General features: G+C 51.7%; 51 protein-coding genes, 1 tRNA gene, 1 rRNA gene and 1 pseudogene. 31 read left to right on the top strand and 23 right to left on the bottom strand.

Annotation, left to right across the window (positions count from 1 at the left end; genetic code table 11):
* Positions 1-447: 447 nt before the first annotated feature.
* The 13 genes and pseudogenes from ACM615_RS19110 to xerD form a co-directional block, all read right to left on the bottom strand.
* Entirely contained in the window at positions 448-2,979 is a 2,532-nt protein-coding gene (locus ACM615_RS19110; RefSeq protein ID WP_431012350.1) for a DEAD/DEAH box helicase family protein, read from the bottom strand.
* A 249-nt stretch (positions 2,980-3,228) separates the two neighbouring features.
* A complete protein-coding gene (locus ACM615_RS19105; RefSeq protein WP_431012349.1) occupies positions 3,229-3,429 on the bottom strand; it encodes a helix-turn-helix domain-containing protein in 201 nt (66 codons plus the stop codon).
* A 335-nt stretch (positions 3,430-3,764) separates the two neighbouring features.
* The gene (locus ACM615_RS19100; RefSeq protein ID WP_431012348.1) at positions 3,765-6,389 is read right to left on the bottom strand and encodes a DUF927 domain-containing protein; all 2,625 of its coding nucleotides are present in this window, start codon (positions 6,387-6,389) and stop codon (positions 3,765-3,767) included.
* The gene (locus tag ACM615_RS19095) at positions 6,386-6,781 is read right to left on the bottom strand and encodes a hypothetical protein (protein WP_431012353.1); all 396 of its coding nucleotides are present in this window, start codon (positions 6,779-6,781) and stop codon (positions 6,386-6,388) included. Before ACM615_RS19095 ends, ACM615_RS19100 begins: the two co-directional genes overlap by 4 nt.
* A 66-nt stretch (positions 6,782-6,847) precedes the next feature.
* A pseudogene (locus ACM615_RS19090) lies at positions 6,848-7,144 on the bottom strand (ash family protein); the annotation flags it as partial.
* 116 nt (positions 7,145-7,260) lie between these two features.
* Positions 7,261-7,464, bottom strand: coding sequence for a helix-turn-helix transcriptional regulator (locus ACM615_RS19085; protein ID WP_119822895.1), 204 nt, complete (start codon positions 7,462-7,464; stop codon positions 7,261-7,263).
* Between the two features lie 111 nt (positions 7,465-7,575).
* Positions 7,576-8,760: a tyrosine-type recombinase/integrase gene (locus tag ACM615_RS19080; protein ID WP_431012347.1), complete on the bottom strand. Its 1,185-nt coding sequence runs from the start codon at positions 8,758-8,760 to the stop codon at positions 7,576-7,578.
* A gap of 198 nt (positions 8,761-8,958) precedes the next feature.
* Positions 8,959-9,032 (bottom strand) — tRNA-Gly (locus tag ACM615_RS19075).
* Positions 9,033-9,182: 150 nt separating this feature from the next.
* Positions 9,183-10,712: a lysine--tRNA ligase gene (lysS, locus tag ACM615_RS19070; RefSeq protein WP_112291242.1), complete on the bottom strand. Its 1,530-nt coding sequence runs from the start codon at positions 10,710-10,712 to the stop codon at positions 9,183-9,185.
* 9 nt (positions 10,713-10,721) lie between these two features.
* Positions 10,722-11,820 (bottom strand): peptide chain release factor 2 gene (gene prfB / locus ACM615_RS19065; RefSeq protein WP_132967315.1). Its coding sequence is split into 2 segments (ribosomal slippage): positions 10,722-11,744 and positions 11,746-11,820, totalling 1,098 coding nucleotides; the frame shifts between segments, so codons are not numbered across the junction.
* A 130-nt stretch (positions 11,821-11,950) separates the two neighbouring features.
* Positions 11,951-13,684, bottom strand: coding sequence for a single-stranded-DNA-specific exonuclease RecJ (gene recJ, locus ACM615_RS19060; RefSeq protein ID WP_431012346.1), 1,734 nt, complete (start codon positions 13,682-13,684; stop codon positions 11,951-11,953).
* A gap of 6 nt (positions 13,685-13,690) precedes the next feature.
* Positions 13,691-14,410, bottom strand: coding sequence for a bifunctional protein-disulfide isomerase/oxidoreductase DsbC (gene dsbC, locus ACM615_RS19055; protein WP_112291247.1), 720 nt, complete (start codon positions 14,408-14,410; stop codon positions 13,691-13,693).
* Between the two features lie 25 nt (positions 14,411-14,435).
* A complete protein-coding gene (xerD, locus tag ACM615_RS19050; protein ID WP_129638957.1) occupies positions 14,436-15,395 on the bottom strand; it encodes a site-specific tyrosine recombinase XerD in 960 nt (319 codons plus the stop codon).
* 110 nt (positions 15,396-15,505) lie between these two features.
* Here xerD and fldB point away from each other — a divergent pair, with 110 nt between their 5' ends.
* Positions 15,506-16,024 (top strand): flavodoxin FldB, encoded by a 519-nt coding sequence (gene fldB, locus ACM615_RS19045; RefSeq protein ID WP_112291250.1) that lies wholly within the window; start codon positions 15,506-15,508, stop codon positions 16,022-16,024.
* Positions 16,025-16,057: 33 nt separating this feature from the next.
* Here the strand turns inward: fldB and ACM615_RS19040 are convergent, their stop codons facing one another.
* Together ACM615_RS19040 and sdhE are read right to left on the bottom strand one after the other, a co-directional pair.
* Positions 16,058-16,510, bottom strand: a complete 453-nt coding sequence (locus ACM615_RS19040; RefSeq protein ID WP_431012345.1) for a protein YgfX — start codon at positions 16,508-16,510, stop codon at positions 16,058-16,060.
* Complete coding sequence (sdhE, locus tag ACM615_RS19035; RefSeq protein ID WP_112291258.1) at positions 16,491-16,757, bottom strand: FAD assembly factor SdhE; 267 nt, start codon at positions 16,755-16,757, stop codon at positions 16,491-16,493. Before sdhE ends, ACM615_RS19040 begins: the two co-directional genes overlap by 20 nt.
* Before the next feature lie 278 nt (positions 16,758-17,035).
* Between sdhE and ygfZ the strand changes: the two genes are divergently transcribed.
* On the top strand, positions 17,036-18,028 hold the full coding sequence (ygfZ, locus tag ACM615_RS19030; RefSeq protein ID WP_431012344.1) for a tRNA-modifying protein YgfZ: 993 nt from the start codon (positions 17,036-17,038) through the stop codon (positions 18,026-18,028).
* Positions 18,029-18,076: 48 nt separating this feature from the next.
* Here the strand turns inward: ygfZ and ACM615_RS19025 are convergent, their stop codons facing one another.
* Positions 18,077-18,607, bottom strand: a complete 531-nt coding sequence (locus ACM615_RS19025) for a class IV adenylate cyclase (RefSeq protein ID WP_112291255.1) — start codon at positions 18,605-18,607, stop codon at positions 18,077-18,079.
* 200 nt (positions 18,608-18,807) lie between these two features.
* Here ACM615_RS19025 and ACM615_RS19020 point away from each other — a divergent pair, with 200 nt between their 5' ends.
* Positions 18,808-19,248, top strand: coding sequence for a DUF1198 domain-containing protein (locus ACM615_RS19020; RefSeq protein ID WP_112291257.1), 441 nt, complete (start codon positions 18,808-18,810; stop codon positions 19,246-19,248).
* Between the two features lie 54 nt (positions 19,249-19,302).
* Here ACM615_RS19020 and ACM615_RS19015 read toward each other — a convergent pair whose 3' ends face one another.
* Together ACM615_RS19015 and ACM615_RS19010 are read right to left on the bottom strand one after the other, a co-directional pair.
* Positions 19,303-19,638 (bottom strand): DUF2002 family protein, encoded by a 336-nt coding sequence (locus ACM615_RS19015; protein WP_112289777.1) that lies wholly within the window; start codon positions 19,636-19,638, stop codon positions 19,303-19,305.
* A gap of 125 nt (positions 19,639-19,763) precedes the next feature.
* Positions 19,764-20,960 carry an MFS transporter gene (locus tag ACM615_RS19010; RefSeq protein WP_112289779.1) on the bottom strand — a complete coding sequence of 399 codons (1,197 nt, stop codon included), beginning with the start codon at positions 20,958-20,960 and terminating at the stop codon, positions 19,764-19,766.
* A gap of 273 nt (positions 20,961-21,233) precedes the next feature.
* On the opposite strand from ACM615_RS19010, the gene ACM615_RS19005 reads away from it, so the two are divergent.
* Positions 21,234-21,539 carry a DUF883 family protein gene (locus ACM615_RS19005; protein ID WP_112289780.1) on the top strand — a complete coding sequence of 102 codons (306 nt, stop codon included), beginning with the start codon at positions 21,234-21,236 and terminating at the stop codon, positions 21,537-21,539.
* A gap of 128 nt (positions 21,540-21,667) precedes the next feature.
* Here the strand turns inward: ACM615_RS19005 and ACM615_RS19000 are convergent, their stop codons facing one another.
* Positions 21,668-23,128 (bottom strand): PLP-dependent aminotransferase family protein, encoded by a 1,461-nt coding sequence (locus ACM615_RS19000; RefSeq protein ID WP_431012352.1) that lies wholly within the window; start codon positions 23,126-23,128, stop codon positions 21,668-21,670.
* A gap of 123 nt (positions 23,129-23,251) precedes the next feature.
* On the opposite strand from ACM615_RS19000, the gene ACM615_RS18995 reads away from it, so the two are divergent.
* The 6 genes from ACM615_RS18995 (at position 23,252) to mgrA (ending at position 28,880) form a co-directional block, all read left to right on the top strand.
* A complete protein-coding gene (locus ACM615_RS18995) occupies positions 23,252-23,683 on the top strand; it encodes a carboxymuconolactone decarboxylase family protein (RefSeq protein ID WP_113877544.1) in 432 nt (143 codons plus the stop codon).
* 256 nt (positions 23,684-23,939) lie between these two features.
* Complete coding sequence (gene nrdH, locus ACM615_RS18990) at positions 23,940-24,179, top strand: glutaredoxin-like protein NrdH (RefSeq protein WP_113877543.1); 240 nt, start codon at positions 23,940-23,942, stop codon at positions 24,177-24,179.
* A 10-nt stretch (positions 24,180-24,189) separates the two neighbouring features.
* On the top strand, positions 24,190-24,594 hold the full coding sequence (gene nrdI, locus ACM615_RS18985) for a class Ib ribonucleoside-diphosphate reductase assembly flavoprotein NrdI (RefSeq protein ID WP_431012343.1): 405 nt from the start codon (positions 24,190-24,192) through the stop codon (positions 24,592-24,594).
* A complete protein-coding gene (nrdE, locus tag ACM615_RS18980) occupies positions 24,576-26,738 on the top strand; it encodes a class 1b ribonucleoside-diphosphate reductase subunit alpha (RefSeq protein WP_431012342.1) in 2,163 nt (720 codons plus the stop codon). Before nrdI ends, nrdE begins: the two co-directional genes overlap by 19 nt.
* Before the next feature lie 21 nt (positions 26,739-26,759).
* Positions 26,760-27,758 carry a class 1b ribonucleoside-diphosphate reductase subunit beta gene (nrdF, locus tag ACM615_RS18975; protein ID WP_113877541.1) on the top strand — a complete coding sequence of 333 codons (999 nt, stop codon included), beginning with the start codon at positions 26,760-26,762 and terminating at the stop codon, positions 27,756-27,758.
* Between the two features lie 81 nt (positions 27,759-27,839).
* Positions 27,840-28,880 carry an L-glyceraldehyde 3-phosphate reductase gene (gene mgrA, locus ACM615_RS18970; protein ID WP_431012341.1) on the top strand — a complete coding sequence of 347 codons (1,041 nt, stop codon included), beginning with the start codon at positions 27,840-27,842 and terminating at the stop codon, positions 28,878-28,880.
* Between the two features lie 48 nt (positions 28,881-28,928).
* Here mgrA and ACM615_RS18965 read toward each other — a convergent pair whose 3' ends face one another.
* Positions 28,929-29,489 (bottom strand): C40 family peptidase, encoded by a 561-nt coding sequence (locus ACM615_RS18965; protein WP_159282878.1) that lies wholly within the window; start codon positions 29,487-29,489, stop codon positions 28,929-28,931.
* A 194-nt stretch (positions 29,490-29,683) separates the two neighbouring features.
* Positions 29,684-31,039, bottom strand: coding sequence for a 2-hydroxycarboxylate transporter family protein (locus ACM615_RS18960; RefSeq protein WP_132967331.1), 1,356 nt, complete (start codon positions 31,037-31,039; stop codon positions 29,684-29,686).
* 320 nt (positions 31,040-31,359) lie between these two features.
* Here ACM615_RS18960 and ACM615_RS18955 point away from each other — a divergent pair, with 320 nt between their 5' ends.
* From ACM615_RS18955 to emrB, 15 genes are all read left to right on the top strand, one after another.
* Complete coding sequence (locus ACM615_RS18955) at positions 31,360-33,012, top strand: ATP-binding protein (protein WP_129638951.1); 1,653 nt, start codon at positions 31,360-31,362, stop codon at positions 33,010-33,012.
* Positions 33,005-33,718, top strand: a complete 714-nt coding sequence (locus ACM615_RS18950; RefSeq protein WP_129638950.1) for a response regulator — start codon at positions 33,005-33,007, stop codon at positions 33,716-33,718. Before ACM615_RS18955 ends, ACM615_RS18950 begins: the two co-directional genes overlap by 8 nt.
* 588 nt (positions 33,719-34,306) lie before the next feature.
* Positions 34,307-35,503 carry a glycine betaine/L-proline ABC transporter ATP-binding protein ProV gene (proV, locus tag ACM615_RS18945; protein ID WP_112290451.1) on the top strand — a complete coding sequence of 399 codons (1,197 nt, stop codon included), beginning with the start codon at positions 34,307-34,309 and terminating at the stop codon, positions 35,501-35,503.
* 23 nt (positions 35,504-35,526) lie between these two features.
* Positions 35,527-36,699, top strand: coding sequence for a glycine betaine/L-proline ABC transporter permease ProW (proW, locus tag ACM615_RS18940; protein WP_431012351.1), 1,173 nt, complete (start codon positions 35,527-35,529; stop codon positions 36,697-36,699).
* Between the two features lie 116 nt (positions 36,700-36,815).
* Positions 36,816-37,826, top strand: a complete 1,011-nt coding sequence (proX, locus tag ACM615_RS18935) for a glycine betaine/L-proline ABC transporter substrate-binding protein ProX (protein ID WP_431012340.1) — start codon at positions 36,816-36,818, stop codon at positions 37,824-37,826.
* Between the two features lie 24 nt (positions 37,827-37,850).
* Positions 37,851-38,846 carry a glycine betaine/L-proline ABC transporter substrate-binding protein ProX gene (gene proX, locus ACM615_RS18930; RefSeq protein ID WP_112290456.1) on the top strand — a complete coding sequence of 332 codons (996 nt, stop codon included), beginning with the start codon at positions 37,851-37,853 and terminating at the stop codon, positions 38,844-38,846.
* Positions 38,847-38,960: 114 nt separating this feature from the next.
* The gene (locus ACM615_RS18925) at positions 38,961-39,143 is read left to right on the top strand and encodes a type II toxin-antitoxin system HicA family toxin (RefSeq protein WP_113877532.1); all 183 of its coding nucleotides are present in this window, start codon (positions 38,961-38,963) and stop codon (positions 39,141-39,143) included.
* Positions 39,144-39,164: 21 nt separating this feature from the next.
* Positions 39,165-39,596, top strand: a complete 432-nt coding sequence (locus ACM615_RS18920; protein WP_113877531.1) for a type II toxin-antitoxin system HicB family antitoxin — start codon at positions 39,165-39,167, stop codon at positions 39,594-39,596.
* Between the two features lie 166 nt (positions 39,597-39,762).
* Positions 39,763-40,947: an MFS transporter gene (locus ACM615_RS18915; RefSeq protein WP_112290457.1), complete on the top strand. Its 1,185-nt coding sequence runs from the start codon at positions 39,763-39,765 to the stop codon at positions 40,945-40,947.
* A 174-nt stretch (positions 40,948-41,121) separates the two neighbouring features.
* A complete protein-coding gene (locus tag ACM615_RS18910) occupies positions 41,122-41,883 on the top strand; it encodes an AzlC family ABC transporter permease (RefSeq protein WP_129638946.1) in 762 nt (253 codons plus the stop codon).
* On the top strand, positions 41,873-42,214 hold the full coding sequence (gene ygaH / locus ACM615_RS18905; protein ID WP_112290461.1) for an L-valine transporter subunit YgaH: 342 nt from the start codon (positions 41,873-41,875) through the stop codon (positions 42,212-42,214). The genes ACM615_RS18910 and ygaH overlap by 11 nt, the downstream gene beginning before the upstream one ends.
* Before the next feature lie 174 nt (positions 42,215-42,388).
* Positions 42,389-42,910, top strand: a complete 522-nt coding sequence (gene mprA / locus ACM615_RS18900; RefSeq protein ID WP_095923421.1) for a transcriptional repressor MprA — start codon at positions 42,389-42,391, stop codon at positions 42,908-42,910.
* Positions 42,911-42,933: 23 nt separating this feature from the next.
* A complete protein-coding gene (locus tag ACM615_RS18895) occupies positions 42,934-44,388 on the top strand; it encodes an efflux transporter outer membrane subunit (protein WP_129638945.1) in 1,455 nt (484 codons plus the stop codon).
* A 25-nt stretch (positions 44,389-44,413) separates the two neighbouring features.
* A complete protein-coding gene (gene emrA / locus ACM615_RS18890) occupies positions 44,414-45,589 on the top strand; it encodes a multidrug efflux MFS transporter periplasmic adaptor subunit EmrA (protein WP_113877527.1) in 1,176 nt (391 codons plus the stop codon).
* Between the two features lie 17 nt (positions 45,590-45,606).
* Positions 45,607-47,142, top strand: a complete 1,536-nt coding sequence (gene emrB, locus ACM615_RS18885) for a multidrug efflux MFS transporter permease subunit EmrB (RefSeq protein WP_113877526.1) — start codon at positions 45,607-45,609, stop codon at positions 47,140-47,142.
* A gap of 75 nt (positions 47,143-47,217) precedes the next feature.
* On the opposite strand, the gene ACM615_RS18880 is transcribed toward emrB, so the two are convergent.
* A complete protein-coding gene (locus tag ACM615_RS18880) occupies positions 47,218-48,321 on the bottom strand; it encodes a tRNA/rRNA methyltransferase (RefSeq protein WP_431012339.1) in 1,104 nt (367 codons plus the stop codon).
* A gap of 242 nt (positions 48,322-48,563) precedes the next feature.
* Between ACM615_RS18880 and trxC the strand changes: the two genes are divergently transcribed.
* From trxC to ACM615_RS18850, 6 genes are all read left to right on the top strand, one after another.
* Positions 48,564-48,983, top strand: a complete 420-nt coding sequence (gene trxC, locus ACM615_RS18875; RefSeq protein WP_015695963.1) for a thioredoxin TrxC — start codon at positions 48,564-48,566, stop codon at positions 48,981-48,983.
* A gap of 128 nt (positions 48,984-49,111) precedes the next feature.
* Complete coding sequence (locus ACM615_RS18870) at positions 49,112-49,822, top strand: tRNA-uridine aminocarboxypropyltransferase (RefSeq protein ID WP_431012338.1); 711 nt, start codon at positions 49,112-49,114, stop codon at positions 49,820-49,822.
* A gap of 31 nt (positions 49,823-49,853) precedes the next feature.
* The gene (locus ACM615_RS18865; RefSeq protein ID WP_431012337.1) at positions 49,854-52,514 is read left to right on the top strand and encodes a bifunctional acetate--CoA ligase family protein/GNAT family N-acetyltransferase; all 2,661 of its coding nucleotides are present in this window, start codon (positions 49,854-49,856) and stop codon (positions 52,512-52,514) included.
* 119 nt (positions 52,515-52,633) lie between these two features.
* The gene (locus ACM615_RS18860; RefSeq protein WP_217203873.1) at positions 52,634-52,681 is read left to right on the top strand and encodes a hypothetical protein; all 48 of its coding nucleotides are present in this window, start codon (positions 52,634-52,636) and stop codon (positions 52,679-52,681) included.
* On the top strand, positions 52,662-54,014 hold the full coding sequence (pssA, locus tag ACM615_RS18855; RefSeq protein ID WP_240783347.1) for a CDP-diacylglycerol--serine O-phosphatidyltransferase: 1,353 nt from the start codon (positions 52,662-52,664) through the stop codon (positions 54,012-54,014). Before ACM615_RS18860 ends, pssA begins: the two co-directional genes overlap by 20 nt.
* Positions 54,015-54,078: 64 nt before the next feature.
* On the top strand, positions 54,079-54,423 hold the full coding sequence (locus ACM615_RS18850) for a YfiM family lipoprotein (RefSeq protein ID WP_129639449.1): 345 nt from the start codon (positions 54,079-54,081) through the stop codon (positions 54,421-54,423).
* Positions 54,424-54,551: 128 nt separating this feature from the next.
* On the opposite strand, the gene rrf is transcribed toward ACM615_RS18850, so the two are convergent.
* A 5S ribosomal RNA gene (gene rrf / locus ACM615_RS18845) occupies positions 54,552-54,667 on the bottom strand.
* Positions 54,668-54,744: the final 77 nt, after the last annotated feature.

Raw genomic sequence — 54,744 nt, 5'->3', positions numbered from 1 at the left:
ATTGAAATGAACATACAAGGCTGGGAGGGGGTTTAGCAAACCCTAAAACAGTGGATGTTTCCGCATTGCGATCTGACCTTAATACCCCACCCCAACCCTCCCCTTCGCAGGAGAGGGATTTGATTGGTATCAACTTTTTGTTCAGGGATCAAATTTTAGACATGCAGAAACATCGTACAGAAAAAACGAATAATCGGGATTGGAAAGTGAATTTTGTAGGGTATTGAACAGATTTAAGGAAGAAGCTTTTGGAGCGGGTGAAGGGAGTAGAACAAAAGCCATAATCCATTGTTTTAGAATCATTAAATTTTTACTCATTTTTTATGTACCCCCAAATGTACCCCCATATTGATTTCTTCAAAACCTCATCGTAATGTGATATGTACACAGTAAAAATGAAAATGGCCGAGCCACTCACCCGACCATGGTAGTAGATGCCAAAGAAAATTATCGTTTAGCCTTTATGTATAACTCAGAGTATTCACTCAACATACTTTTAACATCCAATTTATGAGGCCGGATAAATTCATGAATTTTTTCGTCAGCTAAAGAAGAAAGTTCATAAGTCTGAAATTCTTTAAAGAAAGCCCTTACATTATCTTTAAGCAACCTTAGACTTTGTTTTCTCATTATTCCAACGGGATCGCTAAAGTCTCCATGATAAGACAATAATTTAGTATTAATTATCATTAATTTATGACACTTAGCTTCACCATATTGTTCTTTAAACCAAGCACAATGGCTATTCATTTGGCCAGCTTCATATTTATTTATTTCTTTTCTTTCTTCCTCGACTTCATTTTTACATTCAATTAAGAAATACTGTTCATCAATTCCACCCCACAAGTTATCAGGGCCCTTTTTAATTTCTTTATCAGGGCGTTGACATACAAAACCAATCGACAAGCCTAGATTATGTATGGCCTCTTCAAATTTCTCTGACTGAACACCAAAAGAAAGATTCTGTAAAATTCCATCAACAGCAATCATCATTGAAGGATAATCTTCATATTGTTGAATCCAATATTTGATCCTACTAGTTCTTGAAGAATTAATCCCGATTATTTTTTTATAAACAACCCCTTCTTTAGGTTTTAATAAATTCTTGTTCTTATTAAAAGCCGATTTTTGTATTTTATTAGACTCAACCTTGCTAGTTGAATATTTATACCTTGCTTGAAGTTGAAGATACCAACCTTTTTCTGTCTCATCATGGATATAATTATCACATATATCTTGAATTGTATTACAAGCCTTGTCAAAATCACCTTTCATAAAGTATTTTTCTGCATCATATTCGCGGCAAATCAATTTATATATCGTGTTATTATTGCCTTCATCCTCTATATCATTCATGCTTTCAGAATAGTATTCCTTCCATCCTTCATCTCTGAAAAGAGATTTATTAATAATATCTACAAGCATTTTCCCAATGTTAGTGCTATCATTTATTTCATCTTTTGCGTAGCTAACTATTTGACTACCTATTTCAATTTGCATACGAGTTTGTGCTGAAAAATACTTCATCGTTAAAGGGCTTTTTAAAAATTGAACAAGATCCCCCCCGGTAATAACTATTACACTATAATCTTTTTCACCTCTAACGCTGCGCCCTAATCCTTGCTCAACTTTTTGCGCTGTCTTAATGTTTATTATATCGCTACTTGGACGACACTCTTCTTCGTATCTGTCACTCAATGTTTCTGAGTAAGGCTTTGAATCCATTACCAAAATCCTACAAGCATTGTCTGGCAAATCAATACCATCATACCTATTAGCAAAAACAACAGCTTGGTTGTAATATCCTAATTTCAGCCGCTCAACATCCTCATAAATAGTTTCCGTTTTGGAAACAGTAGCTCCAATTTTCTCAAATTGTTTTTGGTTGCTAAAACTCGGAGCGAGACAGACTTGCCCCCACCCCCTTTTATCATTTGGTTTAAGCAACCAATTTATAATTCTATCTCGATCGAATGATTCATCTATCAAGGACGGTATCAAAATCATTTTTTCGCCGGACCATACTAAATCTTTATTTGCTAAAGGTTCTGAAACCGCATTAACATCAAACCCTAATCCTTTTATAAAAAAAGAATCATCCTGAGTAGTTGCTGACATAAGGAATCTATGGCTAGCTTGACTAAAAGTACCAAATGAATCAATAAGAGAAACTATGGGGGAAATCTCTAAATACTCACCAGATATAAATGCTTGGCAATTATGAATGTCATTTTTAATTAAAGGCCATATGAACAGAACTCTATTATCTTCATTATTATTTAGAATAGCTTTTGCCACCATATCCTTTTTGTCAATCCAAGCCCAATAAGGAATGGGTAATACAGTGTTATATCCCACCCCACTCTCTATTTCTAAATAACTACCTTCACCTTGTCCTTTTAATTCATCTGAAAAAATACTCAAAATAGATTTATACAAAGGACTTTCCTTGTCGACTTTGATGGTAAAACTATTTTTTATAGAATCAATACATGCTTGAGAATCATCCAGTATAATACTATTTGCAACTAGAGATTTTGAACCCAGACCAAAAGCTGTTTTACCATTGAAAATCTTTTGCACATGGGTTATCAATATTTTTTTTCCTGCAACGAAGTCATCAGGTATCTTTTTTGTTTTGTCAATTATACAATATGGAATGCCGAATTTTTCAGCATCTCTTACTGCTTGTTTTGCAAGATAAATATTTGGACAAACATACAGGCATGGTTGATTTGTTTCATTTATTTTTGACTGTAACATTAATAATCCAATTAATGTTTTTCCTTCACCAGTATGTAGTTTTATAATATTATCACGTGAATTACGTCTGTGCTCATGCCAATCGTTCAATATTTTTTTCTGTGATGGTCTAAGAGGACCAGCTTCACTTCTTCTATCTAAAGCTTCATATATTTCAACTGGGTTAATTCTTTTTGGCAACTCTTTATTTCTCAATTTTTTCGCAAAATCAATCATGCTATTTCCTTTTAAAATGAATTAAAATCAAACACCTCTTACACTATATAATCTAATGTAGGAGGTGACTTTTAATTAGACAAGTTAAAAAGTTTTAAATATTGACATGCGACAACATAAAAAATCAGAAGCAATATAACCCTTTGAAAAAAAACAACTACCAAATAATAAATATAACGTTCTTAAACTAAAGCCCACTTCAAATTCTATTTCATCTTTGCAAGCTAATTATACTTATCAGTTATTATTTCAATACCTACTCGGCCAAATCACCTCCGGCCTAACCCCTATAGCCTCCGCAATCAGCCGTTCACCCTTCGGCCATTTACGTGTTAACGCATTCGACAACGTTGATGAACTGAGGCCAGCCAGACGGGAAACCGCCGCCATAGAAGTGCCTTTCTTTTTGAGTGCGGCAATGATGTCCGCGCTGTGCCAATCCTGATTCATGATCAAACTCCTTTTAAAACTAATTTCAGGTTTTTATATATATAAACAAAAGTGGGTCGGTTCAGTCAGTTCAGTCGGTTCACTTTTTTAATGCATTGATATGGATGAATTAATTTTCATTTCCTGAACCGACTTAGGCCGATTTAGGGGTCGGTTCAATATCTGAAAAGTCAGTTCACCGGAAACCTCTTGTGCTGACAGGTCGGTTCAAATGGCGCTAAGTCGGTTCAAGGTCGGTTCAGAATATTTTTAAAAATCCTTATAGAACATCACACTACAATATTGAACCTACTGAACTGACTGAACCGACCCACATTCTTCACATGTGAAAAGCATTACTCCCAATCTTCCAGCATCATCAGCACCACAAAATTGGGTTGTGTACCATCCACGCGAATTGATTTTTTGGTCAGTCCCTTTTGTGGCTTTAGGGGCATTTCCATCATCCCGACTTCGGCAAGCACCTGAGCAAAGGCTGTTGGGTTATATCCTTTGGCTATCTCTTCCCGGAACACTGCCGGGAAGGTATAGAACACTGTTTTAGAATCAGTCATTCTTGTGCCCCGGTACCCCGCCAATTCTTTCAATGGCATATCACGTGGATCGCTATTCGGATGCGGCAAATAACGGCTATGTCCGTTTCGCTGAAGAAACCCCTGCGCCTGATCGATATAGGCTTTCTTCTCACGATTCCCCGTACCGAACTCGCTGATCCATGCATTGAAGCTGTGCTGTAATGCGTCATGGCTTTCCTGAGCCGTCCAGCCAGTGAAACTTTCAGCCAGCACCAGCGCAGTTTCCAGCAAAGAAAACCGCACGGCTACGCGGCGAACCTGTTCACCTGCGGCGGGATCCAGTCCGGCAAGCCACTGGCGCTCGTAATGTTTCGCGGCATCAATAGCGGCTTCTTTCTGGCTGGCAAGATGTGCGATCCATGCCCGACCCGCTGCGCCGAAGTTAGCGTTGCAGGCATCACGCATCGCGGCAGCATGTGCCTGCCCGTCAGCATAAGCATGAAACTGAGTGGCTTTACTGATAGGTACGTTCAGCAGGCGTACCAGTTGCCCGGCATTAATTTTACTTCCCTCGGCGGAGAGATAACTTTCGAGATCCGTTTCTCCGGTGCTGAAAGCCATTGCGCGCCAGCGTTTCAAATCACGGTTACCGCCCTCTTTCGCTCCCTGAATCTTTCCGACCCCGTTAAACAGCGCATATGCTGATTCAGCCACCGCACGGCGGTTACTGCCCTGACCGATTTCATCCAGCGGCATAAAACCGTCATTGTGGGCGGCGGCTTCGTTAATTAACCCGAGTGCGGTGGAGTACCACGTCAGTTTCAGTGCTTCCGGTTCGCCGTAAAGACTGGTGGCCGCGTTACCGGTAGTTGTCTTCCCCGAGGATGAACCGCCGAAAAGATGCACCCCAAAACCATCAGCCCCTACCAGCCCGATCAGTGGTGCTGTCAGCGCACAACCCATCGCCAGCATCATGGAGGGATTACCTCGCGCCAGAGCCGCCACGCTCTCACGCCAGCTCTCCGGTGTCCCTTTTATGCCGTAACCTTTGGCAGCGCTGGATTTGCCATTAAATAATACCGGTGAGGCCGGTGCGCCAATCACTGAGCCATCCGGCATCAGGTAAGCACCGCACTGCCAGCCGGTTGAATCAGTAATCGACCAGCGTTGAGCGGTTTCACTTTGAGAAAGGTGATCGGCCAAAATGGCTCGCAGGCTACTTTTTGCCGTCATCCGCACACCACTGCGGCGTAACCGCGCCCAGCCGTCACGTTCGCCAATTTCACTCATGGGCATGGCTTCGGTATGTGTTGCGGTGCCACCGGCAGGAATGGCTTTTAGTATCAGATAGCGTTCTGCTTCACTGGCACCCATACCAATCACTTCTAACGGATCACTCAACCAGCTTTCCCGTTCAATAAGTTCTCCGCTGTAGGAGTCCGTGCGCGGTTCAATCCAGTACAACCCCTCTTGCCGCAGTGCGGCATAGGGTTTCAGCGGTGAAGCTTTTTTCATAGCGCTGTCCTGTGGTTGATAAAGCGAGGCATTGAACAAACTGGCGCACTGCTCGATGCCATGCCGCTGACGGCAATCGTCCCAGTCGGCTTTCTCCAGCGTGGGCGGTAGCGCAACCCAACCAGAAACCGCCGCTGCGGCTTTATCAGCGGCGAGCTTGCCGGTGTTAGTTTTATCCGGGGAAATATCGTTATCTGCGGCGAGGATGATTTTTGCCTGAGGATATTTACTGCGCATGATTTCAGCGACCGGTAGCAGGTTACCGGCATCAACAGCCACCACGCAAAGTGCGTCAGGACGCATCTGACTGGCGCTGAGTGCGGTTGCCAGCCCTTCGGCCAGAATGACAGTCTGCGGCGTTTCCTGCTTACAAGGCACTACGTAAAATGCCCCTTTTTTCACCGAGCCTCTCAGCAGACGTTTTACACCTGTCGGCTGGATAACCTGCGCCGCAGAGATCTGCCCGGAACTGTCGGCCAGCGCCAGCAGGATTTGTCCGGCGGCAAGTATCGGATAGCTGAAACCGTTTAACCCCTTACGCATGAGGTATTCAGATTCACCGGGCGCAGACAATGACAACATCCGGGCATAATCCGTGGCGAAAGGAACCGCCGCAGCCGTGCGTTTTGTGGCTGGCGCGATTACCGGGAGATTCAACGTACCCGCGACTAGCTTGGCTGCTTCTTTAGCGTTACAACTCTTGGTTTTCATCACAAGATCCAACCCATCACCCACGCCGCACTGGTTACAAATGTAGGTGCCTTTGCCCTCCAGATTGTCAAAACGAAAGCGATCCTTTCCACCGCAGGCCGGACATGGCGCATGATGAGTAGGTAAAACAGGCACCTCAATTGACAGCGCTGTGAGCACGTCATGCCAGCGATGGCGAGCCTGCTTAGCCGTCTGGCGAATAGACTCGAGAGTTTTCATGGCTGGTCTCCGTCTGGCGCGAAGAGCGAGTGGCGCAGCATTTCGAGACGCTCACACAAAATAAAGGCGATGACCTCTTGCACCATTTTGTTACTCAGCATAATCAGAGCGTAATTGAGTGCGCGGCACTGGTCGCAGAGTTCAGCCGGTTCCAGCTCCGTATTATCAAAAATGCCATCGTCAGGCATCGGAGGAAGGGTTTTGCGATTTTCAGGCACAGGCATTGCCAGCGCGGTTTCAAGGCTTTCCAGTTGGGTTTGCATCATCATGCAAAGGTAGGTGCGTGAGTCGGTATTTTTCGGGTTAGTAATGGCGTTTGCCAGCAGGCGACAGCTATCGCAAATTGACCAGGAATCAGGAGTGTTTTCTGAGGTTGAATTGGAGTCATTCATGATGCACCCCGGTAAACAAGCGGAGTGTGGCGTCATTAGAATGAGTTTGGGTGAGGATCGTAGCCATTTGGCAGCCTCCAGTAGATTGCGTAGTACGCTACCACTTGAGGTGCGAAACTCTTGGGTGGTAGCCCAGACGAGGTTCGCACTACCGGTTCTACTGGAGACCGGCCAGCCCGAGGGCTGCCCCGCCTGAGCCACCATTGAGATATTACTGACGCAGTATAGCAACTGCGTTTTCAACGGGTGCGTCAAAGCGACGGCACACGCAAAGCGCGGTGCCGCCAGTAGATTACTCGGGGTGCGAAACCCGGCTGCGGATTTTGCCGCAGCGGCGCGACTATACTCCAATCCGCGATACATAACCAAGTAAGCCGGATGTGTTTTGCGAGGTGTATTCCACACCGGATCGCTGTGTCCCCTCGCGCGTGCGCGCGTTTTGTCGGCACCTTTTAGGGCATTTTGTGGAGAAATAGCCATCATTCTGGCTTTCCTCCACGCGACTCCGTAATGCGGTTTTCAATCCATTGATCGATTTCAGATTCCACAAACGCCATTGCCCGGACACCCAGTTTTACCTGTGCCGGGAAACGGTTTTCGTCGATTAAGCGATAAATCCAAGAACGGCTAAGGCCGGTGCGTTTGATGACTTCTTCGAGGCGGATCAGCGTTGAGTGCGGCATGTAGAGACCTCCTGTAATTGGTCTACATGCCCAGCGTGATACAAAGTGAATTCGGTTTTCCGTACAAATACATCTTCTGAGATATTTTGATATCCCGATGTATCTTTGCGCTTATTGCTTTGCGCTTACCTGCAAGTCCATATAGTCCGCATACCATTGCAGCATTTCGCGGCGGCCATCCAGATATTGAGCGTGGTTGTATGTGCCACGGATACTGTTTTTATCGACGTGCGCCAGCTGGAGTTCAATCCATGCAGTGTTAAAACCTTGCTCATGCAAGATGGTGCTCATGGTATGGCGGAATCCGTGGCCGGTGGCACGTCCACCGTAGCCGATACGGCGCATTAAAACATTCATGGTCATTTCGCTGATCGGCTTGCTGGTCTGAACCCGGCCAATGAAAACCAAACCGTAACGCTCAGTCATCGGGCGCAGCTGGTTCAGGATCTCAATAGCCTGTCGGGAGAGCGGCACAACATGAGGGCGGCGCATTTTCATGCGTTCGGCAGGGATTTCCCAGACAGCTTTCTCAAAATCAAACTCTGACCATTTCGCCTGCCGCAGTTCTCCGGGGCGTGTGCCGGTTAAAATGAGTAAGCGGACGGCCAGCTTTACCAACTGACTGCCGGTATAACCGTTCAGCGTCCGTAAAAAATCAGGCATTTCAGAGGCGATCAGGTGCGGATAATTTTCGCGTTTGTGGGGCGTCATGGCGCTGGCGAGATCTGGCGCAGGGTTATATTCAGCACGGCCAGTAATGATTGCGTACTTCCAGACTTCACCGCAGCGCTGGCGCACTTTGCGCATTTTCTCTGTAGCGCCGCGTTTCTCCAGCTTGGTGAGTACGGCCATCAGTTCAAGCGGTTTGATTTCACTGATTGGCCGGTGACCTATCACCGGGAAAACATCAGCCTCAAAGGTCTTGAGCATTTCAGTGCGATAAGAATCAGACCAGCGGTCATATCGACGTGCATACCATTCACGCGCAATCTGCTCAAAGGTATTGGAGGCATCACCCTGTCGGGCAAGCTTGACCTGTTTTTTATTCTGACTGGGATCGCCGCCCGCATTGACCAGTTTTTTAGCATCGTCTCGGATTCGCCGGGCGTCAGCCAGAGTGATTTCAGGATATACCCCCACGGCCAGCAATTTCTCTTTGCCATCTATCCGGTACTTCATGCGCCAGTAGCGTGAGCCGTTCGGATTAACCAAAAGGAACAGCCCGCCGCCATCGGCCAGCTTGTAGGCTTTCTCTTTCGGCTTGGAGGTCTCTACCTGTCTGGCATTGAGTTTCATCTGGGGGTATCTCGCAAGGTGAACAGCGCCCTGCTGGGGGTACTTTTGCAGGGGGTACATTCTGATACCCCCATATATACCCCCAGATATGGGTACATTACAACAGATAGCAGAGGACGTACTTAGAGCGAAATAGGGGTTAAAGCCGCGTATTTACTGGGTTTGGAGGATTTTATGGGATGTTACTGGAAGACGTAATGGAGCGGGTGAAGGGAATCGAACCCTCGTATGCAGCTTGGGAAGCTGCCGTTCTACCATTGAACTACACCCGCATCGGTGTGCGACTGGCATTATAACCGGTTACGACGGCGGAGCAAGGCGTGATTGCGGATAAACGCTGGAGTTTTAAGCAGTTAGCGTATGGCGTGATCTGCGGCATGAAAAAGGGCGCCGGAGCGCCCTTTTGTTGTTTCTGAGGAAACTTATTTTTGTGTCTGCGGACGCATTGCCGGGAACAGGATAACGTCGCGGATGGTGTGGCTGTTGGTAAACAGCATAACCATACGGTCGATACCAATGCCCAGACCGGCAGTCGGTGGCAGGCCGTGTTCCAGCGCTGTTACGTAGTCTTCGTCGTAGAACATCGCTTCGTCGTCGCCTGCATCTTTCGCAGAAACCTGATCAGCAAAACGCTGTGCCTGGTCTTCTGCATCGTTCAGCTCAGAGAAGCCGTTACCGATTTCACGGCCGCCGATGAAGAATTCGAAACGGTCAGTGATTTCAGGGTTCTCGTCATTACGGCGCGCCAGCGGAGAAACTTCTGCCGGGTACTCGGTAATGAAGGTTGGCTGGATCAACTGTGCTTCAGCGGTTTCTTCGAAGATCTCGGTCACGATACGGCCCAGGCCCCAGCTCTTCTCGATTTTGATGCCGATAGATTCTGCGATAGCGGTCGCTTTAGCCAGATCGTCGAGATCAGCAACATTAGTTTCCGGACGGTATTTGCAGATCGCTTCGCGCATGGTCAGCTTGGCGAAAGGCTTGCCGAAATCGAAAGTCTGGTCGCCGTACTGCACAACGCTGCTGCCCAGAACGGATTCAGTCAGCGTGCGGAACAAGGTTTCAGTCAGAACGATCAGGTCTTTGTAATCCGCGTACGCCATGTAGAGTTCCATCATGGTGAACTCTGGGTTGTGACGCGGAGAAACGCCTTCGTTACGGAAGTTACGGTTGATTTCGAATACGCGATCGAAACCACCAACAACCAGACGCTTCAGATACAGTTCCGGCGCGATACGCAGGTACATGTCGATGTCGAGGGCATTGTGGTGGGTGATGAACGGACGTGCCGCCGCGCCGCCAGGGATCACCTGCATCATCGGGGTTTCGACTTCCATGAAGCCGTTTTCCACCATGAAGCTGCGGATGCCAGACATGATCTGAGAACGGATTTTGAAGGTCTTACGGGAATCTTCGTTAGCGATCAGATCGAGATAACGCTGGCGGTAACGCGCTTCCTGATCCTGCAGGCCGTGGAATTTATCCGGCAACGGACGCAGTGCTTTGGTCAGCAGACGCAGTTCAGAACAATGGATCGACAGTTCGCCGGTCTTGGTTTTGAACAGTTTACCGGTCGCACCCAGGATATCGCCCAGATCCCATTTCTTGAATTGCTCGTTGTAGATGCCTTCCGCAAGGTCATCACGCGCAACGTAAAGCTGGATACGGCCGCCGACATCTTGCAAGGTTACAAAAGATGCTTTGCCCATGATACGGCGGGTCATCATACGGCCACCGACGGTGACTTCGATGTTTAATGCTTCCAGTTCTTCGTTGGTCTTTTCGCCATATTTCGCATGCAATTCATCAGAGATGCTGTCACGACGGAAATCGTTAGGGAAAGCGATACCGGATTCGCGCAGTAAAGCCAGCTTCTCACGACGAGCTTTCAGCTCGTTGTTAAGATCTGGTACGTTTTCTGCGCTTTGCGCTGCTGGTTGTTGCTCAGACATTTTGGTTCCTCATAACCCGGCTTTCAAACTTGCCTCAATGAATTTATCCAGGTCGCCATCCAGTACGGCCTGCGTATTTCGCGTTTCGACGCCCGTGCGTAAATCTTTGATACGGGAATCGTCCAGCACGTAAGAACGAATCTGGCTGCCCCAGCCGATGTCAGACTTGTTGTCTTCCAGCTGCTGTTTGTCCGCATTTTTCTTTTGCATCTCATACTCATAAAGCTTCGCACGCATCTGCTTCATGGCCTGATCTTTGTTTTTATGCTGGGAGCGGTCGTTCTGACACTGAGTCACAATGTTGGTCGGAAGGTGGGTAATACGTACCGCAGATTCCGTTTTGTTGACGTGCTGACCACCCGCACCGGACGCGCGGTATACGTCGATACGCAGGTCGGCAGGGTTAATTTCGATTTCGATATCGTCATCCACTTCCGGATACACAAACGCGGAACTGAAAGACGTATGGCGACGGCCACCGGAGTCGAACGGGCTTTTACGTACCAGTCGATGAACGCCGGTTTCAGTACGCAGCCAGCCGAACGCGTAATCACCGATAATCTTGATGGTTGCAGATTTAAGCCCTGCCACTTCACCGTCAGACTCTTCGATAACTTCTGTTTTGAAACCTTTAGCTTCTGCCCAGCGCAAATACATACGCAGCAGCATGCTCGCCCAGTCCTGCGCTTCCGTACCACCGGAACCCGCCTGGATATCGAGATAGCAGCTCGCGTTATCGTATTCGCCGGAGAACATGCGGCGGAATTCCAGCTGTTCCAGTTTGGCGGTCAGTACATCGAGTTCGGCAACCGTTTCGTTGAACGTGTCTTCATCGTCGGCTTCAACAGCCAGTTCCAGCAGGCCGGTCACATCTTCCACGCCCTGCAATAACTCATCGATGGTTTCAACAATAGCTTCCAGAGAGGAACGTTCTTTGCCCAGCGCCTGTGCGCGTTCTGGCTCGTTCCAGACGTCCGGCTGTTCCAGCTCGGCGTTTACTTCTTCGAGGCGTTCTTTCTTGGCATCATAGTCAAAGATACCCCCGAAGAACGACTGTCCGCTCGGACAGGTCCTGAATGCGGTTCTTAACCGGATTAATTTCAAACATGATTTTTCGCGTCTTACGTTAGATTCGGAGTTGGCCCAATGCCATTCGAACCGCCGATTCTAACGGAATTAGCGGTCTTTTTATAGCAACGAGCCGTTTTTTTGCAGGGTTTATTGTGGGTGAAAATCGCTTATTTCGGCCATAAATGTTCGATGATCAGCTGAACGCTGCGATTTCCCCGAAATTCATTGATATCCAGCCGGTACGCCAGCTGCACTTCGCGGATGCTGCTGTCCGGCCAGAAAGTCGGATCTATGTTAAAGGCGATACCGTCAAGCAGCGGGCCTCCGCCAACCGGTTCGATCATCAGTTTGAGATGACGTTCTTTCAGCAGTTTCTGTTGCAGGATGCGGAACGTGCCGTCAAACGTCGGTTCAGGAAACGCCTGTCCCCACGGACCACCGTCACGCAGCATTTCAGCCGTATCTATTGTCAGTTCATGAGCCGACAGTTCGCCATCCGACCAGACCACGCCTTCAAGATGTGAAGGATCCAGCCATTCGCCGACCAGTTCTGCGAATTTGTCACGAAACTCGTCGAACTTGCTTTCTTCCAGCGACAAACCGGCAGCCATCGCATGTCCGCCAAATTTCATCATCAGACCGGGATTAAGCGTATCGAGACGTTCAAGCGCATCGCGCATGTGCAAACCCGCAATCGAACGGCCGGAACCTTTCAGAATGCCATCGCCTGCGGGAGCAAACGCAATCACCGGCCGGTTAAAACGCTCTTTCAGACGTGATGCCAGAATACCGACCACGCCCTGATGCCATTCCGGATGGTACATCGCCAGACCGAACGGCAGCGCGTCGGTGCTGCGCTCGAGTTTGTCGCACAGCGCCAGCGCTTCAATCTGCATGCCCTGCTCTATCTCGCGGCGGGTCTGGTTCAGCGCATCCAGATCACTGGCCAGTGCACGCGCCTGACCGATATCTTCGCTGAGTAAAAGCGCCACGCCAACCGACATATCATCAAGACGTCCGGCAGCATTGAGCCGTGGCCCGAGGGCGAAACCTAAATCGCTGGCGCACAATGTGCGGGCTTCGCGCCCCGCCACTTCGAGCAGTGCACGGATACCCGCCCGGCATTTTCCGGCACGGATGCGGTTAAGTCCCTGATACACCATGATGCGATTATTAGCATCAAGCGGCACAACATCCGCCACGGTTCCCAGCGCCACCAGATCCAGATGTTCCGCCAGATTAGGGATCGCCAGACCGTTTTGCTCGAACCAGCCGCTGTCACGTAAAGCACTGCGCAACGCCAGCATCAGATAGAACGCTACGCCGACGCCCGCCAGCGATTTAGACGGAAACTCGCAGCCGACCAGATTCGGGTTAATAATTGCTTCGGCATCCGGCAACGTTTCGCCCGGCAAGTGGTGATCGGTGACCAGCACCTGAATCCCCTTTTCATGGGCGAGCGTGACACCAGCATGAGAGGAAATACCGTTATCAACGGTCAGGATCAGCTCTGCGCCGCGTGACGCTGCCTGTTCGACGACTTCCGGGCTGAGGCCATAGCCGTCTTCAAAACGGTTAGGCACCAGATAATCCAGATTCCCGCAGCCCATACTGCGTAAAGACAACAGCGTCAGCGCGGTGCTGGTTGCGCCATCAGCATCAAAATCACCGACGATAATAATACGCAGACGCTCAGCCAGCGCTTTTTGTAACAACGCGACCGCAGTATCAATGCCGTCGAGTTGCTGATAAGGCAGCATTCCGCGCACGCTGCGCTCAAGTTCCTGACTTTCTTTCACGCCCCGGGCGAGATACAAACGGCGCAACAAAGGGGAAAGATCGGCGGGAAGTTCCACGCCAGTCGCTGCCTCACGGCGGCGAAGTTGAGTCTGCAAGGTCACGAAAAATCAACCACCCGTTTTATGTGAAGGATCCTGCTGATCGAGCATGGCGGCCATTTCTTTTGGCGGCTGATAGCCAGGGATCAAAGTACCGTCTGCCAGCACCACAGCCGGCGTGCCGGTGACGCCAAACTGCACGCCCAGCTCAAAGTGTTTCGCTATATCACTGGTTTTGCAGGTTGCTGGAGTGATGTCATCACCACGCATTGCCGCATCAAAACTGGTTTTGCGGTTGCCTGTACACCAGATCGACTGCATGTCTTTCTCTGTTTTAGAATTCAGCCCCTGACGCGGAAACGCCAGATAACGCACCGTAATCCCGAGATCGTTATACTCTTGCATCTGCTGATGCAGTTTGTGGCAATAGCCGCAGGTGATGTCGGTAAACACCGTAATCACATGTTTTTCGTTTTTGGCTTTGTAGATGATCATCTCGTTTTGCAGCGCATCCAGCTTTTTCACCAGCGCTTTGTTAGTCACGTTGACCGGATGAGTGCCGCTGACGTCATACATCGGCCCCTGCAAAACATGCTTGCCATCTTCAGTGATATAAATCGTGCCGCTGTCGGTGGAAACGGCGCTCAGGCCTTTTACCGGCGTAGGCTGTACCTCGGCATTGCTCATACCCAGTTTGCCCAGCGTGGCTTTGATTGCTGCATCGTCAGCATGGACCGCGGAGCTCATACACGCAGTCAGGAATGTCAGCAGCAGTAAACCTTTTTTCATCATGTCGTCCTTTCTCTCCGGCGGGTTACGCGCGGGGATGATGTTGTTGATGTAGCTGTTTGAGTCGTTCAGTCGCTACATGGGTGTAAATTTGAGTGGTTGATAAGTCACTGTGACCTAACAACATTTGCACCACGCGCAGATCCGCACCGTGGTTTAGTAAGTGAGTGGCGAAAGCGTGGCGCAGAACGTGGGGTGACAAACGTTCCGCATCAATGCCCGCAAGGATCGCATAGTGTTTGATACGATGCCAGAACGTCTGACGCGTCATTTGCTGTGCGCGGTTACTCGGGAAGACGATATCCAGCGACTGACCGTTGAGCAGCCACGGTCTGCCGTGCTCGAAATAATTCTCGATCCAGTACACCGCTTCCTCGCCCATCGGCACCAGGCGTTCTTTATTCCCTTTACCGATAACCCGCACCACCCCCTGCCGCAGGCTCAGATCACTGAGCGTCAACCCGACCAGTTCAGAAACACGCAAACCGGTGGCGTACAGCAGTTCGAGCATGGCTTTATCGCGCAATTCCAGGGGAACATCCACACTTGGGGAAGCCAGTAACGCATCGACCTGCGCTTCACTGAGATCTTTCGGCAGCCGCTGCGGTAATTTTGGCGAAGACAGCAAGGCCGTCGGATCATCCTGACGTACAGATTCGCGGTTCATATACTGGAACAAACGGCGCATCGCGCTGAGCAACCGCGCCGAACTGGTGGCTTTGTAACCACCTTCAATACGTTCGGAAAGGAAAGACTGCAAATCTTCCGCACTGACATGCAGCAAATCGGTCTTATTGTGATGCAGCCAGCCGAGCAGAGATTTCAGATCCTGCCGGTAAGACGAGAGCGTATTTTCAGCGAGATTCCGCTCAATCCACAGCATATCCAGAAACTGTTCTGTCAGGCTCTGATCCGCCTGATTCACCGCTAGCAGAGCCTGCTCAGAGGTCACGTCCTGAGTGTTCACATTGTCTTGTTTTGGCATTCCGACTCCTGTTTCCTGAGCACATACTGCGCCAGCCATTATGCCTTTCATGCATCCAAATCTGCTACACTGCCTGCCATTCGTATTCTTATGACGTTATGGCAACAAGCATGAAAATCGGACTTTTTTACGGTTCCAGCACCTGTTACACCGAAATGGCTGCGGAAAAAATTCGCGACATTTTGGGCGAAGAACTGGTTGATTTGCACAACATTAAAGATGTTGATCCTGATGTGATGGAAGACTACAGCATCCTGATCCTCGGCATCCCGACATGGGATTTCGGCGAAATTCAGGAAGACTGGGAAGCCGTCTGGAATCAACTTCCTACGCTTAAATTACGCGGCAAAATTGTTGCCATGTACGGTATGGGCGACCAGCTCGGCTACGGCGAATGGTTCCTCGACGCGCTTGGGATGCTTTACCATCAGCTGGTGCCGCTGGGAGTTCGCTTTATCGGTTTCTGGCCGACTGAAGGCTTTGAATTTACCAGCCCGAAACCGCTAAGTGCCGATGGCAAACATTTCGTCGGACTGGCACTCGACGATGTAAATCAGTTTGATCTCACCGAAGAGCGCCTGCAACAGTGGTGCGAGCAAATCCTGCTGGAAATGGACGCCCTGCTGTAACGCCTCGCCATCAGCAACAGGTACGCCGCAACTTCAGCCCGGTTTTACCGGGCTTCGCGGATGAGAATTCAGCAGTATCTGGCGCAAATGCCGCCACTCTTCCTGACTCATGCTGTCCGAGGCCAGCCACAAACGCTGCCTTCTGCTGCGCATTGCCTGCGCCAGACCGCCTTTGAGTTTCTCCCGACGCAGTGAAAGCAACGCGCCGTGGCTTATCATCCACACAGGTTGTTTAATCTGCCATTCATGACCGCGCCACAAAAGACGGTAATCATCAGTCAGAACAATTTCACCAGTACGTGCCGTGATACGCCGCTGACTACGAATGCATTCAAACAGCACCAGCAACAGCAGCGTCATCCAGACAGGCCAGTAACCCGCAGGCCAGGGTGCCAGCAAAATCATCAGCATCACCGCACCGTAACATCCCAGTGAGAAAAGCTGACTGCGCCAGGACACCCTCAGGTCACATCGCCACAGGGCCACGGGCTTTGTTTCGCGTCTGAATAAGGGCAACCATGCGTTGTAATTCGGTATCGTTTGGCTCGCCGTGATTCATCAGCCAGTTGAACAGATCTGGGTCATCGCAGGTGAGCAGGCGGACAAACACCTCTTTGTCGGCCTCACTCAGCGAATCATATTCATGCTCGAAAAACGGCATGATAGAAATATCCAGCTCGCGCATACCACGGCGGCAGGCCCAGTGAACTCGGGAACGGTTATTAATATCCAGTTGATTTTTGCTTTCCATAACAAGGCTCTTTGTTGGGATACAGAACGTGAGTTTCTTTATGTCTGCGATGATTCTACCAGCGGCACGTCAAGCAACGTAACTTTTCAGTGCCCTGTTTTGTCAATCTACGTGATGTGCCGTAAAACCTGCTGTAAACCTGTCGGATGTTTTACATTCTCTGGAAGGCATCCCGTAAAAGGCACCAATAACTGTTTTCAAAGCGGGTGGGCTCTTTTACCATGAGGCATCAGTCACATTTCATTGACCGGGATTAGAAAATGGCTAACGAATTTCCCTTTCCACCGCAAAAACCTTCAGCGTCGTCTCATCTGCCGCTGACGTTGATCTCTCTGGAAGACTGGGCGCTGGTAACCATGAACGGCGCAGACACCATGAAGTACCTGCAAGGTCAGGTCACTGTGGATGTCGATGCGCTGGCAGCCGACAGCCACGTTCTTTGCGCGCATTGTGACGCGAAAGGAAAAATGTGGAGTAACCTTCGTCTGTTCAAACGTGGTGACGGTATGGCATTTATTGAGCGTCGTAATTTGCGCGACACTCAGTTAACCGAAATGAAGAAATACGCGGTGTTCTCCAAAGTGACGTTCACGGCTGACGACGACGTCGTATTGCTCGGCGTGGCAGGTTTTCAGGCCAGCGCCGCGCTGACAGGTCTCTTTTCAACATTACCAACGGCAGAGCAACAGGTCGTGCAACAAGATGAAACCACCCTGCTGCATTTCTCCCTGCCGGCAGAACGTTATCTGATTGTGACCAGCCCGGAAAAAGCCCGTCAGGTGGTCGAAGAATTAGGCGAGCAGGCGCAGCGCAACGACAGTCAGCAATGGCTGGCGCTGGATATCGAAGCCGGTTTCCCGGTGATTGATACACCAAACGCCGTTCAGTTTATTCCTCAGGCGACCAACATTCAGGCGCTCGAGGGCATCAGTTTTACCAAGGGCTGTTACGCCGGTCAGGAAATGGTAGCGCGAGCAAAATACCGTGGCGCCAATAAACGCGCGCTTTACTGGTTGTCCGGCAAGGCGAGCAAAGTGCCCGCTCCGGCAGATGACCTTGAATTGCAACTCGGGGAAAACTGGCGTCGTACCGGTACCGTTCTGGCGGCCGTTCAGCTCAGCGACGGCACGGTTTGGGTTCAGGCGGTACTGAATAATGACCTTGAAGCCGACGCTAATCTGCGTGTGCGTGAAGATGCCACCAGTCAGCTGAGCATTCAGCCATTGCCGTATTCGCTGGAAGAAACGAAGTAACAGTAACTGACATCACCGCCTTCGATCCGCAAGGCGGTGATTATTCACTTAATCGTGAGAGTGTTTGCCTTTGGCATTGAGCAAATCAACATAAGCCTGATCGACCAGTTCCTGCCGCTCGATGCCTAACTTTTCCAGTAAATCCTCAGCTATCGCAATGCCCTGTTCCGGCGTTTCGCTCTCGTCCAGCACCACTTCAAACTCAAGATAATCCCCCAGATGTTTGACCCGATCGAGATGCAAACGGGTCTGGCCGGTCATAAATAACGTCCGCTGTTTGATGACCCGCCCGGCAGCGCCGTAAGCCAGCGTCAGAGTTTCACGCAGACTGTCGGGATCCTGAGTTTCGGTCAGCTGGTAGAAACTGGTTTTCGGGCCTGCCTGATCCGGACGCTGATAGAAAATCAGTTCACCGCGATCAGGCGAAAAAGTGCGTAATTTAAGTCGTCCGTGCGGGCAGATAAAAAAGGTATCGTCCTGATCAATGATGTCCGGCAAGCCGTCTGCAAGCAGAGCAAGTTTTTCATACATCGCTGAAAAATCATCAATTCTGGCTTTAATTTCAATGTTTCTGGCCATCCGTTACTCCTTTAATGGTTCACGCTTTTTATCTGATTTAATCAATATCCCATGACCTTACAATGACATTCTGCGAAGCGGGCGCAAATTCTTTGTCACTCCTTCACGTATTTCCTGTCATTAGCAGATAAACTCCCCACATCGGGTGTTGCATGCACCTTTCACATCACGCCAGAAAAGGCCGGAGGCCAGAGTCCAGAATGATATGGATTATGCTTGCTGCAATTGTTGTGGTTTTTATTGTGGGTTATTGGTTTATGACGGCAGACACCCGTAAAGCGAACGCGTCTCTCGCCAGTCTGTTGAAAATTAAGCCGGTTTATATTGATTCAATGCTGCTGGAAATGGGCAAACGACAAAGTCAGATGTTTATCCGCTCAATAAGCGGTGGATACGCTGAAGAGATCCGCAAGGCTGCCTACGTTGTGTTTATTTATCAGACCTTTATTAAAGATGCCTCAGAGGAAAACATCATCCGCTGGCGTAATATTCTGGTGCGCGCGCATTTACCGCCACAGCTGAGCAGCGAACACGCCGAACTGGCGCTGTTTTATTTCGCTGAACTGGATATCGAACCTTTCGAACTGGCGCAGTTTCGCCGCGACTACAATCAGACGTATAACCAGATCCATCTGGTGTAGACGCAAAAAAGCCGCTGATTCAGCGGCTTTTTCTTATCAGATCGACCTGGCTGATTATCTGAATACGTTATCCAGATAGCTCGCCAAAATCTGACGCGAACTGAAACCGTGGCAAATTCCATAATAGGTTTCGTTGTCGCTGGAAACATCCAGCGGGAAATTCTTGTACGCATCGCTGCTGCGAAAAGATGCCGTAGGTTCTGCAAATCGTTCACTGCGCTCTTTCAGAGCCGGGTGTATTACCAGGGCAGTCCGGCCAAACCGCGCTTCCCGGTTTACATACACATAATGCTCGCCCCGGCGGTAACCGTAAGCTTTATCATCAATAAAATCGCGTTCAAAACCTGATGTTTCTAAAACGCGTGCCACTTCATCTGGCCGTAAATACATGGTTGCTCCTCGCTTCTTTAACCGCAAGGCGACCTTACCGCAATAACTCTGCCAGACAATGCGTTTATCCCAAATTTTGGCGTATTTAGGATTTATCTACACTCAGCATTCACACTGTAAAATGGTTATTCAGCCTGAGTCTGACGCGCGTTTTGCAGCCATATTTTGAGTGTCAGTAACCAGGCGACCACGACCATAAAAGCTGCCGCCAGATAAATAGAGGGCGTGCCCAGATGCGAAATAATCAGTCCGGCAACCGGTCCGGTGATCCCCAGCCCGAGATCTAAAAATGCAGAATATAAGCCCAGCGCCGTGCCCTGATTTTGCGGCGGCACCTGTTTTACCGCCTCCACGCCCAGCGCAGGGAAAATCAGCGAGAAACCCGAGCCGGTAAGGAACGCGCCAAACTGCACAGAAAGCGGATCGTGCCCCAGCCAGATCATCAGCAACCCCGCCACTTCAAACACAAACGAAACCAGTGAAACGCGCAGGCCACCAAAGCGATTGATCATATTGCCGAAAATCAGACGCGCGCCAACAAATCCGAGGCTGAATAAAGTGAGCGTGAACGCCGCTCCGCTCCAGCCTTTATCGGCGTAATACAGTGTGATAAAGGTGGCGATAACGCCGAACCCGATCGTGCCGAAACCCAGCCCCAGTCCGTAAAGCCAGATGCGTCCAACCACCGCTTTAAAGGCAATACGTTTACCGGCGGTGACAGAAATCGCCGCTTTCATACAGGCAAGAATGGCGGCAAATGCAGCAGCGACAATAATCAGAACGGCTACGCCCATCAGCCCGTAAGCATGGTTGAGCAATACTCCAAGCGGCGCGCCGACAGCCATCGCGCCATAAGTCGCCACGCCGTTCCACGAGATCACCCGCGCCGTATGTTTCGCACCCACCGCGCCAATCCCCCACAAGGTGGTTCCGGTGCTGCCGAAGCTTTCGCCTACGCCTAAGAAAACGCGTGCCAGACAAAGTAATAGCAGGCTCGCCAGCGGATAAGCAGCAAACCAGAAGGCAATCGCGTAAAACACGCCACTCATCCCGCAGCAAATCAGACCAAAAATCACCACCCGTTTTGGCCCAAGCATATCCGCGTAACGCCCGGCATGCGGGCGGCTGATGAGCGTTGAAAAATACTGAACGCTGATCACCAGTCCTGCCAGCACCGAGTTGTATCCCAGCGTGTTATGCACAAAGCCTGGCAAGACGGCGAGCGGTAAGCCGATGGTCAGATAGACAACGAAGGTAAACAGCATGAACGACAAAATGCGTTTATTGAGCAGAGCGTTAGAACGAAGCGTACTTAAAGACATGGGCGGACCCGAAAATGAGATCACAGAGAGTGGAATCAACAGTATAAACAGGTTTTAGCCTCGAAACGGGCTAAAAATGTTATTGGCTGTAACGCAGATTTTGTTTTGCAGAGAAATCTGAGACGTATCACGTCAGCCCGCGCCCCGCCTGACTTGCTGCCACAGGGTCATGGCCTGTAAAGCCCCATCATCACAGGTCTTTGTCCTTAAAGAACCATCTGGTACGACATTATGGTCTATGCTTAATCCAACAGTCACACAAGGAGAGACGGAATGTTTAAGAAAACAGATAAAGTAGAAAAAAATATCAATCAGGACGTAACCCTGCTGGCGGATACGCTGGATGAAGTACTTCAGTCTGCAGGCGATAAATCCAAGGATGAATTGGATAAACTCCGCAGCAAAGCACAGGGCGTTCTGCGTGATACACGCGCACGTTTTAACACCGATAAAATTAGCCAGCAGGCACGTGATGCGGCGGCTACAGCCAATGATTATGTGAAAGATAATCCGTGGTATGGCGTCGGTGCCGGTGCGGCAATCGGTATTGTTATCGGTGTCCTTCTGGGACGTCGCTAACAAAAAAGGCAATTAGTGATGTTTCACTCCTGTGTCGGGAATATGCCTTAAAAAGCTGAAACATCCGCGTGGCTCCCTCATTGCCGCGTAATTGCTAAAAAGACGACGGAGCCTTCGGGCTCCGTTTTCTATTTCTGGTTCTGGCTTCCTGAAATCACCCGCTCCAACCGCTGCACCAGCCCTTGGGCCTGCTCCTGAGAACTGATATTAGGAAACCCCATCAGCAAACCGTTCGGGCGTAACGCTCCGCCACGCTCACGCCGCTCAACCTGCCAGTCGGAAAGCGCCTGCACCGCCAGCCCCTGTTCGCGGGCATGTCTGGCGATCAGCGCGTCATCCAGACGGGTATTCAGGCTGGCGGATAACTGGATCCCGCCGACCTGCTGATTCACGCGTAACACCCCGGCCGGAAACTGCGCCGTCAGCGCCTGTTCGAGATAACCACGGCGTTCAGCATAAAGCTGGCGCATCCGTTTCAGATGCCGGTAGAAATGCCCCTGTTCGATGAATTCCGCAATGCTGCTTTGCACCAAAGGCGGCGTGCCGCAAATTCGCAGCGGGCAATATGCCTCGATTTTTTCCACCAGACTTTCCGGCACCACCACATAGCCGCAGCGAAGCGCCGGAAACATCACTTTGCTGAACGTTCCAGCGTAAATCACCCTTCCCTGCGTATCGAGACTTTTCAGCGAAGGCAAAGGCTGTCCGTGATAACGGAACTCGCTGTCGTAATCATCTTCAATAATCCACGCTTGTTGCTGTGCTGCCCAGTCCAGCAGCGCCATGCGCCGCGCTAAACTCATGGTCACGCCGGTCGGGCTTTGGTGCGCGGGCGTAACAACGGCAAATCGTGCGTCAGGAAACTGCTTCACCGCCTGCGGCACATTCATGCCCTCATCATCCACGTTCACCGCCATGGCAACCGCACCTGCCGCACGGAAAAATGCCTGCGTAACCGGATAACCCGGGTCTTCCAGCCAGACGCCGTCGCCCGGTTGCAGCAGACTGCCGATGATCAAATCCAGTACCGGCGCATAGCCGCCGCAGATAAATATCTGTTCCGGACGGCAGGTAAACCCGCGGGAAAGTTGCAGATAACGGGCTACCGCGTGGCGTAAAACGTCTGTACCCGCCAGCGGCGGATGGCCTAAATCATTCATGCCGGTGTGCCGGATTTGCCTAGAGACAATGCGCGACCAGATAGCACGCGGGAACGCATCCAGCGCTGGCAGACCGAGCTGGAAAGGAAGGGAAGAAACAGAAGGCAACATCGGGTTGATGGGCTTACGCCCGGCGTCTTTTCTGACCGGCGCTGGCTCGGGGGAGGATAAACTTTCCGGCGCGCTGACCACCGTTCCGGCCTGTCCGCGGCTTTGCAAAAAGCCTTCCGCCATCAGCAGGCCATAGGCATTTTCCACCGTGGCGCGCGCCACGCCAAGTTCACTGGCCAGCGCCCGCACCGACGGCACACGGCTGTCGCGTTTAAGCTGTCCTGCCATGATCGCCTGTTTTACCCGCTGATAAATCTGGCGGTAAAGCGGTGCTTTGTGTCGGGGATCGAGCTGAAAGGAAAGACTGAAGCCGCGCATCATGACCTGTATAAATATGTATTTTATGGCTCTGTAGTATAGACCATACGAGGCGTAAAGTTACGGTCATTGAGACGCACGGTGCGTCACTGTTTACTTCAATATCTCCCAGAGGAAATCATCATGACTGCACTTCGCCTGCCTTACTATTCCCTGTCTTCTTCAGTGATGGAACCGATGAAAGCCGCGCTCGGCGCACTGGAAAACGGTCCGCTGGATAACGTGATTATCGAACTGGCGTTCCTGCGTGTTTCGCAAATTAACGGCTGTGCGTATTGTCTGGATATGCACTCTAAAGCGTTGCGCAAAATGGACGTCGCGCAGACCAAACTGGATCAACTGGCGGGCTGGCAGGTCAGCCATGCGTATTCTGAACGTGAACGCGCGGCACTGGCCTGGGCTGAATCACTCACTCTTATTGCCGCTACCGGCGCACCGGATAACGCCTTTGAGCCACTGAAAGCACAATTCAGCGACGTGGAAATCTCAGAACTGACCTTCGCCATCGGTCTGATGAATGCGTTTAACCGTCTCGCGGTGGGTATGCGCCAGTAATCTGACCGCTCGAAAATTGAACTAAAAAAGTTTTCCCTCTCCAGCCCGCTGCCTGCGGGCTTTGCCGTTTTTGCAATAAGCAAATTTAGAAAATCTACATATTGTGTGGTTGAAAATTTAAATCACCACATCTAGTATTCAGTCCATCGGAACGCCACGATGGCACCGACTCTCGCGCCTTTCCCCCGGCTGAAACAGCCGCACAGCGGGCAGGCAAAAATTGTCTCTGATTTCTTACTAGATGGAAATACGAATCATGAGCATTATTATTTACAGTAAACCAGACTGTGTCCAGTGCAACGCGACTTACCGTGCATTCGATAAACAAGGCATCGCCTACGAAGTTGTCGATTTGACTCAGGATGAGCAGGCTCTCGGGCAGGTTCGTGCGATGGGTTATCAGCAAGTTCCGGTGATTGTGGCCGGTGACGACCACTGGTCTGGTTTCCGTCCGGACAAAATCAGCGCCCTGCGCCAGCTTCAGAACGCGTTCTGAGGACCGGCGGATGAATCCGTTGGTCTATTTTTCCAGCAGTTCAGAAAACACCCATCGCTTCGTCGGCAGAACGGGATTGCCGGCGATCCGCATCCCGACAGAGCGTCAGCCTGAAAAATTGCGTGTCGACACACCGTATATTTTGGTGGTGCCGAGCTACGGCGGCGGATCGTCCAAAGGCGCGGTGCCGACACAAGTGATCCGTTTTCTGAACGATGAACATAACCGTTCACTCATCCGCGGCGTTATCGCCGCCGGTAACACCAACTTCGGCGCAGCGTATTGCATTGCCGGTGAGATTATTTCCCAGAAGTGTCAGGTGCCTTACCTGTACCGCTTTGAATTGCTGGGAACGCCGGAAGACGTTGCAAAGGTCAGACAGGGAGTAACAGAATTTTGGCAGCGACAGAACTAGCAATTACCGACCCCGGCACCAGCAGCCCGGATTATCATGCGCTTAACGCGATGCTGAATCTGTTCGACGCTAACGGCCAGATCCAGTTTGATAAAGACCGCCTGGCCGCGCGCCAATACTTCCTGCAACACGTCAATCAAAACACGGTGTTTTTCCATAATCTGGCGGAGAAACTGCGTTATCTGGTGGAAGAAGGCTATTACGAAGCCGCCGTGCTGGATCAGTACGCGTTTGACGATATTAAAGCGTTATTCAAACAAGCTTACGCCAAAAAATTCCGCTTCCAGACCTTTCTGGGCGCATTCAAGTATTACACCAGCTACACGCTGAAAACCTTTGACGGCAAGCGCTACCTTGAGCGTTATGAAGATCGCGTGTGCATGGTGGCGATGACGCTGGCACGCGGCGATATTCAGCTCGCCCGCCATTTTGTTGATGAGATCATTTCCGGCCGCTTCCAGCCAGCAACGCCGACATTCCTCAACTGCGGAAAAAAACAGCGCGGCGAACTGGTGTCCTGTTTCCTGTTACGCATTGAAGACAACATGGAATCTATCGGTCGCTCGGTCAACTCGGCCTTACAGCTCTCCAAACGCGGCGGCGGCGTGGCCTTTATGCTGACCAACATCCGTGAAGTGGGCGCGCCGATCAAGCGCATCGAAAACCAGTCTTCCGGCGTTATTCCGATCATGAAGATGCTGGAAGATGCCTTCTCTTACGCCAATCAGCTCGGCGCGCGTCAGGGCGCGGGCGCGGTGTATCTGAACGCTCATCACCCGGATATTCTGCGTTTCCTCGATACTAAGCGCGAAAACGCCGACGAAAAAATCCGTATTAAAACGCTGTCGCTCGGTGTGGTCATTCCGGATATCACGTTCGAACTGGCGAAGAACAACGAAGATATGTACCTGTTCTCGCCGTATCACGTGGAGAAAGTGTACGGCGTGCCGATGTCTGAAATCAGCATCAGCGAGAAATACCGCGAGATGGTGAATGACAAACGCATTCACAAAAGCAAAATCAACGCGCGCGAATTCTTCCAGGTGCTGGCGGAGATTCAGTTTGAATCCGGCTATCCGTACATGATGTTTGAAGACACGGTGAACCGCGCCAATCCGATCAAAGGTCGCATCAATATGAGCAACCTGTGTTCGGAGATTTTGCAGGTGAATTCGCCGACGGTCTACGGTGAAGACCTGTCTTATCAGGAAATTGGCAAAGACATTTCCTGTAATCTCGGCTCACTGAATATCGCCTCGGCGATGGATTCACCGGATTTCGGCAATACCGTGGAAATGGCGGTTCGCGCGCTGACGGCAGTCTCTGACATGAGCCATATCCGTTCGGTGCCATCCATCGATCAGGGGAATCAGGATTCGCACGCCATCGGCCTCGGTCAGATGAACCTGCACGGTTATCTGTGCCGCGAGCGTATTTATTACGGCTCAGAAGAAGGTCTGGATTTCACCAATATCTATTTCTGCACCGTGGCTTTCCATGCGATCCGCGCCTCGAACCAGATCGCTATCGAGCGCCAGCAGTCATTTAAAGGTTTCAGAGATTCCACCTACGCCAGCGGCGCGTATTTTGACAAATATATCGATGACGCACTGGCGGCGAAATGGCAGCCGAAAACCGACCGCGTGCGCGAACTGTTTGCTGACGCCGGGATTGCTATTCCGACTACCGCAGACTGGGCGGCGCTGAAAGATTCCGTGATGCAGCACGGGCTGTATAACCAGAATTTACAGGCGGTGCCGCCGACTGGTTCTATTTCTTACATCAATAATTCGACGTCGAGTATTCACCCGATTGTGTCCCGCGTAGAAATCCGCAAAGAGGGCAAGATTGGACGCGTGTATTATCCGGCGGCGTTTATGACCAATGACAATCTGGATTACTACCAGGATGCCTACGAAATCGGCCCGGAAAAAATCATTGATACCTACGCCGAAGCCACGCAGCACGTCGATCAGGGGTTGTCACTGACGCTATTCTTCCGCGATACCGCCTCCACGCGCGACATTAACAAAGCGCAGATTTACGCCTGGCGCAAAGGCATCAAAACCATTTATTACATCCGTCTGCGCCAGATGGCGCTGGAAGGCACCGAAGTTCAGGGCTGCGTTTCCTGCACGCTGTAACCGATTGAAAGGACTTAAAAGATGAGCGCAGTAAAAACATTCACAGTAAAACAAAGGTTAGTACCCCAACCGGTCAGCAAAGCCATCAACTGGAACAAAATCCAGGACGATAAAGACCTCGAAGTGTGGAATCGCCTGACGTCGAATTTCTGGCTGCCTGAAAAGGTGCCGTTGTCGAACGATATTCCGTCGTGGGCGACGCTCAGCGCGCAGGAAAAACAACTGACGATCCGCGTATTTACCGGCCTGACGCTGCTGGATACCGTGCAAAACGTGGTCGGCGCACCGACGCTGATGAAAGATGCGGTGACGCCACACGAAGAAGCGGTTTACTCGAATATCTGCTTTATGGAAGCGGTGCATGCGCGTTCTTACAGTTCAATTTTCTCGACGCTGTGCGCCACCGTGGACGTGGATGAAGCCTACCGCTGGAGCGAGGAAAACGTCGCGCTGCAAAATAAAGCGGCGATCATTTTGTCGTATTACGACGGAGAAGATCCGCTGATGAAGAAAGTCGCCAGCGTGTTCCTTGAGTCGTTCCTGTTCTACTCCGGTTTTTATCTGCCGATGTACTGGTCGAGCCGCGCCAAGCTCACCAACACCGCGGATCTGATCCGTCTGATCATCCGTGACGAAGCGGTTCACGGTTACTACATCGGCTATAAATTCCAGAAAGCGCTGGCACTGGAAAGCGAAGAGCGTCAGCGTCAGATCAAGGAGCAGGCGTTTGATCTGATTCAGGATTTGTACGACAACGAGATCCGCTACACCGAAGAACTGTATGACGGTGTAGGCTGGAGCGAAGACGTGAAGAAATTCCTGCATTACAACGCCAACAAAGCGCTGATGAATCTCGGCTACGAAGCCCTGTTCCCGGCCAGCATGGCGGATGTGAATCCGGCGATCCTCTCCGCATTATCGCCAAACGCCGACGAAAACCACGACTTCTTCTCCGGATCCGGATCTTCGTATGTGATCGGCAAAGCCGTCAATACCGAAGACGAGGACTGGGATTTCTGATGTTGCTGTAATTTCTTCAAGGGTTACAATAAAACAGTGTTTCAAAAATAACCCTACTTCCTCTAAAAAGAAGGAAACATCATGCCGTATCAGGCCTCCCCCTCCCGCTACGAAACCATGCAATTCCGCCGCTGCGGTCAGAGCGGTTTAAAACTCCCTGCACTGTCTCTTGGCCTGTGGCACAGCTTCGGCCATGTCAGCCAGCTCGAATCCCAGCGCGCATTACTGCAAAAAGCCTTTGATTTAGGCATCACTCATTTTGATCTGGCGAATAACTACGGCCCGCCTCCGGGTTCAGCCGAAGAGAATTTTGGTCGTTTGCTGAAGCAGGATTTCGCCCCGTATCGCGATGAACTGATTATCTCCACCAAAGCTGGTTATGACATGTGGCCTGGACCTTACGGCTCCGGCGGTTCACGCAAATATCTGCTGGCAAGCCTTGATCAAAGCCTTCAACGCATGGGGCTGGATTACGTCGATATCTTCTATTCTCATCGCGTGGATGAAGAAGCGCCGATGGAAGAAACCGCAGCAGCGCTGGCTTACGCCGTGCAAAGTGGCAAAGCGTTGTATGTCGGGATTTCGTCTTATTCGCCGGAACGTACACAGAAAATGGCTGAACTGCTGCGCGAGCTAAAAGTGCCGCTGCTTATTCATCAGCCTTCTTACAATCTGCTGAACCGCTGGGTCGATAAGAGTGGTTTACTGGATACGCTGGAACAAAACGGCGCGGGCTGCATTGCCTTTACGCCGCTGGCTCAGGGCTTGCTGACCGGTAAATACCTCAACGGTATTCCGGACGGTTCGCGGATGCAGGTGGAAGGGAATAAAGTGCGCGGGCTGAATGCCAGGATGCTGTCTGAGGAAAACCTGAACAGCCTGCGGCTGCTCAATGAAATGGCGGAACAGCGCGGACAGACGATGGCGCAGATGGCGCTGAGCTGGCTGCTGAAAGACAACCGCGTGACGTCAGTGCTGATTGGCGCGAGCCGTCCTGAACAACTGGATGAAAACGTCAAGGCGCTGGACAATCTGCGTTTCACCGCAGAAGAACTGGCAGCGATTGATAAACATGTGGCGGATGGTGAATTGAATCTGTGGCAGGCGTCATCAGATAAGTAAATATTCAAAGTAAAACAGGCGGATATCCTGAAAAGGATCCGCCTTTTTTTAGCTCATCAGCTCTAAACGTCGTGCTGTTTCGTAATGATCGACCCAGTACTGATTATCCAGTGATGAAATCGTGACGCCTTCAATTTTCGAGGCATGAATAAACTGATGATCCCCGACATACACGCCGACATGACGATCGCCAGGCGACGTTTTGAAAAAGACTAAATCCCCCGGTTTCAGGCTATTTTTACTCACTTTTCTGCCGTTCCTGATTTGCTGAAACGTGGTTCTCGGCAGGCGTTTTTGCAGGGAATCCCGGAAGAGATGTTGCATCAGCGCCGAACAATCGACACCTTTGTGTGTGGTTCCACCCCAGCGATAATGCGTCCCTTTCCAGCGCGGATATTCAGCCAGCAAGGCACTTTTAATATTTTCTGAGTTGCCGGTGTTAACCGCAGTGACAGAGGATCCTTTTCCATCAAAAAGCTCGCTGTGGAAAAATTTATAGGTATCCATAGACTCAAACTCTTTAGGCATATCAAAAGCAAAGGAATGGGTGCTGAATAAACCGGCTACAAGAAGCAGTAAGGCAGAAACAAGCGATTTAATACGGAACATGCGTGGATTCTTTCGTTAAAAAATAATGCTCTTCCTTACGTGGGAACCGGCTCTCGGGGCGGGTGACTCGTCTCTGAGTGCGCAAATAATAACCAGATAAAGTGAAATAATCTGGCTATTTTATGTCCAGTTTTGGACTGCGGATTTTTTCTCAGTGAAACCAGCCCCTTCGGTGAAAGGGGCTGTTACGGGGATTATGAAAAGAACTTCGCCAGCACAAATAATCCGACTGAAACGTTGATTGCACCACCGATGCGGGTAGCGATTTGCGCGAAAGGCATCAGCGTCATACGGTTACCCGAAGTCAGAATAGCCACGTCACCGGTGCCGCCCTGCCCGCTCTGGCAGCAGGAAACAATCGCCACATCAATCGGATGCATACCGATTTTCTTGCCGACGTAAAAACCGGTGCCGACCAGCGCCAGCACGGTGGTCACGATCACGAGGAGGTTTTGCAGGGTAAAAGCGTTGATCAGTTCCTGCCACGGCGTGATCGCCACACCCACCGCGAACAGCACCGGATAGGTCACTGCGGTGCGGAAGAATTTATACACCGTCATCGAGCCGTGCTGAATGGTCGGTGAAACGCCATTTGCCAGTTTTACCAGTACTGCCGCGAATAACATGCCGACCGGCGCGGGCAGGCCGATCCACTTCTGACCGAGCATCCCGACCATGTAAAGCAGGATCGCCAGCAGCGCGCCACAGGCCAGCGCATTCACGCCCGGATTTCCTTCGAATTTGTCAGTTCCGCTGCCCAACTCACCTTTTTTCGACGGCATCAGCTGCCCCTCACCGGTCAGATGCGGATAGCGTTTCCCCAGCTGATTCAGCACGCCCGCCAGCACAATTGCCGTCAGACCGCCCAGCATCACGATCGGCAGAATACGCCCCAGCGCCACACCTTGTTCCATGTGCAAAATGGTCGCATAACCCATCGACAGCGGGATCGCACCTTCACCTACGCCACCGGCCATGATCGGCAGGATCAGGAAAAAGAAGGTTTGCATTGGCGGTAAACCTAACACCGTGCCCATCGCCATTCCGGCAATCATGCCCACCACTTCACCGCATAACATCGGCACAAAAATGCGCATAAAGCCCTGGATCAGCACCTGGCGGTTCATGCTCATGATGCTGCCGACAATAATGCAGCAGATGTAGAGATACAGAATATTGGTGGATTTATAGAATTTGACCGTGGAATCCACCACGACGTCCGGCAGTAAACCGTAATGCACCATCGCCGATGGAATAAAGGTGGCGCAAATCGCCGCCGCACCGAGTTTGCCGACGACGGGTAAGCGTTTGCCGAATTCGCCACAGGCAAAACCGAAGAAGGCCAGCGTGGCAACCATCACCACAATGTCGCTGGGTAATTTGCCGTTCAGGCAGTCGAGCAGGATCAGCACACCGGCCAGCAGGAAGAAAGGCAGCGGGATAATGCCTATCTTGTAGTTATCAAGAATATGCCACCATTTTTGCCTGACCGAGAGGCCGGAGGTTTTCTTTTCTTTGACTGCGATGTAGGAATCGTCGGTTGTGCTCATGACATTGCCTCTTTCTTATAAATACTTTTCTTATTGATGTTCTGAGCATAAGAAAACAGCAGGTCAGCCGGATGTGAGTTTGTTCAAATTAAAACCGCAGGGATTAAGGTTGTTATGGTGTTTATGGAGTTAATGTTATTTGATTTATAAGGATTATCAGATTTGTAGTAAAAAGCCCTATTACCCTTGTAATCACTGAGTGAATTCATCGTTATTTATAATGCCTGTTCACAACTCTGTCTTTGTCCGATTACCGCCCTTACTGCCCCGTGGTACGCTTATTCAATGTGTATCTTTACGTTAATCTTGCAGCAGGCCGTATGAAACTCCGCATGCCTTTTCAGGTAAAACTCTTTTTATCTCTGGTGGTATTTTCCTGCCTGTTGCTGGCACTGCTGGGCGCTATTTTATTTCATATCATCGATCGTCAGTTGCATCACGACCTCGGCCAGCGCGCACGGGTTCAGGCCAGTGAAATCGCGCTGATGCCGGGACTGGCGCAGAAGGTTAAGGCGCGGGATACCACCGGGATCGCACGACTTATCCAGCCTTTACGCGATAAAAGCGATGCCAGTTATATCGTCATCGGCGATAACCGCGAGCTGCATCTTTATCATTCACAATCACCGGAGCGGATCGACCTGCCGATGATTGGCGGTGATAACGCGGAGGTGCTGGCGGGGAAAACCATTATTTCCGTCCGGCAAGGCGGTATAGGTGTTTCATTGCGCAGTAAAGCGCCGATCCTGGATGAGAATAATCGGGTCATTGGTATTGTCTCCGTCGGCTACCTCACTTCTTATATTGATAATATTAACGGCCATCGTCTGGCGCAGGCCGGTTTATACGGTTTGCTTCTTTTATTACTGCTGTTCATTTTTTCGTGGATGTTCACCCGCAACGTTAAAAAACAGATGTTCTGGCTTGAACCCAAAGATATCGCGCTGCTGGTTCGCCAGCAAAAAGCCTTGCTGGAAGCCATGTACGAAGGCGTATTCGCAGTTAATGCCCAAAAACAGCTGATTTCCATTAACCGCGCCGCACGCGAGTTGCTTGATATCCATCAGCCAGAAAATGAACTGCTGGGTAAACCGTTGGCGGAAGTGCTTCAGACACCGCCCACCTTCTTCACGCAAAGTGGTATCAGTGAAAATAACAGCCAGCATGATCAGATTACGGTGCTCAATCAGAGACAGGTGATCGTCAACCGCGTCCCGATAGAACTGGAACCGGGTAAAGAAAGCGGCTGGGTGTTCAGTTTCCGCGATAAAAACGACATAAATACGCTGAGCAGCCAGCTGAGTCAGGTGAAACGCTACGCAGACAATCTGCGCATCATGCGCCACGAACAGCTGAACTGGACCGCAACACTGGCGGGTTTGCTGCAAATGCAGCGTTACGACGATGCGATGCACTATATTCAGGCGCAGTCGGAAGGTGCGCAGGCAGTGCTGGATTTCGTCTCGGCGCGCTTCACTTCGCCGGCACTTTGCGGCCTGCTGCTGGGGAAATACGTCAGTGCGCGCGAAAAAGGCGTTGAACTCAGTTTCGATCCCGCCTGCCAGCTCACCCGCATTCCGGCGGCTATCACTGAAACCGAGCTGATGTCGGTGGTCGGTAATCTGCTGGATAACGCCGTGGATGCCACCCTCAACGCGCTGACGCCTTCTGTGCCGGTCGAACTGTATATTTCAGACAGGAATCAGGAGCTGCTGATTGAAGTCGCCGATCAGGGCAGCGGCGTGGATGATGACCTGAAACCGCGCCTGTTTGAACAGGGCGTGACAAGCAAGCCCTCAGGCGACCACGACACGACCGGCGCGGAACATGGTATCGGGCTTTATCTGGTGGCCGGATATGTCCGTCAGGCCGGCGGCAGCATCGAAATCTCAGACAACACGCCGCAAGGTACGATATTTTCAGTCTTTATCCCGTACCCGGCTGAAGCATTAACAGGACAGAACCATGAATAACAGCAGCGCTCTCGATGTCGTGATTGTGGAAGACGAGCCGCATCTGGCCGGTCTGCACCGCGATTTTATCGAGCAAAATTTCAATCTGCGTGTCGTGGGTATCGCCGCCACGCTGGAACAGGCGCGCTCGTTGTTGCGCCTGCATGAGCCACGGCTGATTTTGCTCGATAACTATTTACCGGACGGCCAGGGTGTGGATTTAATCAACAGCCCGCTGCTGAAAAGCTTCGATTGTTCGGTGATTTTCATTACCGCGGCCAGCGATATGCAAACCTGTAGCCAGGCGATGCGTAGCGGCGCGTTCGATTACATTATCAAACCGGTGTCTTTCCACCGGCTGCAAAGTTCACTGGAACGTTTTATGCAGCTGGTGCAAACGCTGCGTAATGTGAAAGTCGTCGATCAGCGGGCTCTGGATAAGTTGTTCAATCTGCCCGCCAGCGATACACCGGCAGCCCCTTCTGCCAAAGGCATCGAGCCCAATACGCTCGAACTGGTTCAGCGCGCATTTAACGCGAAACCGGACGTCAGCTGGTCGGTTGAAGAAGTCGTTGAGGAAGTCGGGATCAGCAAAACGACAGGCCGCCGATATCTGGAATATTGCGTGGAAATTGGCTTTATCGGCGTCGAGATGCAGTACGGAAATATCGGCCATCCACGGCGCCTGTACCGGAAAATAGCCGTCACAAAAAATTCTGAGGCCTGAGACTCAATTTCCTCTTTTTTCCGTGACGAATTTCACGTTCATCGCCGGTGTCAGCACCGGCAAATTACGCCCTCTGCCCGCCGAATCCTGCCATTATATCAACTCAATTTCCTCTTTCAGACAACCGGTAAATTCACCGGTAATCACCCTCCCTGAAATCACTATTTACACCTGTAAAGTCTGCGCAAAAAATTCGCATTTCCCGGTTAAATTCCCTGCAATTATTAATGATAAAAAATCGACAACAAGATCATAAAATAAAACAAATAAAAACAATCACTTAAATATATATTATGAATAATATACTTAATTTAAATGCAGCGGAAAACCGCCCGCCATGAAGCCCTGAAAATTGTCATTAAATGTCAGCGGATCCAGACAAAATTAGACAAGCCCGATACACACAAATACGCAACCCGAAACACAATCACGAATATTATTCAGAAACATTGAGACTTGTCTCAGAATTTCGATGTGTTAGGGTATAAAGCGTTCACTATTTTGTTACAGGCAAAATCTTATACGGTCCAACACAAAAACTAGACATCGAGCCGATACGGCTATTTATATCCAAGGAATGCACATTGCATGGCAATTAAAATCGAAGTAAAGAATCTTTATAAGGTATTTGGCGAAAACCCGGATCGCGCTTTCAAGATGATTGATGCAGGCAAGGGTAAAGAAGAAATTTTTGAGAAAACCGGTCTTTCACTTGGCGTTAAGAATGCCAGTCTGGCCATTGAAGAAGGCGAGATTTTCGTCATCATGGGGTTATCCGGTTCCGGTAAATCCACCATGGTACGCCTTCTCAATCGTCTGATAGAGCCCACCCGTGGCGAAGTCCTGATCGACGGCGAAGATATCGCCAAAATCTCAGAAGCAAAATTGCGCCAGGTGCGCCGCAGTAAAATCAGTATGGTCTTTCAGTCCTTTGCGCTGATGCCACACCTGACCGTGTTGAATAACACCGCGTTTGGTATGGAACTGGCCGGTGTGCCGGTCGAAGAGCGCAATGCCAAAGCCATTGACGCCCTGCGTCAGGTCGGGCTGGAAAACTATGCCAACTCTTATCCTGATGAACTGTCGGGCGGTATGCGCCAGCGTGTCGGTTTAGCCCGCGCCATGGCCAATAATCCTGACATTCTGCTGATGGATGAAGCCTTCTCAGCACTCGATCCGTTAATTCGTACTGAAATGCAGGATGAGCTGGTGAAGCTTCAGGCTCAGCATCAGCGCACCATTGTGTTTATTTCTCATGATCTCGACGAAGCCATGCGCATCGGCGACCGCATCGCCATTATGCAGGGCGGCGAAGTGGTGCAGGTCGGCACGCCGGAAGACATTCTTAATAATCCGGCCAACGACTATGTGCGCACCTTCTTCCGCGGTGTCGATATCAGTCAGGTCTTCAGTGCCAAAGACATTGCCCGCCGTCGTGGCACGCTTATTCGTAAAACCCCCGGTTTTGGTCCCCGTGCCGCCCTTAAGCTGCTCGAAGACGAAGACCGTGAATATGGTTATGTGCTTGAACGTGGACAGAAATTCATCGGCGTGGTGTCGATTGAATCCCTGAAAACTGCGCTTAAAGCCAATCAGTCGCTGGAAAGTGCCCTGCTGGAATCTCCGGCAGCCGTGCAGGCAGACATGCCTCTCAGCGAACTGATTTCTCATGTCGCCGCCGCGCCTTGCGCCGTACCGGTGATCAATGAGGACAATAACTATATCGGCATTATTTCCAAAGCCATGCTGCTTCAGGCTCTGGACAAAGAAGGGGGTAACGAATGAGCATTTCAACCGTAACGAACACGATGACACAGCACGCACAAGCCGCTCAGGCACAGGCCCTGGATCCGTCCGTCGATCCGTGGAGTGCCGATAACGCCAGTGGCGGTGTTGCACCACAAGCTGACGCCGCGACGAGTGCAGCGCCAGCCGATGCCAGCAGCAGTGATCCATGGGGCGGTGGCAGCGATGCCGCGACCAGCGCACCGGATGCCACCCATCATGCCGCCGCGCAGGCCAACGACTGGCTGAGCGTCGCACCGGAACAGCATCAGCATTTTAATATTCTCGATCCGTTTCACAGCACGCTGATCCCGCTCGACCGCTGGGTCACTGAGGGGATCGACTGGCTGGTCGGTAACTTCCGCCCTGTCTTCCAGGGGATCCGCGTCCCGGTCGATTTCGTTCTCAGCGGTTTCCAGCACGGTCTGGAATCTCTGCCCGCTCCGATTGCGATCCTGGTCTTTGCCCTGCTTGCGTGGCAGATGGCCGGTTTGGGTATGGGTGCAGCCACGCTGGTTTCGCTGGTGCTGATCGGTGCGATCGGTGCCTGGTCACAGGCAATGGTGACGCTGGCGCTGGTTCTGACCTCGCTGTTCTTCTGTATCCTGATAGGTTTACCGCTCGGGATATGGCTGGCGCGCAGCCAGAAGGCGGCCAAGATTATCAGGCCGTTACTGGATGCCATGCAGACCACACCAGCGTTCGTTTATCTGGTGCCGATCGTCATGCTGTTTGGTATCGGTAACGTACCTGGCGTCGTGGTGACGATTATCTTTGCCTTGCCGCCTGTCGTGCGTCTGACCATTCTGGGTATCAATCAGGTGCCGGAAGACCTGATCGAAGCCGCGAAATCATTTGGTTCCAGCCCGCGTCAGATGTTGTTTAAAGTTCAGCTGCCACTGGCGATGCCGACCATCATGGCCGGGATTAACCAGACGCTGATGCTGGCACTGTCGATGGTGGTCATCGCCTCGATGATCGCCGTGGGTGGTCTGGGTCAGATGGTTCTGCGCGGTATCGGCCGTCTGGACATGGGTCTGGCATCGGTCGGTGGTGCGGGTATCGTTATCCTCGCCATTATTCTCGACCGCCTCACCCAGTCGATGGGTCGCGACAGCCGCAGTAAAGGCGGTCACCGCTGGTTCACCCGCGGTCCTGTCGGTCTGGTGATGAAGCCTTTCACCAAAAAAGCCTGATCCACATACTGCATTTTTCCCGGCGGTTCGCTGCCGGGAACTCTCAAAAGCTAAAACAACGCAGTCCACTCTTACGTATTCATAAGCCACAAACTTAAAAAGAATAAGGGTTCACCATGCGCACAACTCAGAATAAGACACACATCAAAACACTCATCCTCGCATTATCTATTGCGACACCTGCCGCTTTCGCTGCTGATTTACCGGGCAAAGGCGTGGTCGTCAAACCGTTGCAAAGCACCATTGCAGAAGAAACTTTTCAGACCGAACTGGTTAACCGTGCACTGGAAAAACTGGGCTACGACGTTCAGCAAACCGGTGAAGTGGATTACAACGTGGCGTATACCGCCATCGCCAGCGGTGATTCCACTTACATGGCCGTGAACTGGGAACCTCTGCAAAAAGACATGTATAACGCAGCCGGTGGCGACCAGAAATTCTACCGTCAGGGCACTTATATCACCGGCGCGGCACAGGGTTATCTGATCGACAAGAAAACCGCCGACAAATATCACATCCACGATTTGTCGCAGCTGAAAGACCCGAAAATCGCCAAACTGTTTGACGCCGACGGCGACGGCAAAGCTGATATGGCAGGCTGTAATCCGGGCTGGGTCTGCGGCCAGGTGATCAATACCCAAATCAAGGCTTACGGCCTGAGTGATACCGTGACGCAAAACGAGGGAAACTATTCGGCGATTATCGCTGACACCCTCACCCGCTTTAAATCCGGTAAGCCGGTGTTGTATTTCACCTGGACACCGTACTGGGTCAGCAACGAGATGAAACCGGGCAAAGACGTGGTCTGGCTGACGGTGCCGTTCTCGGCAAATCCGGGTTCGCAGAAGGACATGGATACCACCCTGCCTAACGGCAAGAACTATGGCTTCCCGGTCAATAACGAACACATTGTGGCAAACAAAGCCTGGGCTGAGAAAAACCCGGCAGCCGCGAAACTGTTCGCCATCATGAAATTGCCACTGGCCGACGTGAATGCACAGAACCTGCGAATGCATGAAGGTGAATCCTCATCAGAAGATATCCAGCAGCACGTTGATGGCTGGATCAAGGCGCATCAGGCGACCTTCGATGGCTGGATTAAAGAAGCTGCTGACGCAGCAAAATAACGCATTATAAAAATCGAGGAATTTATGAAAAAGACAGGAATCTGGGCGGTTGCCGCCCTCACCACATTTGCAACAGCCACTACATTCGCTGCCGATCTGCCGGGTAAAGGCATCAGCGTGACGCCGGTCCAGAGTACCATCAGTGAGGAGTCTTTTCAGACCGAACTGGTAAGCAAGGCGCTGGAAAAACTGGGCTATGACGTGCAGCCAACCCGTGAGGTCGATTACAACGTCGGTTACACAACGCTGGCTGCCGGTGATGCGACCTTCACCGCCGTCAACTGGTCACCGCTGCATGATGAAATGTACAAAGCCGCCGGTGGCGACAAAGTCTTTTACCGCGAAGGCACCTACGTGACCGGCGCGGCACAAGGCTGGCTGATCGATAAGAAAACCGCTGAGAAATACCACATTACCAATATTGAACAGCTGAAGGATCCGAAACTGGCCAAGCTGTTTGATACCAACGGCGACGGCAAAGCCGATCTGACCGGCTGTACGCCGGGCTGGGGTTGTGAAGCCGCGCTGAATGAGCAGCTGAAAGCCTACGGACTGGAAAATACCGTGACCCACAATCAGGGTAACTATTCCGCGATGATTGCCGACACCATCACGCGTTACAAAGAAGGTAAGCCGATCTTCTATTACACCTGGACGCCGTACTGGGTCAGCAATGTGCTGGTTCCGGGCAAAGACGTGCTGTGGATGCAGGTACCGTTCTCTGTGGTACCGGGTGATAAAAATGCCGATACCACACTGCCAAACGGCAAAAACTACGGTTTCCCGGTGAGCACCATGCACATCGTGGCAAACAAAGCCTGGGCTGAGAAAAACCCGGCGGCGGCAAAACTGTTTGCCATCATGAAACTGCCACTCAAAGACATCAATGCGCAGAACGCCGCCATGCACGCGGGTAAAAATTCAGATGCTGATATCTCCGCGCAGACAGATGGCTGGATCAAAGCCCACCAGGAACAGTTCGACGGCTGGGTAAAAGAAGCGGCTGCCGCAGCGAAATAACATTACATCAGACTCAGTAAGGCCAGCGGGCGGGGAGAAATCTCCGCCCGTTTTTTTTGTCAATCGCCTTGGTGTGTATTCGTGTGTATAATGACACATTGTTAAGGAGAGCCCATGAAATCGACGGAATTGATTAAAGCGCTGCTTGCAGCGGGTTGTGAACTCAAGCGTCACCGGGGAGGAAGTCATCAAATTTGGTGGTCACCTGTCACCAACAAAACTTTTCCCGTTCCTCACCCCAAAAATGATTTACCTGTGGGAACCCTCAAATCCATTATGAAAATGGCAGGGATATGATCCTGCAACTGGAGGTTGAATATGTTCTTTTCAGTCGGGCTTGAAACGCCAAAAGATGATAAAACCGCGTACGGTATGGTGGTACCAGCATTTACCAAATTCGATTACGGGTGCTTCTCTGCAGCGGATACCCGTGAAGAAATCGCCCCTATGGTTCGAGAAGCCATCCTGATGACGGTAGAAGATTTGATCGAAAGCGAACGCTTTGTTGTTGATGATATTTTTGATGCCGGGCATTTGGTGTATGCCGCTAATCCCGAATATTCCGACTTCGATACCTGGTTTCTGATCGATATTGATCTGTCAGAGTTCGAAGGGAAGGCACACCGGATTAATATTTCGCTGCCTGATACTTTGATCAAACGTATTGATAATAAAGTTAAAAATCATCCGTCGTATCGCGACCGTAGCCATTTTCTGGCGATGGCCGCGCGTAAGGAATTGCTGGCTTAAGAGTCTCGCAGCAGGGAAATCCCCTGCTGCAAACAAGCCTGCCGGTACGGCTATTGCAAAACCAAATAGTTGCCATGAAAACTATTCATTGGTTTAATATTTCAACCAAAACGATAATCGTTTTTCGCATTCCCCTGCTTCTTCAATAAGATCTGTTATCCCCATTATGAAAAAAACGACCACACATTCACCACTCAGCCCGGCGCTGATTATTCTGATGGCAGTCGCCACCGGGCTCGCCGTCGCCAGTAACTATTACCCGCAGCCGCTGCTGGAAACTATCGCACGCGCATTTGATCTTTCCGTCAATCAGGCTGGATTTATCGTCACCGTGGCACAGCTTGGTTATGCCTGCGGGCTGATGTTTATCGTACCGCTCGGCGATATGTTCGAACGTCGCGGGTTAATAGTACTGATGACGCTGCTTTCCGCGGCAGGATTGCTGCTCACAGCCATGGCACCTACGCTGACCATCATGCTGGTCGGGACGGCGCTGACCGGGCTGTTCTCGGTGGTAGCGCAGATTCTGGTGCCGCTGGCGGCTACGCTGGCTGAACCAGAGCGTCGCGGTAAGGTGGTCGGGCTGATTATGTCCGGGCTGCTGCTGGGCATTTTGCTGGCGCGTACCGTCGCCGGTGCTCTGGCATCGCTGGGCGGCTGGCGCACGGTTTACTGGGTAGCGAGCGCACTGATGATCGTGATGGCGCTGGTCTTGTGGCGCAAGCTGCCGAAACACCAGCAGAAAACGGATCTGAATTATCCGCAGTTGCTGAAATCCATCTTCACGTTGTTCATCCACACGCCGGTGTTACGCACCCGTGCGCTGATCGGCATGTTCTGTTTCGCTAACTTCAGTATTTTATGGACGTCAATGGCGTTTCTGCTGGCGGGCCCGGCGTATCACTATTCCGAAGCCGTGATCGGACTGTTCGGGCTGGTGGGCGCGGCGGGTGCGCTGGCGGCTACCCGTGCGGGACATCTGGCGGATAAGGGCAAAGCGCATCTGACCACCACGGCGGGTCTGATTCTGCTGCTGCTGTCCTGGGCGGCGATTGCCTGGGGCCAGCACTCAGTGATTTCGCTAATTATCGGCATCATCGTTTTGGACCTTTCGGTTCAGGGCGTCCACATCACCAACCAAAGTGTCATCTACAAAACCATGCCGGAAGCACGTAACCGCCTGACCGCGGGTTACATGACGACGTACTTTATTGGGGGTGCGGTCGGCTCGCTGGTGTCCGCATCCGCCTATCAGGCCGCAGGCTGGTACGGCGTGTCAGCAGCAGGAACCCTTATGTGTGTGCTGAATTTACTGGTCTGGCTAAAGGGATATAAATACAAGCTGGCGTAATAACGTACGAAATTACATCAGGAGGGAACCATCACCCCTCCTGATTAGCTTGCGAATAATCATATTGGAAATTTATTTGAACCAAAGGGTGTTAACAATACTTACAGTCTGGTAATGTTTGCACCATGAATTATTTGCCGGAACTCATCCGGTTTCACAATCTTTTAAACACCCATGCAAAGCAACCCAGATCTCGAAGCACCCGACCCCGTCCGTGTTTCAACATTCGCACAAGGTATTACCGACAGCCTGCCCATTGTCATTGGCTATCTGCCCATCGCTTTTGCATTTGGCCTCAGCGCCGTAAAACTGGGATTCACCCCAGCTGAAAGTCTGCTTTTTTCCATTCTTATCTACGCTGGCGCCAGTCAGTTTGTGATCACCGCGCTGCTCAGCGCCGGAATGTCCTTGTGGGTTTCTGCCCTTACCGTGATGGCAATGGATGTACGACATGTGCTGTACGGGCCATCGCTGCGTAACCGTCTGGTGGGCAAACTCAATGGCAAAAAAACCGCGCTGTGGGCATTTGGCCTGACGGACGAAGTGTTTGCCGCTGCCACCGCAAGGCTTATCCGCGATAAACGCAGCTGGAGCGAAAACTGGATGTGCGGCATTGCGCTGTCTTCCTGGCTTTCATGGGTATTGGGTACTGCTGTGGGGGCGTTATTTGGCAACGGGCCACTGGAAAATTTCCCGGCTATCGAAGCCGCACTCGGCTTTATGTTACCGGCGCTTTTTCTGAGTTTTCTGCTCGCGGCGTTTAAGCGCCAGCAAAGTATGGTGTTTGTCGCGTCGCTGGCTGGCGCACTGGGCGGACTGCTGTTCTGGTCAATTCCCGCCGCTATCGGCTGCGGTCTGGCCGCCGGGTGCGTTGCCGCCCTGCTGCAACGCCCTCAATCCTCTTCTGCCACGGAGATAACCTCAGATGAGCACTAATGTCATTCTGGTTTGTCTGCTCGTCGGCACCGTGAATTACCTGTTCCGGTATTTGCCTTTGCGTATGGGCGCAAGGCAGAAACCCGGGCCAAAAAGTGGCCCTCTGTCCCGCGTGCTCGACAGCATCGGTATCGCGTCTATCTGCGCGTTACTGGTGGTTTCAAGCACGCCTGAAATTTTGCGTGATCATCAAAAGCTGCTGCCTTCGCTGGCCGGTTTTGTGCTTCTCGCGCTGATTTTCTGGCGAACCAAAAGTATCATTATTGCCACACTGACCGGTGCCCTGGCATACGGGCTGGTGTTTAAGGTGATGCTGATGGCCGCAGGCTGAAGACCTTTTTTACTGCAGAGTATCCGCAGGGAAAACTCTGCCGAATACTTTAAACATCGAATAATTCACCGGAGTTATGAATCACACTAATTGCTAAAGAATTGGTGATTCATGACATTGATATTATTAATTACCATCGTTACTATGTCATCTGTAACTAATGAGGCTTCTCATATGGACAGTTCGTTCGCGCCAATTGAAAACATGTTAAATTTCCGGGCCAAAAAGCAAAAAGATTTCCCTTATCAGGAAATTCTGCTGACCCGCCTGTGTATGCACATGCAAAGTAAATTGCTTGAAAACCGCAATAAAATGCTGAAAGCACAAGGGATTAATGAAACGCTGTTTATGGCGTTACTGACCCTGGATGCGCAGGAAAGTCACAGCATTCAGCCTTCTGAGCTTAGCTCTGCGCTGGGTTCTTCCCGTACTAATGCCACCCGTATTGCGGATGAGCTGGAAAAACGCGGATGGATTGAACGCCGTGAAAGCGATAACGACCGCCGGTGCCTGCATTTGCACCTGACGCCTGACGGGGAAGCCTTTATCCAGAAGTTACTGCCGCCTCAACACAAGAGTCTGCATTTTCTCTGGTCAACTTTAGACGCAGATGAGCAGAAGCAGTTAGAAACCCTGACCCGCAAACTGTTAACTCGCCTTGATCAGATGGATGCAACAGCACTACAACAATTCTAAATTTCTGTTCAGGTAAACTACACATGTCACTCCAAGCTCGCTGGAGGCTTACGCCGCTGTTTGCCGTTTTGATTTTGGCCGGCTGTGCCTCCAGTAATAATATTGCTCCTCAGTCGTCGCTGCTGGATACGCAACAGCTTCATCTGCAGCAGGCAAAAGTCAGTTCCCTGACCCTCGGCCCTCAGTGGTGGCGCAGTCTTAATGACCCGCAACTGGATAACCTGATGACCACGACGTTGCAAAACTCGCCGTCATTACGTCAGGCCGCCGCTCGCGTGCGCGAAGCACAAAGCGTGATGGGAGAAGCCGATGCCGCCAATGGTCCGTATCTGGATTTGAATGGTTCTACGCGTCGTGAACGTGTCGCAAAAAACACGATCCCGCCGTTCCTGACCAGCTATCCTGAAGCGCCGATCTACGACAGCAGCAACAGCCTCGGGCTGAATCTGAGCTATGAGTTTGACTGGTGGGGTAAATACCGCAATCAGGTGAATGCCGCGAAAGCACAGGTGGATTCCGCCCGTGCTGAACAGGCTGAAGCCGCTCTGACGCTGACCAGTTCGGTGGCGTCAGCCTATTATCAGTTACAGGCCAATCTTGCCTTACAAGATGTTCTGCAACACGAAGTGGATAACAACCAGCGTCTGGCAGATTTGCGGAAAGCGCAATATCAGGCCGGCGTCTATGGCATTGAAATCCCGCAACAAACCCAGGCTCAGGCCGACAGTGCCAAACAGCAGATCATCAACCTGAAATCGCAAACTGAACAGCTGAGACATCAGCTTTCTGCGCTGGCAGGACGTGGTCCGGATGCGATGAATGGCCTCCACGCCGTGGCATTGCCACCGGCAGAAGCGCTGGCACCTAAAGCCGAACTGACGCTGGAATTACTGGGTAAACGCCCGGACATCGCCGCACAGCGTGATCTGGTGGAGTCCTATTCCCAGCGGGTCAGTGCCGCGAAAAAAGAATTTTATCCAAGCCTTTCCATCAGTGCCTTCGGCGGTCTGACGACCACCAACTATGGCGGCACCAGCCCGAATCTTTTTGAAGCAGCCAGTAAAGCCTGGAATATCGCGCCAGCCATTTCGCTGCCGATTTTCCACGCCGGTGCACTGCGCTCCAAACTGGGCGAAGAGTCCGCGTTATATGACCAGTCAGTTGAGTCGTATAACCAGACCATCCTGAACGCCATCCAGCAAACTGCGGATGCCATTACAGTCTCGAAAAGCAGCGCGGAACAATTGCAGCAGGCATCTTCTGCCGCTAAGTCGCTGGAAGAGGTGTATCGCGTTTCGGATGCAAGATACAACGCTGGCGTCATCGGACGGGATGAGCTGTTAAGCAGCCAGTCAGCGCTTCTGCAACAACAACAGGCGCAACTCAACGCCAGCAGTCAGTTAATGCAGTCAAAAATCAGTCTCATCCGTGCGCTTGGGGGTGGCTATCAGGCCCCGGCCGCGGACCAAAAATCATAATAAAAGACTCAGTGTGGAGAAGACCATGAGCGCAAATGCCGAAACTCAGGCAACGACGCAAGCTCCGAAAAATAAGAAAAAAACGCGCAAAGTCGCGATGCTCTTGTTAACCGGGATTTTCATTATTATCGCCATCGCCTACCTGTTCTACTGGCTGCTGGTGTTACGTCATTTCCAGTCTACCGACGATGCATATGTGGCCGGTAATCAGGTTCAGATTATGGCGCAGGTGTCGGGCAGCGTGACCGACGTCAATTTCGACAGCACCGACTTTGTTAAAAAAGGCGACGTGCTGGTGACTATCGATCCGACCGATGCAGAGCAGGCTTTCGAACGCTCTAAAACGGCGCTGGCCAACAGCGTGCGTCAGACGCATCAGTTGATCATCAACGGTAAACAATATCAGGCCAATATCGCGCTGCGTCAGACGCAACTGCAACAGGCGCAGACTGACCTCAAACGCCGTATCGTGCTGGGTAATGCCGATGCGATTGGTCGTGAAGAACTGCAACACGCCCGTGATGCTGTCGATACTGCGAAAGCGCAGTACGATGTCGCCGTTCAGCAATACAACGCTAATCAGGCGATGATTCTGGATACGCCGGTCGATAAGCAGCCGCAGGTTCTGCAGGCTGCCGCTCAGGTGCGTGACGCATGGCTTGCCCTGCAACGTACCAAAGTGCGCAGCCCGATTGACGGTTTTGTCTCACGTCGTGCCGTACAGATTGGTCAGCAGATCAGCCCGACAACCTCCCTGATGGCGGTGGTTCCGGCGCATCACATCTGGGTCGATGCCAACTTTAAAGAAACCCAGCTGGCGAATATGCGTATTGGTCAGGTGGCAACCGTGGTCAGTGACATGTACGGCGATGACGTGAAATACCACGGCAAAGTCGTTGGTATGGACATGGGTACTGGCGGCGCGTTCTCGCTGTTACCGGCGCAGAATGCCACCGGCAACTGGATCAAAGTGGTTCAGCGTCTGCCCGTTCGTATCGAACTTAACGATCAGGAAGTGGCTGAGCATCCGCTGCGTATCGGTTTATCCACGCTGGTGACTGTCGATACTCAAAACCGTGATGGTCTGGTGCTGGCGAATAAAGTCCGCAGCGAACCGCTGTATCAGACCAGCGCGCTGACGCTGGATCTGGCGCCGGTCAACGCCATCATTGCTGACGTTATCCATGCCAATGCAGGCTAAAATCTCCGGAGGCCTTCGTGGCAAATAAACCGCTGGTAGGCGCCCCGCTGGCCTGGATGACGGTGGCTTTGTCTTTGGCTACCTTTATGCAGGTGCTGGACTCGACGATCGCCAACGTGGCGATCCCGACCATCGCCGGGAATCTGGGTGCCTCGAACTCACAGGGCACCTGGGTTATCACATCGTTCGGGGTGGCGAACGCCATCTCGATCCCGATCACCGGCTGGCTGGCAAAACGTATTGGCGAGGTCAAACTCTTCCTGTGGTCCACGGTGCTGTTTGCGATTGCATCGTGGCTGTGCGGTATGTCCACCAGTCTGGAAATGCTGATCTTCTTCCGTGTGGTGCAGGGTGTGGTGGCAGGTCCGCTGATCCCGCTTTCGCAAAGTTTGTTACTGAATAACTATCCGCCGGCCAAGCGAAGTACCGCGCTCGCGCTCTGGTCGATGACAGTGATCGTCGCCCCGATCTGCGGGCCGATCCTGGGCGGGTATATCAGTGATAACTACCACTGGGGTTGGATCTTCTTTATCAACGTGCCGATCGGCATTGCGGTGGTGTTCCTGACGCTGAGAACGCTGAAGGGGCGCGAAACCGCGACGCAGATCAGGCCCATCGACAGTGTGGGGTTAGTGCTGCTGGTACTGGGCATTGGCGCATTACAAGTGATGCTCGACCGGGGTAAAGAACTCGACTGGTTTAACTCAACGGAAATTATCGTACTGGCGGTCGTGGCGGTGGTCGCGCTCTGTTTCCTTGTGGTCTGGGAACTGACCGACGACCATCCGATAGTCGACCTGTCACTGTTTAAATCGCGAAACTTCACCATTGGCGTGCTGTGTATCAGCCTGGCCTACATGCTCTACTTCGGCGCAATTGTGTTGCTGCCGCAGCTATTGCAAGAGGTCTATGGGTATACCGCCACCTGGGCCGGTCTGGCGTCCGCGCCGGTGGGGATTTTGCCGGTTCTGATGTCGCCGATTATCGGGCGTTTTGCGCACCGTCTGGACATGCGAAAGCTGGTGACCTTCAGCTTTATCATGTATGCCTACTGCTTCTTCTGGCGTGCGTATACGTTCGAACCGGGGATGGATTTTGGCGCATCTGCGTGGCCGCAGTTTATTCAGGGCTTCGCGGTCGGCTGCTTCTTTATGCCGCTGACGACCATTATTCTGTCCGGTTTACCGCCTGAACGCATGGCGGCGGCATCAAGTTTGTCGAACTTTATCCGTACGCTGGCAGGCTCGATTGGTACGTCGATCACTACCACTATGTGGTCGAACCGTGAATCGCTGCACCACGCGCAATTGACGGAAAACATCACGCCGTTTAATCCGGCGGCAACGCAAACCTATCAGCAGCTGGAAGGGATGGGCATGAGCCATCAGCAGGCTTCTGGCTGGATAGCGCGGGAAATCACTAATCAGGGACTGATCATCTCTGCCAATGAGATTTTCTGGTTATCCGGTGGCGCATTCCTGGTGCTGCTGATCTTAATCTGGTTCGCCCGTCCGCCGTTCACCAGCGGTGGCGGAGCCGGTGGCGCGCACTAATCCAGGTATTCCCTGAATGTCAGAAAGCAAAACGGACGCATTACGCGTCCGTTTTTTATGGCTAAAACCGGGCGATTACGCCTGGTTCTGACGCCACCATTCTGCCAGCAAAATACCGGATGCCACGGAAACGTTGAGGCTTTCCACTTTACCGGTGCCGCCGATTGACACGCTCAGGTCACCCTGCTGCCAGGCGCTGTCAGACAAACCATCACTTTCTTCACCCAGCACCAGCACCATTTTAGCCGGTAACTGCGCTTTGCCCAGCGCCGTACCTTTATGGCTCGACGTGGTCACGATGGTGTATCCCGCGTTACGGAAGGTTTCCAGCACTTCAAGGAAGTTATCCGCGCTGATGGCTTTAACGTGTTCCGCGCCGCCTTCAGCGGTACGGACTGCTGCGCCAGATTCCAGCTGAGCCGGATCCTGAACCATCATCCCGTTGATACCGAAATGCGCACAAGAACGCATGATACCGCCGAGGTTGTGCGGGTTGCCGACGTTTTCCAGCGCCAGTACGCAGTCTTTCGCCGGAGCCGTTTGCAGATACGTTTCTGCATCCAGACCCTGACGTTTTTTGATCAGGAAACACACGCCGCCGTGGTGTTCGGTACCGGATGCTTTCGCCAGTTCGTCATCTTCAACCACATGGTAGGCTTTGCGGTTTGCCGCCATCCAGCGCAGTGCTTCACGGAAACGCGGGGTAACGGATTGCACAAACCACGCACGGACGATAGCGTCCGGGCGGCTGGCGAACAGTGCCTTACAAGCGTTTTCGCCATACACGCGGGTTTCTTCCTGACGCTGACGACGCAGCTGCTCAGGATCGATAAAGCTTTTACCGCTGATACCACCGTGATCCGGAACAGATTCATCTGCCGGCGGACGTGAAACTGTTTTCCACGGCGAAGAGTACGGGCCGTCGTCATCACGAGCCGGACGACGCGGGCGATCATCGCCACGGCGCGAAGCCGGACCGCGGGAATCACCACGGGAGTCGCTGCTACGACGCTCATTGCGGCGGGCATCGTCGGGACGGGAACCCTGGCGTGGTTTATCGCCCGGACGTCCTTTATTGTTGGAAGGACGTTTATCGTTATTGCGGTTATCGCCGTCGTCGTCACTACGGACGTACATCACTTTGACTTTGCCGTTCTTGCCACTGAATGAATCGTTCATTTTTCTCTCCACCTACGCGCAGGGCGCGAAGATTACCTGATGTCTGTGAGCTAAGCCACAGGCTTTGGACCAAAAGCTTAAAACTATCGTATTCATTGAATAAACCACGTTGTTTAGGTGAGGTGTCGCCCTCATACTTACAACATACAAGTAACATATCAGCCGTTTTATTCACCGTTTTTAAGGGTAAAACGGGTTTGTGGTTGATGCCCTTCTCACGTTAAGCAATGTAGAGGCTATTTATGAATACGGTTTGTTCATCATGTCAGGCCACAAACCGCCTGCCTGAGGATCGTATCGACGACGGCGCAAAATGCGGCCGCTGCGGTCACGCACTTTTTGAAGGTGATGTGGTTCACGCCACCGCCGCTACCCTGGACAAATATCTGCAAGATGATTTGCCCGTTGTCATCGACTTCTGGGCGCCGTGGTGTGGCCCTTGCGTTAACTTCGCGCCAATTTTCGAAGATGTGGCTCAGGAGCGCGCCGGTAAGATCCGTTTCATTAAGGTTAATACCGAAGCAGAACCTGAACTGAGCGCGCGGTTCCGTATCCGCAGTATTCCGACCATTATGGTGTTTAATGAAGGCAAAATGGTCGATATGTTAAGCGGAGCGATGCCTAAGGCCCCGTTCAACAACTGGCTTAATGAATCATTGTAACGCATATGCCGTTATAAAGCCCTGCCGAAGGCCCGTACAATACGGGCCTTTTTCTGTTATTCGCAGTTGCCACTTGCCTGTCCTGACCGGGTGTTTAGAATAGCCGTTTTTCGTTAACCGGAATGCTTATGTCAGACAATGCCGTTCTTCGCCTGCGTGAGCAGCGCTTAGCCCGTTCCACCCGCCCTTTCCTTGCGCGCGGATCCCGGGCCATTCGCTGCCAGACCTGCCTGTTACCCACACGTAACTGCATCTGCGCCACGCGCGAAATCCATCAGGCTGCCAGCCGTTTTTGTCTGGTGATGTTTGACACAGAGCCAATGAAACCGAGCAATACCGGCCGGTTAATCGCGGATGTATTACCGGATACGCAGGCATTTCTGTGGTCACGTACTGAAACGGATCCGGCGCTGCTGGAAGCCATTGCCGATCCCGAACGTCAGGCTTACGTGGTGTTTCCGGCCTCTTTCGCCGAACCTCCGCGTCAGGTATTTACAGAAGTCCCGGCAGGCAGTAAACCGCCTTTATTCATTATGCTCGACGGCACCTGGAACGAAGCCCGCAAGATGTTCCGCAAAAGCCCATATCTGGATAATCTGCCGGTATTCTCACTCGATGTAAGCGCCAGCTCCGGCTCCGGCTATATCCTGCGTGAAGCCTCGCGCCCGGAACTGCATTGCACCGTGGAAGTGGCCGCTGCCCTGCTGGAAAAAGCCGGTGATGTTGACGCATCTGCGGGTCTGTCACGACACTTCACCCATTTCCGTACCCAGTATCTGGCCGGAAAACCCCATCATCCGGTGCATCAGCTCACAGCAAAGAACGAAGAAAGCCTCTAGAATCATGGGAACATGATGAACCGGAGAAGTTATGAGTCAGCGCGGACTGGAAGCACTTTTACGACCTGAATCTATCGCGGTTATTGGTGCCAGCAATAAGCCGGGCCGCGCCGGATATCTGATGATGCGCAACCTGCTCGACAGCGGATTCAATGGCCCGGTGCTGCCGGTCACACCTGCTTATCGTGCCGTATGTGGCGTACTAACCTGGCGGGATGTCGCCAGCCTGCCGATGTCACCGGATCTGGCTATTCTCTGCACGCACGCTGACCGCAATCTCGCCCTGCTCGAACAGCTTGGCGAACGCGGCTGCAAAACAGTCATTGTGCTTTCCTCACAGCCACAACAATTCGCTGATCTGAAATCCTGCGCTCAGCGCTTTTCGATGCGCCTGCTTGGCCCGAACAGTCTGGGTATTCTCGCCCCGTGGCAGAAACTGAACGCCAGCTTTTCACCGGTACCGATCCTTCCCGGCAAACTGGCGTTTATTTCGCAATCGGCGGCCGTCGCCAATACTATTCTCGACTGGGCGCAACAGCGTGCCGTGGGATTTTCTTATTTCGTTTCTCTCGGTGACAGCCTGGATATTGATGTCGATGACCTGCTCGACTTCCTTGCCCGCGACAGTAAAACCAGCGCCATCCTGCTGTATCTCGAACACATCAGCGATGCACGACGTTTTCTTTCCGCCTCACGCAGTGCCTCACGAAATAAACCGATTCTGGTGATCAAAAGCGGTCGAAGCGGACAGGCACAGCAGCTGCTCAACAGCCCTCTAAGTCTGGATGCCGCCTATGATGCTGCTATCCAGCGCGCCGGTTTACTGCGTGTGCAGGATACGCACGAACTGTTTTCTGCGGTCGAAACGCTGAGCCATATGCGCCCGTTGCGAGGTGAGCGCTTACTAATTATCAGCAACGGCGCCGCCCCGGCTGCGATGGCACTGGATCAGTTACTCTCGCGTAACGGCAAACTGGCGAAACTCAGTGATGAAACCCGTCACGCTCTGAGCGCCGTTTTGCCACCATCGATTACCGCAGCCAATCCGTTAGATTTGCGCGACGATGCCACACCCAAACTGTATCAGGCGGTCATGACCGCCCTGCTCGACAGCACAGATTACGACGCAGTGTTGGTTATCCACGCACCCAGCGCGGCGGCACATGGCACCGTGACGGCCAGCCACCTGATTGAAGCCGTTCGTCAGCATCCCCGAGGTAAATACATCACGCTGCTGACTAACTGGTGCGGTGAGTTTTCGTCGCAGGAAGCCCGCAAACTGTTCACTGAAGCTGGCATCCCGACTTACCGGACGCCGGAAGGCACGGTGACGGCATTTATGCACATGGTGGAATATCGTCGTAACCAGAAACAGCTGAAAGAAACGCCGGCTCTTCCGGCAGATCTTGAACAGAACACCGATCAGGCACATCAGCTGATCGCCCGGACATTAGCGGAAGGCACCACGCAGCTCGATACCCATGAAGTGCGCGCAATTTTGCAGGCGTACGGAATGAATGTGTTGCCGACATGGATAGCCAGTGACAGTGCAGAAGCGGTGAATATCGCCAGTCAGGTTGGCTATCCGGTGGCGCTGAAGCTGCGTTCTCCGGACATCCCGCATAATTCAGAAGTGCAGGGCGTGATGCTATATCTGCGCACCGCGAGCGAAGTGGAACAGGCGGCGAATGCGATATTTGACCGCGCCAGACAAGCATTTCCGCAGGCGAGGATTCAGGGGCTGCTGGTGCAAACCATGGCTAACCGGCCCGGATCACAGGAGCTTCGCGTGGTGGTCGAACAGGATCCGGTCTTCGGCCCGCTGATTATGCTGGCCGAGGGCGGCACTGACTGGCTTCCGGAAAGACAGGCGGCGATTTCCCTGCCGCCGCTGAACATGACGCTGGCACGCTATCAGGTCGTTCAGGCGCTCAAGAGCGGCAAAATCAGAGGGCGCAATGCGTTGCATCCTCTCGATATCCCGGCGCTCAGTCAGCTGCTGGTAAACGTGTCGAACCTGATTATTGATTGCCCGGAAATCGAACGTCTGGATATTCATCCTTTGCTGGTTTCCGGCAATGAACTCAGCCTGCTCGATGTTTCAATGCAGCTTTCGGCACAGAGGCCCGGCGCACCGTCACGACTGGCAATTCGTCCTTATCCACGTGAACTCGAAGAGCACGTTATACTGAAAGACGGGTCGCAAGCGTTGTTCCGCCCGATACTGCCGGAAGATGAACCACTGCTTAAAGCGTTTATCCTGAAAGTGACGAAGGAAGATCTCTACTATCGCTATTTCAGTGAGATCAACGAATTCACACATGAAGATTTAGCGAATATGACGCAAATCGACTACGACCGCGAAATGGCATTCGTGGCTATTCATACTCTTAATGAAAAAAGTGAAATTATTGGTGTCACCCGAGCGGTATCAGATCCCGATAATACTGATGCCGAATTCTCGGTTCTGGTTCGCTCAGACCTGAAAGGTTTAGGGCTCGGAAGACGCCTGCTGGATAAGATGATTGATTACGCCGCAGAGCATGGGCTGCAACGTCTGACCGGAATCACTATGCCCAACAATCGCGGCATGATTACGCTGGCCAGAAAGCTGGGATTTGACGTCGATATTCAGATTCAGGACGGTATTGTGAACCTCTCCCTGACGCTGGAAAAGACCCGAATTTTGTAGCAGGAAACCGTGAGCCTGCGCGATGAACAGGCAAAAGATGCGCACATCAGACAGGACTAATGGTATTATCGACCGATTGTGCGGTTACCTATATCTGTTTGTGCCGCTAAAGCCATTACATGAAGAGAGAAGAAGCGCACTGTGATGTTGTCAAAATTCAAACGTAATAAACATCAACAACACCTTGCTCAGCTACCCAAACTCCCCCAAACGGTTGATGCTGTAAAAACGCTCTACTGTCCGACAGATTTCCGTACGACGCTGCTCGAAGCCATTGCTAACGCCACCCAACGGATTTATCTGGTCGCGCTCTATCTTGAGAACGATGATGGCGGTCGCGATGTGCTGTCGGCGCTGTATGACGCCAAGCAGCGTCGCCCCGAGCTGGAGATTTGCGTGCTGGTTGACTGGCACCGTGCTCAGCGTGGTCGCATCGGCGCTGCAGCGGCAAATACCAATGCTGACTGGTATTGTCGTATGGCGAAAGAGCATCCCGGACTTTCCGTGCCGGTATATGGTGTGCCCGTAAATACCCGCGAAGCGCTGGGCGTTTTGCATCTCAAGGGTTTTGTGATCGACGATCAGGTCATTTACAGCGGCGCGAGCCTTAACGATGTCTATCTGCATCGCCATGAAAAGTATCGTTATGACCGTTATCAGTTACTGACGAATACGGCGCTGGCCAACACAATGATCGACTTTATGAAGAAGTCGATCCTGACCGCGTCTGCCGTACAGCGACTGGATCGCGAAGATCGTCCAAAAAGTATCGAGATCAAGAACGAAACACGTCAGTTCCGCCAGACCTTGCGTACCAGTGGCTATCATTTTAAAGATAGCGCCGGTAATGATGAACTGGCCGTCACGCCGATTGTGGGTCTTGGCAAACAAAATGAGCTGAACCGGACTATCCATCATCTTATGGCCAGCACGGATCATAAGCTGACATTGTGTACGCCTTACTTCAATATGCCTGCCCTGCTGGCGCGCAACATTATTCATCTGCTGCGCCGTGGAAAGCAGGTGGAAATTATCGTGGGTGATAAAACCGCGAACGATTTCTATATTCCGCAAGATCAGCCATTCAAAATCATAGGTGCCTTACCGTACTTGTATGAAATTAACCTGCGCCGCTTCCTGAGCCGTTTACAGCGTTTTGTTGACAGCGGACAGTTAATTGTCCGTCTGTGGAAAGACGGTGATAATAGCTATCACCTGAAGGGCATGTGGGTAGATGACCGCTGGCAACTGATTACCGGTAATAACCTCAATCCCCGCGCCTGGCGTCTGGATCTTGAGAATGCCATTTTGATCCACGATCCGCATAAAGAAATGGCCGCTGCGCGTCATAAAGAGCTGGAAGAAATTCGCCAGCATACGCATGTGGTTTCGCACTATATGGAACTGGAGAGCATTCCAAATTATCCGGTCAAAGTTCGTAAGCTTATCCGACGCTTACGGCGGATAAGAATCGACAGACTCATCAGCCGAATTCTGTAATTGGCTATACTGAAAGCCTGATCTTCGTGATCGGGTTTTTTTTTATCTGGAATTCCACCCTATGATGCAAAGATTATCTGTAGCGCTCCGACTTCCTCTTATCGCGCTGATATTGGGATGCAGTGGTTGCACGCATTATGCGAATGACGCATGGACAGGCAAAGATAAGGCCGAGCACTTTGTGGGATCAGCAGTATTAGCAGCAGCTGGAACTGCCTATGGTGATCATCAGGGATGGAATGAAGCACGCAGCCGCTCATTCGGACTGATGTTTTCTGTCGGACTGGGTGCGGCGAAAGAGCTTTATGACAGCCGGGAAGGTGGGAGTGGCTGGAGCTGGAAAGATTTTAGCTGGGATATCGCAGGCGCAGCTGTCGGATACAGCGCTTATCATCTGGCTCATTACTAACAGGGGTTCTGGCAGAGCTCAAGCGGAGTAATAAATGCCAAAATCAGGGCAAGTAACGTCCAAACATCATCAGATTCCCCATAGCAAAAAGCCCTGTACGTCAGTACAGGGCTTTCCACTAATTTGATGCCTGGCAGTTCCCTACTCTCGCATGGGGAGACCCCACACTACCATCGGCGCTACGGCGTTTCACTTCTGAGTTCGGCATGGGGTCAGGTGGGACCACCGCGCTACTGCCGCCAGGCAAATTCTGTTTCATCCATACCGCATCATGCCATGATTTCTCACACACACTCCGCCATACGAACCAATCTCGGAACA

The organism is Rahnella sp. PAMC25617 (assembly GCF_050606005.1).
Lineage (GTDB): Bacteria > Pseudomonadota > Gammaproteobacteria > Enterobacterales > Enterobacteriaceae > Rahnella > Rahnella variigena.
The sequence above is the reverse complement of the archived record's forward strand: the minus strand, read 5'-3'. Positions and strand labels throughout refer to the sequence as shown.

Excerpts from the sequence above, each read along its gene's own strand:
- ACM615_RS19110 (WP_431012350.1), bottom strand. The coding sequence starts at position 2,979 with ATGATTGATTTTGCGAAAAAATTGAGAAATAAAGAGTTGCCAAAAAGA.
- ACM615_RS19105 (WP_431012349.1), bottom strand. The coding sequence starts at position 3,429 with ATGAATCAGGATTGGCACAGCGCGGACATCATTGCCGCACTCAAAAAG.
- ACM615_RS19100 (WP_431012348.1), bottom strand. The coding sequence starts at position 6,389 with ATGAAAACTCTCGAGTCTATTCGCCAGACGGCTAAGCAGGCTCGCCAT.
- ACM615_RS19095 (WP_431012353.1), bottom strand. The coding sequence starts at position 6,781 with ATGAATGACTCCAATTCAACCTCAGAAAACACTCCTGATTCCTGGTCA.
- ACM615_RS19085 (WP_119822895.1), bottom strand. The coding sequence starts at position 7,464 with ATGCCGCACTCAACGCTGATCCGCCTCGAAGAAGTCATCAAACGCACC.
- ACM615_RS19080 (WP_431012347.1), bottom strand. The coding sequence starts at position 8,760 with ATGAAACTCAATGCCAGACAGGTAGAGACCTCCAAGCCGAAAGAGAAA.
- lysS (WP_112291242.1), bottom strand. The coding sequence starts at position 10,712 with ATGTCTGAGCAACAACCAGCAGCGCAAAGCGCAGAAAACGTACCAGAT.
- dsbC (WP_112291247.1), bottom strand. The coding sequence starts at position 14,410 with ATGAAAAAAGGTTTACTGCTGCTGACATTCCTGACTGCGTGTATGAGC.
- xerD (WP_129638957.1), bottom strand. The coding sequence starts at position 15,395 with ATGCCAAAACAAGACAATGTGAACACTCAGGACGTGACCTCTGAGCAG.
- fldB (WP_112291250.1), top strand. The coding sequence starts at position 15,506 with ATGAAAATCGGACTTTTTTACGGTTCCAGCACCTGTTACACCGAAATG.
- ygfZ (WP_431012344.1), top strand. The coding sequence starts at position 17,036 with ATGGCTAACGAATTTCCCTTTCCACCGCAAAAACCTTCAGCGTCGTCT.
- ACM615_RS19025 (WP_112291255.1), bottom strand. The coding sequence starts at position 18,607 with ATGGCCAGAAACATTGAAATTAAAGCCAGAATTGATGATTTTTCAGCG.
- ACM615_RS19020 (WP_112291257.1), top strand. The coding sequence starts at position 18,808 with ATGATATGGATTATGCTTGCTGCAATTGTTGTGGTTTTTATTGTGGGT.
- ACM615_RS19015 (WP_112289777.1), bottom strand. The coding sequence starts at position 19,638 with ATGTATTTACGGCCAGATGAAGTGGCACGCGTTTTAGAAACATCAGGT.
- ACM615_RS19010 (WP_112289779.1), bottom strand. The coding sequence starts at position 20,960 with ATGTCTTTAAGTACGCTTCGTTCTAACGCTCTGCTCAATAAACGCATT.
- ACM615_RS19005 (WP_112289780.1), top strand. The coding sequence starts at position 21,234 with ATGTTTAAGAAAACAGATAAAGTAGAAAAAAATATCAATCAGGACGTA.
- ACM615_RS19000 (WP_431012352.1), bottom strand. The coding sequence starts at position 23,128 with ATGCGCGGCTTCAGTCTTTCCTTTCAGCTCGATCCCCGACACAAAGCA.
- ACM615_RS18995 (WP_113877544.1), top strand. The coding sequence starts at position 23,252 with ATGACTGCACTTCGCCTGCCTTACTATTCCCTGTCTTCTTCAGTGATG.
- nrdH (WP_113877543.1), top strand. The coding sequence starts at position 23,940 with ATGAGCATTATTATTTACAGTAAACCAGACTGTGTCCAGTGCAACGCG.
- nrdI (WP_431012343.1), top strand. The coding sequence starts at position 24,190 with ATGAATCCGTTGGTCTATTTTTCCAGCAGTTCAGAAAACACCCATCGC.
- nrdF (WP_113877541.1), top strand. The coding sequence starts at position 26,760 with ATGAGCGCAGTAAAAACATTCACAGTAAAACAAAGGTTAGTACCCCAA.
- mgrA (WP_431012341.1), top strand. The coding sequence starts at position 27,840 with ATGCCGTATCAGGCCTCCCCCTCCCGCTACGAAACCATGCAATTCCGC.
- ACM615_RS18965 (WP_159282878.1), bottom strand. The coding sequence starts at position 29,489 with ATGTTCCGTATTAAATCGCTTGTTTCTGCCTTACTGCTTCTTGTAGCC.
- ACM615_RS18960 (WP_132967331.1), bottom strand. The coding sequence starts at position 31,039 with ATGAGCACAACCGACGATTCCTACATCGCAGTCAAAGAAAAGAAAACC.
- ACM615_RS18955 (WP_129638951.1), top strand. The coding sequence starts at position 31,360 with ATGAAACTCCGCATGCCTTTTCAGGTAAAACTCTTTTTATCTCTGGTG.
- ACM615_RS18950 (WP_129638950.1), top strand. The coding sequence starts at position 33,005 with ATGAATAACAGCAGCGCTCTCGATGTCGTGATTGTGGAAGACGAGCCG.
- proV (WP_112290451.1), top strand. The coding sequence starts at position 34,307 with ATGGCAATTAAAATCGAAGTAAAGAATCTTTATAAGGTATTTGGCGAA.
- proW (WP_431012351.1), top strand. The coding sequence starts at position 35,527 with ATGACACAGCACGCACAAGCCGCTCAGGCACAGGCCCTGGATCCGTCC.
- proX (WP_431012340.1), top strand. The coding sequence starts at position 36,816 with ATGCGCACAACTCAGAATAAGACACACATCAAAACACTCATCCTCGCA.
- proX (WP_112290456.1), top strand. The coding sequence starts at position 37,851 with ATGAAAAAGACAGGAATCTGGGCGGTTGCCGCCCTCACCACATTTGCA.
- ACM615_RS18925 (WP_113877532.1), top strand. The coding sequence starts at position 38,961 with ATGAAATCGACGGAATTGATTAAAGCGCTGCTTGCAGCGGGTTGTGAA.
- ACM615_RS18920 (WP_113877531.1), top strand. The coding sequence starts at position 39,165 with ATGTTCTTTTCAGTCGGGCTTGAAACGCCAAAAGATGATAAAACCGCG.
- ACM615_RS18915 (WP_112290457.1), top strand. The coding sequence starts at position 39,763 with ATGAAAAAAACGACCACACATTCACCACTCAGCCCGGCGCTGATTATT.
- ACM615_RS18910 (WP_129638946.1), top strand. The coding sequence starts at position 41,122 with ATGCAAAGCAACCCAGATCTCGAAGCACCCGACCCCGTCCGTGTTTCA.
- ygaH (WP_112290461.1), top strand. The coding sequence starts at position 41,873 with ATGAGCACTAATGTCATTCTGGTTTGTCTGCTCGTCGGCACCGTGAAT.
- mprA (WP_095923421.1), top strand. The coding sequence starts at position 42,389 with ATGGACAGTTCGTTCGCGCCAATTGAAAACATGTTAAATTTCCGGGCC.
- ACM615_RS18895 (WP_129638945.1), top strand. The coding sequence starts at position 42,934 with ATGTCACTCCAAGCTCGCTGGAGGCTTACGCCGCTGTTTGCCGTTTTG.
- emrA (WP_113877527.1), top strand. The coding sequence starts at position 44,414 with ATGAGCGCAAATGCCGAAACTCAGGCAACGACGCAAGCTCCGAAAAAT.
- ACM615_RS18880 (WP_431012339.1), bottom strand. The coding sequence starts at position 48,321 with ATGAACGATTCATTCAGTGGCAAGAACGGCAAAGTCAAAGTGATGTAC.
- trxC (WP_015695963.1), top strand. The coding sequence starts at position 48,564 with ATGAATACGGTTTGTTCATCATGTCAGGCCACAAACCGCCTGCCTGAG.
- ACM615_RS18870 (WP_431012338.1), top strand. The coding sequence starts at position 49,112 with ATGTCAGACAATGCCGTTCTTCGCCTGCGTGAGCAGCGCTTAGCCCGT.
- ACM615_RS18865 (WP_431012337.1), top strand. The coding sequence starts at position 49,854 with ATGAGTCAGCGCGGACTGGAAGCACTTTTACGACCTGAATCTATCGCG.
- ACM615_RS18850 (WP_129639449.1), top strand. The coding sequence starts at position 54,079 with ATGCAAAGATTATCTGTAGCGCTCCGACTTCCTCTTATCGCGCTGATA.